The following is a 57671-nucleotide window of genomic DNA, read 5'->3' on the forward strand; positions in this document are numbered from 1 at the left end:
CTGATATGGCCGCCATGCGTTCCTCGCTGTGGCCGGGGCTGGTGAGTGCGCTGCAGCACAACCTCAATCGTCAGCAATCTCGCGTTCGCCTGTTCGAAAGCGGCCTGCGTTTTGTGGGGCAACTCGAAGGCCTGAAGCAGGAACCCATGCTGGCTGGCGTGCTCTGCGGTTCCCGTCTGCCGGTAGGCTGGGCCAACGGCCGCGACGCCGTCGACTTCTATGACGCCAAGGCAGACGTAGAAGCCATCCTCGGTGCCGCTGGTGACCTGGGCGCCTTCAGCTTCGTACCGGGTGAGCATCCCGCCCTGCATCCGGGCCAGACCGCTCGCATCGAAAGAGAAGGGCGGCTAGTCGGCTTCCTCGGTGCCCTGCATCCGGAACTCGCAAAGGCCCTGGACCTGGATCAACCGGTGTACATGTTCGAGCTGGTGCTGGCCGAAGTGATGCAAGGCAAGCTGCCGAAGTTCAGTGAGCTGTCGCGCTTCCCTGAAGTGCGTCGTGACCTTGCCCTGCTGGTGGATCGCGACGTCGCCGCCGAGTCGGTACTCGCAACCATCCGTGAGGCTGCTGGCGAATGGCTGACTGACCTCAGGCTATTTGACGTGTATCACGGTAAAGGCATTGATCCGCTTAGAAAAAGCTTGGCGGTTGGCTTGACCTGGCAGCATCCATCGCGCACTCTTACTGACGATGAGGTGAACAACACAACGCAAAACATCGTCACCTCGCTGGAAGACAGGTTCAATGCCACGTTAAGGAAGTAGCGTATGGGGGCTCTGACGAAAGCTGAGATGGCTGAACGTCTTTATGAAGAGCTTGGCCTGAATAAACGGGAAGCCAAGGAATTGGTGGAGCTGTTCTTCGAGGAAATCCGTCAGGCGCTGGAGCACAACGAACAAGTGAAGTTGTCCGGGTTCGGCAATTTCGACTTGCGCGACAAGCGTCAGCGGCCTGGCCGAAACCCGAAGACAGGAGAGGAAATCCCGATCACGGCTCGCCGTGTGGTCACTTTCCGTCCAGGGCAGAAACTCAAAGCCAGGGTCGAAGCTTATGCTGGAACCAAGTCATAACGACGAGTTACCGCCCATTCCAGGCAAGCGATACTTCACTATTGGCGAAGTTAGTGAACTTTGCGCAGTCAAGCCCCACGTGCTGCGTTACTGGGAGCAGGAATTTCCCCAGCTCAACCCAGTAAAGCGGCGCGGGAACAGGCGCTACTACCAACGTCAGGATGTGCTGATGATTCGGCAGATCCGGGCGCTGCTTTACGATCAAGGCTTCACCATCGGCGGGGCGCGCCAGCGCCTCTCCGGAGACGAAGCCAAGGAAGACACCACGCAGTACAAGCAGCTCATCCGCCAGATGATTACCGAGCTTGAGGACGTCCTCCATGTGTTGCGGAAGTGAATTTTTTTGAAAAAAACCTTCCACAATTCAAAAGCTTAAGATATAGTTCGCTCCGCTTCCGGTGATCCGGAGCGAGCTAGAAAACGTCGGGGCGTAGCGCAGCCTGGTAGCGCACTTGCATGGGGTGCAAGGGGTCGAGTGTTCGAATCACTCCGTCCCGACCATATTCAGAGAAAGGCCGGTTCAGAAATGAACCGGCCTTTTTCGTTTTATAGTGTTTGGGAGTATGGGCAAGGCATTCGTCGCTCTTCCCTGTTGCAGGAAGCTCGTTTGCTCTTTACCCGTTTCAAGCGAGTGTTCGATGTAATGGCCTGCGTCCGCACGCGCGAAGTACAACTCCGCCACCCTTCCTCTCTTAGGTCAATCAGTTGTGGAGTTGAGCTCGCACGTCGCAGGTCCAGTTTTGCTGGCGACGCAGGTTGACGATCTGCAGCAGGGCGCCCAGGGAGGCCACGCCGCCAGCACAAGCGGCCAGGGTCCAGGTGGGCATCTGCAATAGCAACACGAAGCCACCCGCCGCCGCGCCAATGGCACTGCCCAAATAGAGTGCTGACTCGTTCAGCGCGATGGCAAGGTTCCCGTCGCCCTGAGCTTGCCGCGCCAGGATCAATTCGTTGTTCTGCGGCACTTGCAAGGCCCATCCAACGGCGCCCCATAGGACGATGGGCAGCATGACCAGCCAGGTGCCCAGTGCTGCGATCAGCGGCAGCACAAGCAACGAAGCAGCGAGGATTACCATGATAATGAAGGTCAGGACCGGCCCCTTGATACGGTCCACCAGGGGGCCAACCAGGAAGCTGCCCAGCACGCCGCCGATGCCCCAGACCCAGAGGTAAGGCGTGACCGAGCTCACTGCACCATAGGCAGGATCGGCCAGCAGTGGGGCAATGAAGGTGTACATGCCTAGGCTGGCGATGGCGGCCAACAGGGACACCAGCAGGATGATCAACACGTGACCATCGCCGAGGATCGCCAGCTTCTGGGCCAACGAACTTGCTGCGGCCGCAGGCAGGGCCGGCAGTTTCAGTATCAAGCCGATGAATGCCACCAGGCCGAGCAAGGTGACCAGCCACAGGGCGGCTTGCCAGCCCATCTGATCGGCGATCAACAGACTGAGTGGCACGCCTAATACCACGCCGCTGGCCATACCTCCCATGATGATGGCGATGGACTGGCCGCGACGTTCCGGCGAGGACACCGCGGTCGATGCGCCGATGCCCATTGCCAGGTACACGCCGGCGCCGATACCAGCGATGGCGCGCCAGACCATCAGCGTAGTGAAGGTTTCGGCCAGCGCGCTAGCGGCGTTGGCGATGACGAACAGGCCAAGTGCCAGTAGCAGGCCGGTGCGTTGGCGATGCGCCGGGGTCAGGGCAACGAAGATCGGAGAGCCCAAACCGTAGGCTAGGGTGAAGGCCGTCACCAACTGGGCAGCCACTGCCACGGACACCGTGAACGACGCCTCAATCATCGGGATCAGGCCCGCGGTTACGTAGGAGGCCATGCCGAGGGCAAACGCTCCGACCGCGATGAGGTAGATGGGGGATTGGTTGGTTGTGTGCATGCATAGGCTCGCTTGCGCTCCACGGAGGCGCATGTGGTGGGACATCAGAAGGTTGCGACCCCAAGCAGGGGCCGCATCCGATTAGGGGCTAGAGTTCGAGGCTGAAGTCGTACTCGCTTAGCCAGGTGTTGAGGCCGACAGCCAGCTCCATGCCCATGCGCTCATGCATGGAGGAGACGCTGCCGAGTGGTTTGTCCAGCGTTTTTCGGATCCGGCCGTTGTCGAGCAGCGGTATCACAGGGGCATTGCGATCCGCTTGGATGGCGACCAAGGAGTTGCGCAATGCCTGTTCGTAGGCCGGGTCCTGCGTTGACGGGTAGGGGCTCTTGACTCGTTCGCTGATCGACTCCGGCAGAAGGTCACGGGTTGCTGCGCGCAGGATGCTTTTCTCCCTCCCGTCGAAGGCCTTCAGCGCCCAGGGTATGTTGAAGGCGTACTCCACAAGTCGGTGATCGCAGAACGGTACCCGCACCTCAAGGCCAACGGCCATGCTCATGCGGTCCTTGCGGTCCTTGCGGTCCAGCAGGGTTTGCACGAAGCGTGTCAGCTTGACGTGGCTCATTTGCCGCATGCGAGCCGCTGGCGCAGTAGGTCGCCAGCGCATTGTGCATCTGCTCGCGTACGGTCGGATGTTGGGACATCGCGAGGTAGGCAATGCTGCACCAGGCCACGACCGGCTCCTCTTTATGACAGCCCAGTTTCGCCAGAGGGTATTGTCCGCAGACGAGGCTTTGCGCCATGAAGGTTCGGTACTGGTTGGAGGATTTCAATGCATTGAGTTGTTCCCGAAGAAGTGTTTGATACATCCGTTTATCTCCTTAGCAAGTTGGTGACTCGTCTCTGTTGACTTCCTCATCAAGCAAGAGCTCTGGCGTGGGTATTTGGGGCCAGGTAGGGGTATTCTTCTTTGAGTTTATGGGGGTTACAATTTGATAATTTATGCTGTTACTGGAGGTAATTGGATGAGCGCACCCCGCACGCTCGAGCGCACTCGGGCAGAGCTGGCTGAATTTCTGCGTAGCCGCCGTGAACGTATTTCTCCAGAGGAGGTGGGGCTGCCAACCGGTAGCAGGCGACGCACACCAGGTCTGCGCCGTGAGGAAGTGGCCACGCTGGCCGGAGTCGGCTTGTCTTGGTACACCTGGCTCGAGCAAGGGCGGGAAATCAGTGTGTCTGCCACCTTCCTCGACAACCTCTCGCGAGCGCTCAAGCTGGACGCTGCAGAACGGCGCCACTTGTTCCTGCTGGCTCACCAGCGTTTGCCGCCCGAGCCGGGAAGAACTTGGTGCGTAGTGCCGCCGCTGATCCATCGACTGATGGGCGACCTGCCTTCACGTCCGGCATATGTACTTAACCTGCGCTGGGACGTGCTGGTTTGGAATGCCGCGGCGGATAGGGTGTTCGGTTTCTCTGCGCTGCCGGCGGATCGTCGCAACCTGCTGTGGATGCTGTTCACCAGCCCGGCCATGCGCGCGTTGTTCACCCCCTGGGAGGAGCAGGCATTGCAAATGCTCTCCAGCTTCCGTCGTGACTTCGTACGGGCAACCCAAGATCCGGAAATCGTCGCTCTGGTGAAGGAGCTTTTGAAGGTGTCTCCTGACTTCAGGATCTGGTGGCGGCAGCAGGATATCCATGGGCCATGTCAGGGTATTCGCAACCTTAACGTCGAGTCGATTGGCCCGGTGGTGTTCGAGCACACCACACTGACTATCGATGAGGATCGCCATTTACGGCTGGTCTACTACGCGGCCAAGGAAGCGAGGGCGGAGAGCCAAGCCTTCGAGCAATGGCTGTAGCGGGAGCCGGCTCAGGTGCCGGCAGGGAAAGGCAGTCAGCCAAAGCGAAAAGTGGATAAGAGGAAAGGGAGGCGGAAAGGGGGGCAGATTGATTTATTATCGAGCGGTTCCCGAGTTTGCGGGCACTGTTGCAAACCTTGCCCACGGTCGCCCACTCAAGCGCTGATTCCGATGCGAGCATTAGCAACATCATTCGCCGCCGTGGCACTGGGGCTCTGGTCTGGAGTACTCCACTGCTTGGTGCCGCGCGTCTTGCCGGCTTCGCCGGCATACTTGCGCCTGGAGGGTCTTCGTGGGGTGCTGACCAACTCTGAGCGAAGTTTTCTACTCCTGAGCCGTTGCTGAGTACCTTTTTGCCAGGCGGGGCTGAGCACTGTGGCAACCTGATTCATCCTTCTCCTAGCAGCCGCCGGGGCCCAGCACACTCTGTTCGAGCACGTTGTCAGCGCCAGCATTGAGATCAGTTGGCGCTCGGTGATAGAGGGAAGAGCGTTGCGCGTCAATCTCGTTACCGAGGTTTGAGATTACACCTCGTCGATCCGCATCTTCGATCGTTGCATTGTTTCGCCGATTGCTAGCGTGCCCGGTTGCGGTGATGAGTTTTGCGGGGATCCCCTCGCTGAACCTATCCTCCGAATGCGTCGCGAAGCACCCAATTGCCTAGTACCGATTGTCCCTACGAAATTTCTTACGGCTCTGTGAGCAGGCTAGCACCCCGCGTGGCATATGCCCCCCCCTTAGAGTCGCTGATAGCGTGTGCCCATCAATTTTGTGGGGCGGGAGCCAAACGCTAGTGAGCCAAGGATTGGCAACAACGAGCCCCGGGTGGTGCTCAGCCTCGGCCACGGTCATTTCGTATTGATCCGATGAAAGATGAAAACATTGCGGGGCTGGCGCTACCCATTGACCTGGTTTGTGTTGTCCGCGGTGGGCGAAATGTTGTGGGTCAACTACGAGCTACCCACTTCCCCCCAGGAGCTGCGAAGAGCAAGCCAATCATCGGCCAGGGTAGCGTCGAACACCGAAGCTGGTGCTTGAGACAGGGAGGCGGACTGCTCCGATGGCTTCGTTGATAACAACAATAAGGAGGCGACTCAATGTAAGGTTCTGCAATGCGCCGTGCTCTGAATGCGCGGCATATCCGCTTCATCGCTCTGGGCTCGGTCATTGGCACGGGACTGTCCTTCGGCTTGGCTGCGGCCATTCATTGGGCGGGGCCTTCGGCATTGGTGGATGCCGGTGGACCCAGTGACGCGGGAGTCGACTCTGTAATTCGTGGCCGGTTCCCATCTGGGCCCTGGCTCATGCCTCGAAGCTTCTTGGACAGCGAGGCCTGCTGGTTCCCTGAGGGCAGCCTGGCTGACCTGCCGAACATAGAGGTGGACCGCTCACGCTGGAACATCCTCGGCTGGGAACTGGAGCCGGGGGATGCGGTGTTCTTCCACATGCTGACTTTGCACGCTTCGGGTGGGGAGTCGGAGGCGAAGGGCGTTCTCTCTCCGCTTCCTCGGTGAGGACATGCGCCACGCCCCACGGGTCTGGAAGACGTCGCCAGAGTTTCCGGGGTTGATCGACCAGTTGCCTGACGGCGCGCCTATGGAGCATTCGCTGTTTCCGATGCTGTGGCCGAGGGGACAGTAAGGCGTTTGACCCGCAGCTATATGAAGAGGACGGAAAGCGCTCGGCCCCTTCCAATTACCTTGTCGTTTCCCGCAGGCGGCGTATCGTGAAAGACACACTCCTGTATGGAGGTGCTCCTATGTTCCAGGTAATGCGAAATGGTGAGAACCGCGTAGACGTCGACTTTGCGGGCAAACTCGATAGCAATGGCATGCGCGCAGCGATTGATGAGCTGTCGCAACAGTCCGAGGGTATCGCTCATGGCCGAATGCTCTATCGGATAGGTAAATTCGATATGCCGACACTGGGCGCCATGGCCGTCGAGGTCTCTCATATTCCACAGCTGTTCAAGGTCGTTCGCCGATTCGATCGCATGGCGGTGGTGGCCGACACAGGGTGGGTGAGGAAGGTGAGCGAAGTTGAGGGGGCGCTGATTCCGGGTCTGAAGATAAAGGCATTCGGTTCGCAGCAGGCCGCCGAAGCCGAAGCTTGGCTACAGCGCTAATCACAAAAGGCTTCGGCTTGAATTGCGCCGCCTTTTGGCGGCGCTTCTGTTTCTCATGGCCCATGAATCTGCCCAGTGCTGAAGCCGCACTCAATCAGCTCGCGAATCCAAACATAGGCCGCAGTATGGCGGTTGCGTAGTCGCTAAAGCCGCTTTCCAGTCGCGCGGATTCGATCAGCCTCTTCGATTCGCAATGCCGTAGCGCGTGCTGATGCCGGCGTGAGATATCAGTTCTCCAATTTGCATAGCTCCGTCCAATGAGCCGAACGATACGGGCTTTCCACTAGTTGAAAGGTCAAATGTGGCGTCTGTATTCGAATATGTGCAGATTCCCTCTGAATTTCCTGCAGTGGTTTTGAGAAAAATCCCATATGCATCAGAGTCCTTTCTGGTTTTTTTGCTGTGGCACTTTTTTGTTCGTTCAATGGATAATTAATTGCGTTCAAATACATTCGCTCCAGTAAATCGCGCGATGTAGAAAGTTATCTGTACTGCTATAGGGAAATGCAAATGGCTTCGAGCAGCTTTCAAAACGAAGTGCCCAAGGCGCGGGTAAACATAAAACTAGATTTGCACACTGGCGGTGCCCAGAAGAAAGTCGAACTCCCCCTGAAGTTGATGCTTATGGGCGATTACAGCAATGGGCAAGAGCGGCGCCAACTCTCCGAGCGAAGCAAGGTCGACATCAATCGGAATAACTTCGATAGCGTACTCTCCGAGTTTTATCCGAAACTTAAGCTGGACGTGGAAAATACGCTTGCAGGTGACGGCTCAGAGGCTTCTGTGGAGCTGTCCTTTCGCAGTATGAAGGACTTTGAACCAGAGCATGTTGCACGACAGATTCCACAACTTCGTGCGCTACTTGCGATGCGTAATTTGCTGCGTGACCTAAAGTCAAACTTACTGGACAACGCTACCTTCCGACATGAACTGGAACGCATTCTGAAAGATGATGCCTTGAGTGACGAATTGCGCACTGAATTGTCCGCACTCGCACCGCAAGACATTAGTTAATTGACTCCGGTTCGTGTAAAAGGAAGATGGTTTATGTCCGTAGAAAATGTATCCGCCGCTTCGCTCGGCTCAGCAGTATTAAATGAAGAAAACCAAGGTGTTTATGCCTCGCTTTTCCGCAAGATCAATCTCAGCCCAGTGAGCGAATTGGGCGGCATTGACGTTTTTCAGAATACCGAAGCTTTATCAGAAGCATCGACCGATGAACGGGTTACCGCTGCGGTCAGCGTTTTCCTGCATCTGCTCAAAAAATCAGCGCAGAAAGTCGATCGTCTGGACAAAACGCTGCTCGATGAACATATCACCTCGCTGGATGAGCAAATCAGTCGTCAGCTCGACGCGGTCATGCACCACGCTGATTTCCAGCGTGTGGAGTCGACCTGGCGGGGTGTTAAGTCGCTTATCGATCAGACGGACTTCCGCCAGAACGTCCGAATCGAACTGCTTGATATCAGCAAGGACCATCTGGTTCAGGATTTCGAGGATTCCCCGGAAATCGCCCAGAGTGGTCTATATATCCACACCTATACCCAGGAATACGACACCCCGGGTGGTGAACCAATCGCTGCAGCAATCTCCAACTACCAGTTCGATCGCAGTCCGCAGGACATTGCACTGCTGCGCAACATCTCCAAAGTTGCCGCGGCCGCGCATATGCCTTTCATCGGTGCTGTGGGGCCGGAATTCTTCGGCAAGGAAACGATGGAAGAAGTCGCCGCGATCAAGGACATCGGCAACTACTTCGATCGCGCCGAGTACATCAAGTGGAAATCGTTCCGCGACAGCGATGATGCCCGCTACATTGGCCTGACCATGCCGCGTGTTCTAGGTCGCCTGCCCTATGGGCCGGATACGATCCCAGTGCGCAGCTTCAACTATGTCGAAAGCGTCAAGGGGCCGGATCACGACAAGTACCTGTGGACCAACGCATCATTCGCGTTTGCTGCCAACATGGTGAAGAGCTTCATCAACAACGGTTGGTGCGTCCAGATCCGAGGCCCGCAATCGGGTGGTGCGGTGACTGATTTACCTATCCACCTCTATGACCTGGGCACTGGCAACCAGGTGAAGATTCCCTCCGAAGTCATGATCCCAGAGACTCGCGAATTCGAATTCGCAAATCTGGGTTTCATCCCGCTCTCCTATTACAAGAATCGCGATTACGCGTGCTTCTTCTCCGCCAACTCTACTCAGAAGCCGGCCTTGTACGATACGGCCGATGCCACCGCCAACAGTCGGATCAATGCACGGTTGCCCTACATCTTCCTGCTGTCGCGCATCGCTCACTATCTGAAGCTGATCCAGCGGGAAAACATTGGCACCACCAAGGATCGGCGCGTTTTAGAGCTGGAGTTGAACAAGTGGATCAGTGGGCTGGTTACGGAGATGACCGACCCCGGCGATGACCTCCAGGCGTCGCATCCCCTGCGCGAAGCAAAGGTGATTGTCGAGGATATTGATGACAACCCTGGCTTCTTCCGCGTCAAGCTGTACGCCGTGCCGCATTTCCAGGTAGAGGGCATGGACGTCAACTTGTCACTAGTTTCGCAAATGCCCAAGGCCAAGGCCTGAGCGACACCATAGGGAAATAACGTCATGAAAATTGACCGCCCCCTATGGGCTGCGGGGGCATTACTTTCCCCGCAGCAGTTCCAGCAGCAGGCGCGCTGGGAGGCATGGACCAACGAGTGCCTCGCTCAACTTTCACTTGTGCACCCTTGGGGTGTGCTGGACGCAGTGTTCGACATGGACGCACTGCGACTGGGCAAGCTCAAGGCATTGCGGCTGCGGGTACGAATGCCCGATGGCACCCTGATTGATACCGATCAGGTCGATCACCTGCCGCCCGCCCTGGAGTTGTCCCGCGTGCTTCCCGACGACGTTCAGGGTGCCAAGCTGCTGCTGGCGCTGCCGTTAGAGCATGCCAATGGCAACAATTGTGTGCTCGACGGCAGCAAGGCGGACCGGCCTACCCGTTACCGTCAGGACTGGCGTCAGGTGCAGGATCTTTATGGTGACGAAACTCAGTCGATCGGCGTAATGGAGCACCAGTTGAGCCTGCGCCTGGCCGGCGATGACAACGGCGACTACCTCACCTGCCCACTCGTGCGCCTTGTGCGGGATGGTCAAGGCGCATGGAGCGTCGACTCCGGCTACGTTCCGCCGCTACTGAGCTTTGCGGCGCATCCGGGCCTGCTGACGCAGCTGGACAACCTGTTGACGCAACTGTCGGCCAAGCGGCATCGGCTTATGGGGATGCGTCGTGAAAGCAACCAGCGCATGGCCGACTTTGCGGTCGCTGACGTGTCGCTGTTCTGGCTGCTCAATGCACTTAACACCTACCAGCCGGTGCTGGCGGATCTCCAGGCTCATCCTGCGCGCCATCCCGAACAGGTCTATCTGGAACTGGTGAAACTTGCAGGAGGCCTGCTGACCTTCTCGCTTGAGCACGATATCGAGACGATTCCGGCGTATCGCCATGAGCAGTTGGCTGCCGTGTTTCCGCCGCTGATGAGCACCATCTCCACGCTTCTTGAAGCCAGCTTGCCGTCGCGTGTAATCGCCCTGGCGCTGGAAGACACGGGACCGAATCGTTGGAAGGTCACGCTCAACGATCCACGCCTGCGCGAACTCGACGGTGCCGATTACTACCTGTCCGTGCGTTCATCTCTTTCAGCTGCACAGTTGCAGAGTCGGTTTCCACGCCTGTGCAAGGTTGGCGCCCCGGACGATGTTGATCACCTGGTTAACGCGGCGCTCGATGGCATTCCATTGCAGCCGCTCAGTCAAGTGCCGGCCGCCATTCCATTGCGTCTGGAGAATCAGTACTTCGCGCTCGATGTCCGCCATCCCAAGGGGCAGGCCATGTTGGCCGAAGGGGTTTGTGCCTTCTACGTTCCCAGCACGGTGATGGACGCAAAGCTTGAACTGTTTGCGGTGCTACGCACATGAGCCGAAACGACGATAAACAGACGCAGCCGATGACGGATATCGACGCGCTGCTGCAGGACAGTTACCTACTGGTTGTGGAGCTGCGAGAGGGCGCCTCGGCAAGGAATGGTCGAGACCTCTGGAAGCATTGTTCCAGTCAGATTGAGCACGTACGCCAACGGCTTGAAGACGCCGGAATGAGCGAGAAGAGTATCAACCACATCAGTTACGCCCATTGCGCCTTGCTGGATGAGACGGTGCTCCGCTTTGCCAGTGAAGATGCCCGCGCGGACTGGGCCGGCGAACCGCTGCAGGCGAAGTTCTTCAATCGTCACCAGGCTGGCGAGTTCCTTTACGAGGATATGCGCGAAGTCCTTCGCGAATCGGCGCCGGACATACAAGTTCTCAAAGTGTTCCAGCGCGTTCTGATGTTGGGTTTCAAGGGGCGCTATCTCAACCTGGATCACCCCGAGCGCGAACAGTTCTTGGCAGAGTTGAATGCGCGCGTTGCGCCGCTGGCTATCCCGCATTCGCTGACCACGCATTTAGGTCGGGCTGGAGGTTTCCATGCGCATCGCTGGCTTCGCTCGCCATTGCTGCAAACGCTCGCAGTGATGCTGCTGCTCCTTGGCACCTGGTGGGGCCTGAATCGCCTGCTGGGAAGAGTGGTCTCCTCGCTCCTTCCCGGGCAGGTGTAAGGAGTGGCGAATGAGCTTGAAGCTGACACGAAGTCTCTGGATCTGGGCCGCTGTGCTAGCCATGGTGCTGCTTTTCATCATGCCGCTGACAGGCGGGCTGCGTGGGTCCATTGCGCTGGCAATCGTGCTCGCTCTCATCACGGCGTGGTACTGGTCGGGGCGGCAGACGGCCAGACAGCGCGAGGCGTTGGCGCTCGTTGCGGGCATTTCCCTGCCTCCTGCGGATTATCGGCTGCCAGTAGTGCTGGTCTGCGGCGACGCCCTGGAGGGGTTGTTCGCAAGGTCGAGGGTTGGTGAGGCAGCCCTGCGCATGACGCCGCAGGGCTGCTACCTGCAGGTGGAAAGCCCCGAGCAGCTAGCGCATATGGCCAAAAGCATTGTGGTGCATCGGCCCCATTGGAGCGTCCAGCTCAGTGTCCTCTATGTCGTCAATCCGGGCGAACATAGCGATGCGCTAGTACTGGCAGGGCAGATACAAACACTCCGCCACCAATTGGCTCTTGCGCGTCGGTGTGGGCTCACGTTGCCGTTGCTACATGCCACTTACCTTCAGTCCAGTCAGGTATCTGAGGCTTGGTTCAGCTGGGAGTTTGGTGCCCGGCAGCCGAATGTTCGCGAGGCGGGTGCGCTCAAGAGTCTGAGCGAGTGGCAGTGGCAGGCAGTTGACTTGCCGATTCGCTCGGCCCGGCTGAGCAATGGCGTCCATCTGGAGAGTGTGGCGGCGTGGTTGGCCGAACATGTGGTGAAACACCTAACTACCCACGACGCCCGTGTGCCCGCTAGTCCTCCTGTGGTCTGTGCGGTCAGGCTGGTACCAGAGTTGCCCAGTCCAGTAGACGCCAATCTCTGGCAGCAATGGCTGCGCGACAAGACCGCACTGATCAAAACGATACATGTGGAGCAGGGCATCGCTACGGAACTGCCGTTCCCGGACCCACTTTTGCCCCTCCTGCCTGTGGAGGGGCGCGACGTGCAGATACGCCGTGCCGGCCTGATTGCGCTTTGGCTCTTCGCAGCAGCAGCGCTGCCCGCATTGGTCAGTTCGACCTGGCAGAACAATCTGTTGGCACGCCAGGTCAGCGATGACTTGCGCCGTTACCACGCCATCCCGCATCCGGCAAATCGGAGCCAGCCCGAGTTCGAGCTGCGCGAGGCAGCGGTAACTGCGCTCCGCCAGCATGTCGCGCGTCTGGACGACTACTACCGCCACGGAGAGCCGTTACAGCTCGGCCTTGGCCTTTATCACGGCGAACCCCTGCGCGCGGAGCTTCTCGATGCTGTTGCCGCCTACCAGCAACCGCAAGAGATGCCGGCCATCGCGGCAACCCCCGGCCCTGTTCGGCTGAGCAGCCTTTCGTTGTTCTCCGTAGGCAGCGCAACCCTCAAGCCGGACGCAACCAAGGTGCTGATCAACGCGCTGGTCGGCATAAAGGCCCAGCCAGGCTGGCTGATCGTCATTGCCGGCCATACCGACGCCACCGGCAGCGCCGAACAGAACCTCCTGTTGTCGCAAGCCCGCGCCAACGCCGTACGCGACTGGATGCAGCGAATGGGCGATTTCCCCGATAGCTGCTTCGCGGTGCAAGGTTTCGGTGCCAGCCAGCCGATAGCCAGTAATGACGTCGAGATCGGACGTGCCGCCAATCGGCGCGTCGATATCCGCCTGGTTCCAGAAGTGGGGGCCTGTGCGTTGCCCATGGATGAGCCGGCCGGGCACTACCAGTCGCATTCCGCGGCTTTCAACCTCTGAGAGAAGGAGCTTCACATGGCAATTCCCGTATACCTCTGGCTGCAGGACGATGGCGGTGCAGAAATCAAGGGTTCGGTGGACGTGCAGAAACGCGAGGGCAGCATCGAGGTAGTCGCGCAGGATCACAGCCTTTACATCCCCACCGACAACAACACCGGCAAGCTGACCGGCACCCGGGTCCACACCCCCTTCCTTTTCACCAAGGAAATCGATGCCTCCAGCCCCTACCTGTACAAGGCGGTGACCACCGGCCAGACCCTCAAGAGTGCTGAATTCAAGTGGTATCGCATCGACGATGCGGGCCAGGAAGTCGAGTACTTCATCACCAAGCTGGAGAACGTCAAGGTGGTGAAAGTTGCGCCCAAGATGCACGACGTCAAGGACCCGTCCAAGGAGAAGCACAACCACCTGGAACAGGTCGAGTTGCGCTACGAGAAGATCACTTGGACATACAAGGACGGCAACATCATCCACGCCGACTCCTGGAACGAGCGTCAGAGCGCCTGACGCCAGATAGACCGGCAGACCTCCTCGTTCTGCCGGCTCTGGTGCGCCGGGTTGAGCGTCCGTTCGCGGGCGTTCAGCCAGGCACATCGTTACGCAGCCGGACGCTCAAGCACCGCCGTTACCCGTACAAGGATGCACTCGAATGGCCAAGAATTCCGCCAGTCTGCTTCGCCGACTCAACCCTTATTGCGCCCAGGCACTGAGCGCGGCGGCTTCGCTGTGCCAGAGCCGCGCCCACGCGCAAATCGCCATCGAACACTGGCTGCTCAAGCTGTTGGAGCAGGGCGAGGGCGACCTCGTCCTGATCGCACGCCGGTATGAATGGGATCTGGATGAGCTCTGGCAAGGCCTGCTCGACTACCTCGAAAGCCTTCCCCGCAGCGTGCGCGACAAGCCGCAGCTGTGCGGAAAGCTGCAGCAACTGATCAAGAGCGCCTGGCTCCGCGCCTCGCTGGACGATTGCGACAGCCTGCGTTCCGTGCACCTGCTCAGCGCCCTGCTAGAAACTCCCAATCTGCTCGAGTGCGAAGCCGTATGGCCTTTATTCAGTCTCAGCGACACGCAGTTACAGCACCTGATGCCGTTGCTGGACCTGCACTCCATGGAGCGCCCGGACATGCAGAGGGAGGCCGCCTTGGGTGTCGTCGAGGCAATGGGTGCCGCGCCGGCCATACCCACTACCCGCACTGCCAGGAACGAGGCCCTGCAGGTCGTGCTCGACAAGTTCACTCAGGACGTTACTGACAAGGCGCGAGAAGGGTGCATCGATCCGGTATTCGGCCGCGACGACGAAATACGCCAGGTCATCGACATCCTCAGTCGGCGGCGCAAGAACAACCCAATCCTGGTGGGAGAGCCGGGCGTCGGCAAAACCGCTTTGGTCGAGGGCCTGGCCCTGCGCATCGCCGAAGGCAACGTCCCCGATAGCCTCAAACCAGTCATCGTACGCACGCTGGACCTTGGGTTGCTGCAGGCCGGCGCCGGCGTCAAAGGCGAGTTCGAACAGCGCCTGAAGAACGTCATCGACGCGGTACAGCAATCGGAAAATCCCGTCCTGCTGTTCATCGACGAAGCCCATACCCTGATCGGTGCCGGCAACCAGGCTGGCGGAACCGATGCGGCCAACCTGCTGAAACCTGCGCTTGCCCGCGGCGAACTGCGCACCATCGCAGCCACGACCTGGAGCGAATACAAACAGTATTTCGAGCGGGACGCGGCCCTGGAGCGGCGCTTCCAGATGGTCAAGGTAGACGAACCCGATGACGCCACTGCCTGTCTCATGCTGCGTGGCCTCAAGGCCCGTTACGCCAGTCACCATGGTGTGCACATCGAAGATGCCGCCGTGCAAGCCGCAGTCAGCCTGTCACGGCGCTACCTGACCGGTCGGCAACTTCCCGACAAGGCCGTGGACCTGCTCGACACCGCCAGCGCTCGTGTGCGCATGAGCCTTGATTGCGAGCCCCAGGCGCTGGTGCGAATCAAAGCCCGGCAGTCGGCGCTCGAGCTGGAGCATCGGGCATTGGCGGCGGACAGCCGCTACAGCGGCCACATCGCCCCTGATCGACTGGAAGCAATTGCTGCCCAGCGCGTCGAACTGGAGCAGCAGTACGCGGAGTGGGAGCAGCAATATCGCCAGGAGCTTGACCTCAGCCGGCAACTGCTCGACGCGCGCCAGGCCGAGCCTGCCCAAGTGGGTCTCTGTGCCGACCTGCAACGGCAGCTGGAAGAGGCCCAGAGCAATCAACCGTTGCTGTCGCTCGATGTCACCCCGCGCAGTGTGGCAGAGGTCATCGCTGACTGGACCGGTGTACCCCTGGGCAGCCTGCTCAAGGACGAGCAGGCCAGTCTATTGGAACTGGAACATCACCTCGCAGATCGGGTGATCGGCCAGGACCAGTCCCTTGGCGCCCTGGCGCAACGCCTGCGAGCTGCCCGAACCGGGCTGACGGATGAGCGAAAACCGCAAGGCGTGTTCCTGCTCGTCGGCCCCAGCGGTGTTGGCAAGACCGAAACCGCGCTGGCTTTGGCTGACTGCCTGTTTGGCGGTGAAAAATCGCTGATCACCCTGAACCTCTCCGAGTACCAGGAAGCTCATAACGTCAGCCAGCTCAAGGGCTCGCCACCCGGCTATGTCGGCTATGGACAAGGGGGCGTGCTCACCGAGGCGGTTCGTCAACGCCCCTATAGCGTGGTCCTGCTCGACGAAGTGGAAAAGGCCCATCGCGACGTACTCAACCTGTTCTATCAAGTCTTCGATCGCGGCTTCATGCGCGATGGCGAGGGCCGCGAAATTGACTTCCGCAACGCCGTCATCCTGATGACCTCCAATCTCGGCAGCGACCTGCTGCATGACTGCCTCGAAGCACAACCCGACTCCACCGATGAAACTTTGCAGGAAGTGTTGCGCCCAATCCTGCGCGAACACTTCCAGCCGGCACTCCTGGCGCGGTTTCAGACGCTGATCTACCGGCCGCTACGGGCTGACTCGCTCAAACGCATCGTCGCCCTCAAGCTTGCCCAGGTCGCCCGTCGCCTGCGGCGCCACTATGGTCTGGAGTGCCACGCCGACGAGGCCCTCGGTGAAGCCCTGGTGGCCGCCTGCCTGCTGCCTGATACCGGCGCCCGCAACATCGACAGCTTGCTCGACCAGCAGATTCTCCCGGTGCTCAGCCAGCAGCTCCTGCAACGTCAGGCCGCGCGTCAGAAAACCGTGGACGTAACGCTTGGATACAGCACTGAGGACGGCATCACTCTGCATTTCTCCAACCTGCGGGACGAAGTACCTCCCGTCACTGAGGAGGCCTGAGCATGCTCACTGAAATCCGCCCCTTCTTCGATCACAGCCGCCACCAGCTCAAGGTCCGCAACCTCGACGCCACGCTCGACGTGCTCGCCTTCCAGGGCGAGGAAGCGCTCAGCGAGCCGTTCCGCTACCGCATCGAGTTCACCTCCAGCCAGCGCGATCTGCCGGTTGACCAGCTCCTGGGGCAGGACGCCGCGTTCAGCCTCTGCCCGCCGCCCATGCCGCTCCCCATCATCGGCCTCAGCCCGCCGGTGAACCGGCCGCTGCGCACCTTGCATGGCGTCCTCACCGGTTTTCGGCGCCTGTCCGGCTCCAACGACGAAGCCCGCTACGAAGTGACGCTGCAGCCACGCCTGGCGCTGCTCGGCCTGGGCCGGCAATACCGCATCTACCAGCACCAGAGCGTGCCGGAAATCGTCGAGGGCATCCTGCGCGGCCGGCATCTGCTTGAAGGGCAGGACTTCTTCTTCGACCTCAAGCGCGACTACCCCAAGCGCGAGCAAGTGCTGCAATACGCCGAGAGCGACCTGGCCTTCGTCGAGCGCCTGCTCGCCGACGTCGGCATCTGGTACCGCTTCACCACCGACGAGCGCCTGCACATCGACGTGGTGGAATTCCACGACGACCCGCGCAACTACCAGTTCGACGTCCGCCTGCCGTACCGGCCGCCCTCCGGTACCAGCAGCGGCGAGGACGCCGTGTGGCAGCTGCAGGCCAGCCATGGCCTGGTCGAGCAGCAGGTCAACATCCGTGCCTACGACCCGCGCGATGCCGGCGCCTACCTCGACGGCGAGGTCGACCAGAGCCGCGGTGCCCGTACCACCTATGGCGAGGCCTACCACTACGGCGAGCCCTACACCGTGCTCGGTGACGCCCACAGCCAGGACGAGGACCTGCCGAGCGAAAGCGGCTACTTCTATGCGCGCCTGCGCCACGAACGCTACCTCAACCAGCGGACCCGCCTCGGCGGCCGCACCAGCAGCGCCACCCTGGCCCCCGGCCAGGTCCTGCGCATCGACGGCGGCGCGCCCGAGGCCTTCGCCCCGGGCGCCGTGATTACCCGGCTGACCACCCGTGCCGCGCGGGATCGCAGCTTCGACGCCCGCTTCGACGCCATGCCCTACGCGGAACGCGTCTGCTTCCGTCCGCCGCTGCGCACCAAGCCGGTGATCGCCGGCACCCTCCCGGCGCGCATCAGCAGCCCGCAGGCCAACGACCTGTACGGCCACATCGATCTCGACGGGCGCTACAAGGTTCACTTCCTCTTCGACCGCGACAGCTGGCCCGCCGGCCAGGAAAGCCTGTGGCTGCGCCTGGCGCGGCCCTACGCCGGCGACACCTACGGCCTGCACCTGCCGCTGCTGCAGGGCACCGAAGTGGCCGTGGCCTTCGAGCAGGGCGACCCGGACAAGCCCTACATCGCCCACGCCCTGCACGACAGCCAGCACCCCGACCCCGTCACCCTGCGCAACTACCAGCGCAACGTCCTGCGCACCCCGGCCAACAACAAGCTGCGCCTGGACGACCGCCGTGGCCAGGAGCACATCAAGCTCAGCACCGAGCACAGCGGCAAGAGCCAGCTCAACCTCGGTCATCTGGTGGATGCGCAACGGCAGAAGCGCGGCGAAGGTTTTGAATTGCGCACCGACGGCTGGGGCGCGATTCGGGCGGGCAAGGGCGTCTTCATCAGCGCCGACGAGCAACCCCGCGCCCAGGGGCAGGTCCTGGCCATGCAGGAAGCCGTCACTCGCCTGCAGGAGGCCGGCGAGGAGATGCAGCAGCTGTCCCGCGATGCCGAGCACGCGCAGGCCGATCCGGCCGACTTAAACGCCCAGCTTGCCCTGCTGCGCGAGCGGCTTGACCAGTTGAAGGCCGCGGTGGCCCTGCTCAGCGCCCCGCAGGGCATCGTCCTGACCAGCGGCGAGCACCTGCAACTGGCTGCCCGGCACAACCTGATGCTCAACGCCGGCGGGGAGGCCGACATCAGCGTGGTCAAGCGCCTGTTCATTGGCGTGGGCGAGGGCCTGAGCCTGTTCGTGCGCAAGCTCGGTATGAAGCTGATCGCCAACCAGGGCGCGGTGCAGATCCAGGCACAGAACGACCGCCTGGAACTGCTCGCCCGGCATGGGCTGGACATCACCAGCACCGAAGACGAAATCCGCATCAGCGCCAAGCAGAAGATCACCCTCAATGCCGGCGGCAGCTACATCACCCTCGATCCGTACGGCATCGAGTCCGGCACCCAGGGTGAGCACCTGATCAAGGCGGTGCATTTCGATTACCAGAAAACCAAGGCTCCTCAGGCGAGGTCCCTGCCTGTGTTGCCTCTGGAGGTGCAACCTCCGTTGCGTTTTGACGAGCAGTTCCAACTCTTCGCGGATGATGGCGAACGAACCCTGGCCGCCATGCCTTACAAGATCACGGGTGCTTCAGGGCGCACCTGGCGCGGCGTGACCGACAGCCAGGGATTCACCCAGCGGGTGTACACCCCCAGGCCCGAGGCGCTCTCAGTGACCTATGGCGAGGGTCTGGAAGAGGAGGAAGAAGAGGAAGAACTGCCCGACGGCATCGTATTGCGCCTGGGCCTGTTCTTCGATGGCACCGGCAACAACCTGGCCAATGCGACCGCTGTCGCGCAATGCCAACGCGACGATTTGGATCAGTTCAGTGCGGACGAACTGGCGACGATCATCCGGCAATGCGAAGGCTACGGCTACATCGGGCTCGATGGCGGCAGTTTTACTGGGACTCCGGACAATAGCTACGGTAATGCGCCGAGTAACGTGGCACATCTGTTCAGGCTCTATCCCGATAACGTCGCGGCGGCTGTAGCCCCCAACGCCGACATTGGGTATGTGAAAGTCTATCTCGAAGGCATTGGCACCCGTAGCGGCGGCAAGGATTCGCTCTATGGCCAGGGCACCGGCAAAGGCGAAACCGGGGTGGCGGCGCGAGTCGAGCAGGCGCCGGCGATAATCGAGGCGCAACTGGATGCGTTTACTCAGGCCAACTCTGGCATCCGTGTTCGCTCCGTGGAATTTGATCTGTTCGGTTTCAGCCGGGGCGCGGCAGCTGCACGGCACTGTGCCAACGAACTGCTCAAGCCCGGCCGCGGGGTGTTCCAGGAGCTATTGCGTGCAGGCCGCTTCGGCCTGCGGCCAGGGTTCGATCCGGCCATTCACGTCAGCCTCAACCTCATCGGTCTGTTCGATAGCGTTGCCGCTATCGTCAGTCCGTCAGACGGTGATTTCAGCGCCGCGAACGCCAGTAACCCCGGCGTCAGCCTCTTCTTGCCGGTGGGTTGCGCACGGAAAGTGATCCAGCTGCGCGCCCGCGATGAATGCCGCCACAACTTTGCCCTTAACAGCGTGCAGCCAGGGCATGAGGAGATCAGCCTGCCTGGCGTGCATTCCGACATTGGCGGTGGGTACCTGCCCCGCGGAAGGGAGCGCCTGCTGCTGACCCGGCCACGGCGAATGATCCTGACGCGTCGACAAGCGCCAACGGAGCATCCGCTATGGCAACAGACGCGCGCTCAGGTCAATGCCCTGCTCGCCAGCGGTCTGGCGGAGTATGGCGACATCGAGATCACCACCTGGCCGATCGCCATGCCCGCCAGGGGCGATCGCGACAGCCAGGAACGCCACTTCCTTGTGGCAGCCGTCCTTGATCGGCCCGTGCGGGGCGAGCTCGCCCTGATTGGACTGCGAGTGATGCGCGAGCTGGGCGTGCGCCATCGCGTGCCATTCAAACCGTTGCCAGATGAAAGACGCTTCAAGCTGCCGGACGACCTGCAGGCCATTGCCTCTGCAACGCTGGAATTGGCTTTGGCTGGTATCGAAGTCCAGCTCAGTCTGGAGCAAGAGCGTCTGCTGCGACGCCATTACATCCATCAATCCGCGCATTGGACGCCAAGCATTGGCGTCCTGGTCAACAAGCCAGCGGAAAACGACACCCGCAACGTCTACCCCAACCAGCCACAAAAGGATTACCCGGTATGAGGCGCCTGGCGTTGTGTGGCGTCCTGTTGCTGAGCTTGGGTGCCTGTGCCCGCGATCACAATGGCTGGGCCCCTCCAGGGCCGCCGCGACTGCCGTATGACACGTGGTACGTCGGTTTGGCCGCGCCCCGTTACATGGAAGTGTGGGTGGAAAGCGTGGATGTGCTGGACCGGCGCGGCATGGCGTACTTCGACGTGCATGGAGGAGTAGCCAGCTATACGGGCAAGGCGGAAGGCTGGCACCAAGGGGGCGGGGCGATGATGCCTGTGAACAACGTCGACCTGCCGGAGATGCTCTTCGTGCGCTGGCAGTCGCTGGTGGAGCCGCAGACCTACAAAGCCACCCTCCCGATCCCGCCGTGGGTACGCGATGAGATGGTCAGGCCGGAGCGGGTATTTTGCCACGGCTCGCAAAAGTGGAAAGACGATTACCGGAGGATGATTTCGCTAGGCCTGGCGCCAGGTGGCATCGTCAAGGTCTGGGTAGGAGGGCCTTGCCTGCCCTCCAAGGAAGTGGGCCGCTACCAGGCCAAAATCGAGTCGCTGGGCCCGGATCAGGGACGGTCCGAGGGGCGCTACGCCTGGCCTGACCTCGAACCGGCATCCAAAGCTTATATCGAGCAGAACGGAATTCCCTATGGCAGCTGGTAAGGAGGTTCCGTCGGGTGAAATTTCGGGTGCTGTTTTGCTGCGCGGCCATTACATCCATCAATCCGCGCATTGGATGCCAAGCATTGGCGTCCTGGTCAACAAGCCAGCGGAAAACGACACCCGCAACGTCTACCCCAACCAGCCACAAAAGGATTACCCGGTATGAGGCGCCTGGCGTTGTGTGGTGTCCTGCTGCTGAGCCTGGGTGCCTGTGCCCGCGATCACAATGGCTGGGCCCCTCCAGGGCCGCCGCGACTGCCGTATGACACGTGGTACGTCGGCTTGGCCGCGCCCCGTTACATGGAAGTGTGGGTGGAAAGTGTGGATGTGCTGGATCAGCGTGGCATGGCGTTTTTCCGCGTTCACGGTGGAGTCGCTGCTTATACGAACAAAGCGGCGGACTGGCACCAAGGGGGCGGGGCGATGAAGCCGGTGAGCAACGTCGACCTGCCGGAGATGCTCTTCGTACGCTGGCAGTCGCTGGTGGAGCCGCAGACCTACAAAGCCACCCTCCCGATCCCGCCGTGGGTGCGCGATGAGATGGTCAGGCCGGAGCGGGTATTTTGCCAAGGCCCGCAAAAGTGGAAAGACGATTACCGGAGGATGATTTCGCTAGGCCTGGCGCCAGGTGGCATCGTCAAGGTCTGGGTAGGAGGGCCTTGCCTGCCCTCCAAGGAGGTGGGCCGCTACCAGGCCAAGGTTGAGCCGCTAGGGCCTTACAAAGGGAAATCAAAAGGCAAATACATCCCCTTGGAGCCGGAGAACAAAGCCTATATCGAGCAGAACGGAGTTCCCTATAGCAGTTGTTGAGGTCTGCCCATAGCGGAATACAAGCACGTTCTGTCGGAACTGCTGCCAAGCGATTTCGCACAACTATGAAATTGCTGGAGTGCTTAATCAATCCCCAAGGAGGGCAGTGTCGTGCAACAAGCTAGAAATGCCGGTAAGAGCAATAGCGAAGAAGGCAGTGTTGTCAGGTTGATATCGGCAGCCAGCACCTTGTCTTGGTTATCGCCGCCCGATAAAGGAGTGTTCGAGATCACGTCGGGCCCCGCGCTTCCGGAAATAATCTTTGAGTTCAAGACGGATGTCGACGGCGATTATGAGTGGTCCTGGGTTATCGAGTGGGAAGCGAAAGCGAGTGGCCTGAGAGAGAAGGCGCGCAATGGAAAGACGCTGCAAACATTCAATGAATCCGGGAAATTCGTTGGGAAAGACAAAAAGTGGATGGCCAACTTTGGCGGAAGAATCCTGGGCGGCAAATTGACAGTGGCGGTTCTCGTGGGCGGAAAGAAACTTGAGCGCAGCGTCATGATTCGGGGCCAGAATCCGAGCAAGGAAGACGTTGCGACTTATGTGGCCAACCTCGAAGACATGGGCGGGTTCGATAAATTGCTGGAGCAGGAAACAGGCTCTAAGCATTTTATCAGTCTGGATGGGGAACCCATCGTGGCCTTCGATAAAGGTTTTGGGGTCACGCAAATGACCAATCCTGCACCCAGCTACGAACAAGCGTGGAACTGGAAGGAAAATATTACAGCAGGTTCTTCGTTGTACAGGGAAAAAGTACGGTTGGCCGAGAAGTATCTGGGACAAAGTGGCAGGACCTACTCGGATGAACAGCTACAGCATGAAGCCTTCAGTCGTTGGAATGGCGGTTCTTACCATGAATGGGATGCCAGTTCTAAATCTTGGATGAGGAGGAAAAATCTGCTATGCGACTCCCAAACAGGAAACATCGGTTGGCTTACGAACAGGGAAGAAAATAAGGATAAGACGGAATCCGAACTTCGTGAGCGAGATAAGGATACTTACAAGCTGGGGGCGAAAGGACAGTCCAGTGATCATTCATGGATTTATTCGGGGGTGTGTTATGCAGACCATGTGCTCGCAGATTAGGATTGGAGGTCTGCTGTTTTTTTTGGCGCTAATGTTGGGGTTGGTGAATAATGCTTTTGCTGATGGGGGGACTTCATGGGTGCCTAAGCGGCAGGAAGTAGTGCATTTGGCTTTCACTGATGGAAGTAGTTATGACTTGAAACTATTTCCTGATGTGGATGGTGTTTTTCTTGATGGAAACAAACACGAAATCAATGGGGAGAGTTATATCTCGGTTTTCCAGGTATCGCCATCCAATCCTGGGAGTCCAACTAAATACTGCGGCGCTGGAAGCGAGGTGTGGCTTTATGTGTACAAAGTTTCTGGCGCAGAGCTGAAGGTGCAGACCAGGGTTTTGGTAAGTAGTTGCCTACGTTCTCTGTCCATGGATTGGCTGGATGGGGACGTGCAGCAAGATAACGCCGACTTTTCTGCCGTGCAGTGGAATGAAGAAGGTTTCTCTATTCGTTGGTTATACAACGTCGATAACTCTGAAAGGTCAATAAGCTCAACGATTTATGTACTACGAAACAAAGTTTTTTCTGCGCAAAATATATTGAGCGAAGAGCGGTAGTACGGCTTGGAAAGTCGATTCTATTTTTATTTCAGGAGGACAATATGAAAGGCATCATCCGTATTGGCGATAAGACCACGGGGGGAGGCACTGTCTTATCGGGTTCAACTGCTATGCAATTCGGCGGCATAGGTGTAGCCCGTCAGGGCGATCCGGTTAGTTGTCCGATTCCGGGGCATGGCCCCACGGTGATTGCCGAGGGGCATCCGACGTTTCGTGACAATGGTGTACCGGTCGCCTTTCAGGGGCACCTGTGTTCCTGCGGCTGCGCATTGATTTCTTCGCTGTCGGCCGCAACGGCGAGCTGAACCATGCCGGTCAGATTGGACAAAGTGCCGCCCCGTGCGGCGGTGCCTGCGTCGCCACGCGCCTGGATCTGGTTGCTGCTATTGCCGTCGCTGTCAGTGCTGGGTTTGGGCATGACTTTATGGCTGGGCGGCGAGTCATTGACCCAGCAGCCGGCTAAATTCTGGCGCATAGCCTTGGGTGTGCCCTTTCTGGTCTGGTGCGTGCTGGGTTTTCTACGGGCCCTGGTGTACGTCGGAATGTTGAGTGTGGCCGACGGCTGGGATGAGGCTCGCAAACAGGACCTGGTTCAGAAAATGCGCCGTGGTCGTCGTTCGCTGCAAGTGTTGGGCGTCAGCCTGCATACCGCGCTACGACCCGCGGAGGACCTGGATGGCGTTGGCCAGATGGACGCCATATGCCGCGACGCTCAGGCCTTGAAAGTTCAAGCCTCATGGCAGGGAAGCGCGGTGCGTCATAGTCGTCTCTCGCGTATTGCAGACGAATCGCCGGAACAGATACTGCTGCGCGTGCTTCCACCTGTGCTGGCCGAATTGGCGAGCGTCTTGGCGGGGTTGTCAGAAGGCAGGCCGTTGGCATACCTGCTGGAAATAGACAGTGCATTACCCCGGCACGAACTGCAGCGGATATGGCTCCACCTTTGGCTCGAGTCCGGTATTCGTCAGCCGCTTACGCCGGTTAAGGGGAGCGGGCTGGACGCAGTCGATCGGTGGCTGGATCAGCGTATCGGCGATGAGGCGCTAATGCTGGTAGTGGCGATCCAAATTGCGCCGGCACAACCGGAAGGGACAGCCGAGGCGGTGGTGGGACTTTTGTTCGGCAACCGGCTGACGCAAGCAACACTGGAGCCAAGAGCCTATCTGTACCGTCCCGAGCAGGAGCGCAAGCCGACAGCCGAGGATCTGGACTATGCGGTGCGTCAGGCGCTGGAGTGGGCCAAGGCGGAGGCTTCGGCAATTCAGGATGTCTGGCTAACTGGAATCGACGCTAAGCGTCAGCGCGCACTGGGCACGGTGCGGGACGCGTTGTCGATACCGGCGAAGCAGGGCCAGGGCTTGCATGATCTGGATGCGACCTTGGGCTATCCGGGGCGGGCCGCGCCCTGGGTGGCGATTGCCACTGCCGTTGAGGCTATCCAAGGCAAAGAAGGGAAAGGGCAGCCGCAACTCATCTTCAGTGGGGATGGCGCCGCAGAGACGGGTCTGTGGAGCACTGTGGTCATGCCCGTGCTACCTGCTTCGAAATAGGGATTAGGGGTATCTGATGCGCTCGCGTCGTGCGATGTGGTTGGGAGTTTTGGTCGGTCTGGTGTTGTTGATCGGCGTGATCTTGAGCGTACTGCTCTGGTGGCAGCCGATGCTGCTGGGGGTTCGTTCCGGCAGTGAAGTGCAGGCCGTTTGGCGGCTAGCCGCGGTAGGCATGACGGTCATGGTGCTCGTTATGGTGAGTGGCTACGCGCTGATGGGGCGGCGGGTGGGCGGTTCGACGTACCGGGAGCAAGAGGGCGATGATGTGGCGGCCCCGGTGCAGGCCGCTGGAGGGGACGTCCCTGCGTCCCCCGCAGCCTCAGTGACAATCGAAGCGATCAAGGCGCACCTGTGTGACACCATCGGCTTCTTCTGGCGCCGCAAGGTCCGCCCCGTGCTGGTGGTCGGCGAGCGCGACCAGATCGAGGCCATCGCCCCGACCCTGTCCGAGCAACGCTGGCTAGAAGGCGAGGGCGTGCTGCTGCTGTGGGGTGGTAGTACCCAGGGCGAGCCAGATGCGGCGCAGCTCGAACAGTGGCGCAAGCTCTGCACTCGCCGGCCGCTGGATGGCATCGTCTGGGCGCTCACTCCGGAGCAGAGCGCCGATCCCGCGCACATCGGCCACGGCGTCACCCATCTGCAGAAAGTCACGCATCTGCTGCGCTGGCAAGCCCCGGTGCACCTCTGGCAGGTCTATGCCAGCGACTGGAGCCAGCAAGAGCGCCCGTCCGAGGCGGTGGGTTGCCGGTTGTCACCGCACGTCAATGCCGCGCAGCTAGAAAGCAGCTTGCAGCGCCTGGCGCAGCCGCTGCGCGAGCAGGGGCTGGTGCACATGCAGGACAACCCGTGCCACGATTTTTTGCTGCGTCTGGCCCGCGACCTGCACAGCGAAGGTTCTGCCCGTTGGCAACACGCGCTGGGGCCGCTACTACGTGCCCGAGGGGTGATCCTGGGCGGGCTGTGGTTCAGCCTGTCGCTGCGCAGGCTCGGCGGAGGGATGAAAAACACCTGGCAGGTGGACCCGGCTTGGTGGGGCGTACTGAGTGACAATTCCCTGGGTGGCCAGCCGCAAGGCTGGACTCTGCCGCGCGTGGGTAGCGCGCTGCTGCTGGGGTTGGCGGCGCTGTGGGGCAGCGGCATGCTGCTTTCCTACGCTAGCAACCGTGCGCAGATCGGCGAGGTACAGGCCGCCCTGGCTACCCTTGAGCAGCCCCGCGACGTTGACTCGCCCCTGCGTGCGTTTAATGAACTGGTCCATCAGATGGATCGGCTGGATTTCCACGCCCAGCACGGTGTGCCCTGGCACCAGCGCTTCGGACTGAGCCAGAACGAAGCGTTGCTGGATACCCTCTGGCCGCGTTACGTGGCAGCCAACAATCGGTTGATTCGCGACCCGGCAGCGGCCAACCTCGAGTCTAATCTGCGCAGCCTGCTCGACCTGCCACCGGGCAGCCCGGAGCGTGCCGCCCGTGCCAGCGAGACCTACGACTCGCTCAAGGCCTACCTGATGATGGCGCGCCCGGACAAGACCGATGCGCCTTTCCTCGCCCAAACGCTCGTTGCCGCCGAAACCCATCGCGCGGGTGTGGCCTCCGGCGTCTGGCAGGCCGTCGCGCCCAACCTCTGGCGCTTCTATGCCGAACACCTGTCGGCCCACCCCGAGTGGCGCGTCGACCTCGATCCGGCCCTGGTTGCGCAGGCCCGACAGGTGCTGCTCGGCCAACTGGGCCAGCGCAACGGCGAAACCGCACTTTATGAGGCAGTCCTAGAAGCCGCGGCCAACCACTATCCGCCCCTGGGCCTGCGGCAGATGGTCAGCGATACGAACACCTCGATGCTGTTCTCCACCGAGGCCGAAGTACCCGGCGTCTTTACCCGTCAGGCTTGGGAGGGCCAGGTGCGCAAGGCCATTGACGACATAGCCGAGGCCCGTCGCGAAGAAATCGATTGGGTGTTGAGCGACGACCAGAATGACATTGCGGCCGACATGACTGCCGAGGTGCTTCGGGAACGCCTTGCCGCGCGTTACTTCCAGGACTACGGCAGTGCCTGGCTCGAGGTACTCAACAGCCTGCAATGGCATCAGGCCGCCAGCCTCGCCGACGTCATCGACCAGCTCACCCTGATGAGCGACATCCGCCAGTCGCCGCTGATCGCCCTGATGAACACCCTGGCCTATCAGGGCCAGGCCGGTGCGCACGGCCAGGCGTTGAGCGACTCGCTGATCAAGTCCGCGTAGAAGCTAATGGGCCAGAACCAGGCCCCGGTGATCGACCAGCAGCACCAGGGCTTGCAAGGCCCACTGGATGACAGCTTTGGCCCGCTGCTTTCTCTACTGGGAAAAGGCGCCGAAGCAACGGGCAACGATGGTAGCCTTAGCCTGCACGCGTTCCTCGCGCGCGTGACGCGCGTACGCTTGAAGCTGCAACAGGTCAGTAACGCGCCCGATCCGCAGGCTATGACCCAGGCCCTGGCGCAAACCGTGTTCCAGGGCAAGAGCGTTGACCTCGCCGATGCCCAGTCCTACGGCAGCCTGATCGCCGCCAGCCTCGGCGCAGAGTGGGGCCACTTCGGCAATGCGCTGTTCGTCCAGCCACTGGAGCAGGCCTGGCGCCGCGTCCTGCAACCCTCGACGGCCGGCCTCAACGACCAGTGGCAGCGCGCAATCGTCGAGCCCTGGAGCCGTGCCTTCGCCGGCCGATATCCATTCGCCGCGACTGCTAGCGACGCCTCGCTGCCCATGCTTGGGCAGATGATCCGCAGCGACTCTGGACGCATCCACCAGTTCCTCCAGCAGCAATTGGAAGGCGTGCTGCGCAAGCAGGGCAACCACTGGGTACCCGATGTCGCGCATAGCCAGGGCTTGCGCTTCAACCCCGAGTTCCTCAAGGCGGTCAACCAGCTCGCCGATCTGGCCGATGTGCTCTACACCGACGGCGGCATGGGACTGGCCTTCGAGTTGCGAGCCAAGCCCGTGCGCGATGTCGTACAGACCACCCTGACCCTAGATGGCGAACGCCTCGATTACTTCAACCAGCGGGAAAGCTGGCAGCGCTTCGCCTGGCCGGGCGCCAGCGATCACCCCGGTGCGAGTCTGAGCTGGACCAGCGTCAAGACCGGCGAGCGGCTGTATGGCGATTATTCGGGCACCTGGGGGGTGATCCGCCTGCTGGAACATGCCCGGGTCACCGCGTTGGACGACAGCGAGACCCGCTATCACATGGTGCTGGAAGCCCCCGACGGCCTGAAACTGACCTGGCACCTGCGCACTGAGCTGGGTGCTGGCCCACTGGCACTTATCCAGTTACGCGGCTTCAGGATGCCGACACAGATTTTCCTTGATGAGGACGCTAGGCCCCTTCCGTATGCTCAGAATGGGAGTTTCCGATGAGCCTGTCTTCGTTGATTATCACTTGCCTGGGTGAGTGCGATGCACTGGTGCTGGCGCGCCAACAGGCATCTAAATGGTCTGAGTGGTTGCAACCCATCGAGTCGCATTCGGCAGTGGGAGACGACCCCGGTTACGACGACGACTTTCAGGCCATGCGTGAGGAGGTCAACAAGCTCTCCGGTTCCAACGTCGAGCGGGTGGTACAACTGGCGGAGAAGTTGCTCAAACAGCGCTGCAAGGATCTGCGCATTGCCACCTACTACCTCTGGGCGCGCTTGCATAAGGATGGCGAGGCAGGACTGGCTGATGGCATCTGCCTGCTGGCTGCGCTGGTAGAACGTTTTGCGGCCGATGTTTTGCCAAGCCGCCCCAACAGCCGGCGGATGGCTGTTGAGTGGCTAGCCAGCGGCAGGGTGCTCGACAGCTTGTCGCTGTACCCAGAAGTAGTGAAGTCGGAGGCCAGACAAACCGTGGCTGCGCTGGCCTGGCTGGAAGAGGGCCTCAGCGCCTGGCCCGAAAACCAGCGTCCGGCGCTGGACCCTTTGTATGCGGCGCTGTCGAACAGGCTGGCCCAGTCCGGCGGGGTGAATGCGGTCGTGCCGCAGAACAGCTCAATCCATGAGGCGAAGTTGCAGAGTGGTGCCTCGGCCGTTGCCGCCATCAAGTCTGGTCGCGACTTGCTGGACAGTGGCCGTGCGTTGGCGGGTTATCTGCGCGAGCAGCCACTGGGTTGGCTGGCGGCGCATCGGCTGATGAAGAGCCTGCGCTGGGACACCGTGCATCAGGCACCGCCCGAGGACGGTAGCGGCCACACGAGGCTGGCGCCGCCGCGCAGTGATTATCGGTCGCAGCTCAAGCGCTTGTACCTGCAACAGAGCTGGAGCGAACTGCTTGATCAGGTCGAACGCATTTATGCCGAGGGGGTGAACCATTTCTGGCTCGATCTTCAGTGGTACCTCTGCCAGGCGTTATCCAGGCAGCCGGCGCCGCAGGATGGCTGGGCCGATATCGTTAAGCGCGACCTGGGCATGCTTCTCGATCGTTTGCCGGGCCTGGAGACATTGTGCTGGAGCGATGGAACGCCGTTTGCCGACGAGGTCACCCGCGACTGGATCGTGCAGCACGTCAGTGGCAATCGCTCCCCGCGTTGGTTGCCCGCCCAGGCCGCCTCTGCGCCGATGGCGGCCGACGTACTTGCTCTGGAAAGCGAGGCTTTGGCACAGGCCGACAGCGCCGGCGTCGATGCGGCGCTGGCCTGGCTGGCTGCTCGGCCCGGTGTGCAATCGGGCCGGCAGCGCTGGTTGCTGCGTTTGCTGATGGCGCGGATCGCCGATCAGTGTGGCAAGGCCGATCTGGCTGTGCACCTGCTGGGTGAGTTGGAGGTGACGGTGCAGCGTCAGGGGCTCGCTGAATGGGAACCTGATCTGACCTTCGAAGTCCAGGCCCGGCTGCTCAAGCTGCTGCGTTCCAAGGCCCAGCGAAACGATGCGGACAAGGCAGCGCTGTTCCGACGCATGGACGCACTGCTGGCGGCGCTAGTAGCGCTAGACCCGATACGTGCCGCAGTGCTCTGCGGCTGAAATTTTCTGATTCAGGATCACTCATAGTGGATACTGACAATCCGACCCTGCGCTATTTCGATGCGGAAATGCGCTACCTGCGTGAAGCCGGCAAAGAGTTTGCCGAGGCATTTCCCGACCGCGCGGCTCAGCTCAATCTGGACAAGCCCGGTGCCCGCGACCCCTATGTGGAGCGACTGTTCGAGGGCTTTGCATTCCTCATGGGGCGGCTGCGGGAAAAGCTCGATGATGACCTGCCCGAATTGACCGAAGGCTTGGTCAGTCTACTGTGGCCGCATTATCTACGTACCATTCCCTCGTTATCGATCATCGAGCTGGTGCCTGATCTCTCGCAGATGAAATGCAGCGAGTCGATCGAAAAAGGTCTTGAGGTGCTTTCTCAGCCGCTGGGGCCCAAGCGCACCCGATGCAGTTACACCACTACCCAGGACCTGACCCTGCAACCACTTGTAATGGATTCACTACGGCTGGCCTACGAAGTGGATGGGCGCTCGGTTTTACTCCTGCGCTTTACCTGTGGCGAGCTGGTCAACTGGAGCCAGGTGGATCTGACCCGCTTGCCCTTGTACCTGAATGCCGATGGCGCTTTGGCCAGCGCCCTGCATCTGGCGCTGACCCGTCATGCTGAGACGCTGTATGTGCGCTTGCCGGGCCACCCTGAGCGCGTGACGCTGGATGGAAATTTCGTGGCAAAGGGGTTTGCTGAGGATGATCGCCTGTGGCCCAAGGGCGACAGTGCCTTCAGCGGTTATCAGCTGCTGCTGGAGTACTTCACCTTCCGCGAGAAGTTCATGTTCGTCACCTTGTGTGGGCTGGAGCGGTTGGAGCTCGAAGACGGCACGCCCTGGTTCGAACTGGAGGTGGTCCTGCGAGAGGCATGGCCCCATGACTTCGAGCCGCGCGCCGAACATTTGCGCCTGAACTCCGTACCGGTGATCAACCTGTTTCCCCTGGAAGCCGACCCGCTCCGGCTGGACCCGTTGCAGAGCGACTATTTGCTTCGTCCCATGCGCCTGCAGGATGGCCATACGGAAATCTATTCGGTGGACCGCGTCACCGTGTCGAAGAATGCCGAGCGAGAGGAGTACGTGCCGTTCACCAGCTTCCGTCATAAAGGCGGCATGCTGCACGACGAGGCACCGGAGCGTTACTTCCACACGCGCCTCAAGCGAGGCGTGAACGGCTTGCACGATACCTGGCTGATCCTCGGTGGCGAGGGTTTCGACGCGGACCGACTGCAAGATAGAGAAAGCCTGTCCCTGCGCTTGACTGGCACCAATGGCCAGCTACCGCGCAAGGCGCTGCAGAGCACATTGCTCGATACTCTGGTGCATTCCACCCAGGCCGGTCTGCAGGTGCGCAACCTGTGTGCAGCAACCCTGCCGTGTTACCCGCCTAACCGAGACCGCTTCCACTGGAGGGTACTCAGCCACCTGGGCTCGAACTTTCTGCCGATGCTGGATAACGCCGAAGTACTGCGCGGCACTCTCGCGCTCTACGACTGGACGGGCAGCGAGCTGAACAGACGGCGTCTGGAAGCGATCGTTGACGTCCGGCATCACCTGATCCAGCGCTTCGAAAAAGGCTTTCTGCTGCGTGGGGTGGATATCGAAGTCACGCTCGGCGCAGACGGCTTTACCGGTGAGGGCGACATCTCCCTGTTCGGCGAGATGCTCAGCCGTTTCTTCGCCCTTTATGCCGACATCCACCTGTTCAATCAGCTCACGCTGATCCTTCAACCCTCTGGTAAGTGCCTGCGATGGAACGAGAACCACAGTCAGCGTATTCCCGGCTGAAAGCCAGTGGCTTGCTGCAAATCCTGGAGGGGAGGGTGGCGCAAACCAACCTGTACCGCTTCTGTCAATTGCTGGAACAAGCCTTGCCGGAGCATCCGCCATTGGGTAGCACTGCGAGCCCTGCGAACGACCCGGTTCGCTTTCGACCGGACCCTGGTATGGGTTTTCCGGCCGGGGAACTGAAGGCCATCGATATCCACGGGGCTGATCCGCAGCGGCCGCCCACGGTACGCACACGCCTGCTCGGCCTGTACGGCGTGGATTCACCCTTGCCGACTACTTATCTCGACGACATTACCCAGCGCCGGGACGGCCACGAGGCACTGGAGGCCTTTCTCGACATCTTCAATCACCGGGTACTCACGCAGTTCTATCGCATCTGGCGTAAGTATTCGTACCCGGCCACGTTCGAAGCTGGCGGCACCGACGCGACCTCGCAATGCTTGCTGGGGCTGATCGGGTTGGGCATTCCAGGCACGGCCAAGCATGTCGCCACGCCGATTTCGCGGTTCCTCGCATTGCTCGGCTTGATGAGGCTACCAACGCGCAATGTCGAGGGTTTGCAGGCGCTGGTCAAGTTACTGGCTCCCAGCACTCTGGCACGAGTTAGCGCACATTGGCCGCACCGAATTGCCCTAGCGCAACCCGCCAGCTTGTCGAAGATTCGACCGGTACGTCTGCAGCAGGACATGCCGTTAGGAAGCGTCGGGCAGGATGCCAACAGCCAGTTGCGCTTAGTGCTGTTTACCGAAGATCGCGAGGAGGCGCGTGGCTGGTTGCCGGGGGGGCAGTTGCATGCCGACTTGCTGGTGTTGCTGCGCGTTTACCTTGGCTGGCGGTGTTCCGCCTTGCTGGAGCTCTCTTTGCCGACGCATTGCCTGCCGGTGCCGCTGCTGGGGGAAGCTCCGGTGTTGCTCGGCATGACCGGTGTACTGGGGCTCGGCGGTGGCGGGAAAAAGGCGGGGCCGGGGAACGTCACCATCAAACTGGGCCGCTACCAGGGGCTGCAGAACAATCCTCATGAAAGAGAAGTACAGCATGTTGCGTATCGTTTCTAAGTCACTCCTGCTGGCCATGCTCGGCGTGCTACAGGGTGGCTGTGGCTTGTACCAGGGGGTGACCGACGCCAGCACCTCCACCGCAAGGGCGATCTTCTACAAGCAGGTAAGGACCCTGCATCTGGACTTCAGCGGCCGTGCGGCGATGAACACCAATGGTCACGACATGAATGCGCTTTCTGTCCCGACACTGGTGCGCATCTATCAGCTAGGGGACCGTATGGCACTCGAAAAGGCCACTTATGAAAGTCTGCTGAGTCATGCGGATACTGCGTTGGCTTCTGACCTGCTGGATCAGCGCGTGGTTGTGGTGAAGCCTGGCGAGGGGGCGAAGTTGAGCGTGCCGATGAACGAGGAAGCGCAAGTCGTTGCAGTAGTGGCGTTGTTCCGCCAGCCGGATACGGTGAAGAACAGCTGGAGGCTAGTTTTGACTCGCGAGGATCTGAACCCGGATCGGCCGCGCGTGATCGAACTTGGCGACAACAGTCTGCTCCTGCGTCCCTTGTCCAGGAAGTAACGCCATGAATGAACAGAGCCTGTCACTCTACGAAGTGCTTTTGCAGAACTTCTCTGGCGAACTGGAATTGCATCGTGTCCACGAAGAAGACCAGGTCATCCTGTCGGTGCTCGACAACCTGCAGCGCATCCTCGACAGCCGGGCCGGAGCCCTCAGCCATCTTCCGGATTACGGATTGCCCGACCTAGGCGTCATCCTGCAGGGGCTCCCGGCAACCGCCCATGGGTTGATGGGCACCCTCACCGACACCTTGCTGAAATACGAACCGCGCCTGGCTGCGGTGAACGTGCGGCTACTGCCGCAGTCCCTCCCCGGGCACCTCGAGTACGCCCTGGATGTGCAGCTGAAGAGCGGTATGCAGGCAACCTTCGGCACCACGCTTGCCCCGGAGGGCAAAGTGCTAGTGCGTCACCTGAAGCAGATGAGCTACCTGACGACGGAGAGGAATGGATTGCGGGGATCGTTCGAATAGTCGAGTGGAGTGAAGAATGACGTTACTTTTTGAGCTGAAATACCGTCCTGGCGGTGATCCGACCGGCTTCGCCCAATACGGTGCACTGCATGAAGAGCTGAGCAAGTTGGCTCAACCCGCATCCCCTGAAGTGAATTGGGAATGGGTGGAGTATCAGTGCCTGTCCCTGTTCAAGGAGAACGGGGCGGAGCTGCAATCAGCCGCCGCGTTCTTGCTGGCCCGCATGCACCTTCACGGATTGTCTGGTATGGAGCAGGCGTTGGCGCTTGTCGTGGCCCTGCTGGCTCATGGCGAGCCGGTACCTTGGCCGCCCTCGTCATCTGCGCGCGCGCAGATATTGGCATGGCTATGCGTGCACCTACAGTCCGTAGTTAGGAGGTCGGAGTTATCAACTTCAGACCTTCTGCTTGCACGCCGAATCAACGCTGGACTGACCCAGATAAGTGAGCTGCTTGGGCGTAAGAATCAGCCGTCGGTATCAGCGCTGGAGGAACTGCGACAACAGTTCGAGAAACTCATAAGGCGCCTGGAACCTGAGTCGGTTACCAGCGAACTTGCGATACAGCAGGCCGCAGGGGGGGCTGGAGGGGCTCTCGGTATGCATACATTTAACCCGTTCCATGTCGCCAACGTCTTGCCGTCCAGCACGCCAAATGTGTTGGTGGTATCACTCGCTGATGGCCATAGGGCTGATTCATCCACGCGGAGCAGGAAAGACGTTTTTCTGTTTTCGTTGCTCGCGCTGCTCTGTGTGATCGTTTTGGGCGGACTCGGGTGGTGGGGGCATGGGCTATGGCTTGCAATGGAGCATCGCCAGCTCGCGCAGATGGCAGATCCCGAGGTTGTTCACTTGGATAGCCTCATGCTCTTTCCTTCCGGTAGTGCACAGCTCAGGCCGGAATCCACCAAGGTGCTGATTAACAGTCTGATGAACATCAAGGCGCAGCAGGATTGGTTGATCGTTATCACCGGTCATTCCGATGCTGTTGGCAATGTCGGTCAGAATCTGGAGCTATCCCTAGCCCGGGCTGCTGCGGTACGCGATTGGATGCAGCGTATGGGAGATATCCCCGACAGCTGCTTTGTTGTGCAGGGGTTCGGTGCGGGGCAACCGCTTGCGAGCAACGATACGGAAGAGGGGCGTTCTACTAACCGCCGAGTGGATATTCGACTGGTGCCGCAGGCTGGTGCATGCGCTACAGGCCATGCGCAAGAAGACGTGCCCAGCTGATGCTGTTGCAGGATGGTTTACCTCGAAGGGCGGTGATAAGGGCATCGCTGGTTACTCCAGCTAACGCCAAGCTCGCGCAGCTATATAAGAAAGCAGTGGAGAAGGACGCCTTAGCAGCGCGCTGGAAAGGTATGACAAAAAGGTTTCAATTAAGTGTTGACGGCAGATTCTGCATCCCTATAATGCGCACCTCTCCCAGCGACGAGGCAGCGGAAATGCTTGAAAATCAAGCACTTAGCTGTAGTTAGGCGCAGGGAGAGGTGATCGGCAGGCGGTGGTAGTGCTTGTCGCTTCGGTCTTCCGAGAGGTCGGCCAGAAGATGATCGCCGAGGTGTTGACAGCGACTTTCAACGCTGTAGAATGCGCCTCCCGCTGACGAGAAGAGTGAATCTGATCGAAAGCGCAAGCGGTTGAGTAGAAAAGAGATTTTCGAAAAACAGCTTGACAGTAAGAAAGGCTGCTGTAGAATGCGCGGCCTCGGTTGAGACGAAAGACTTGATCGAAACGCTCTTTAACAACTGAATCAAGCAATTCGTGTGGGTGCTTGTGAGGTAAGACTGATAGTCAACTGATTATCAGCATCACAAGTAACACTCGTGAATTCGAGAGTTTATTTGCGATTGCTGAGCCAGGTTTAGGGTTTTCTCAAAACCCAAGCAGTATTGAACTGAAGAGTTTGATCATGGCTCAGATTGAACGCTGGCGGCAGGCCTAACACATGCAAGTCGAGCGGCAGCGGGTCCTTCGGGATGCCGGCGAGCGGCGGACGGGTGAGTAATGCCTAGGAATCTGCCTGGTAGTGGGGGATAACGTTCGGAAACGGACGCTAATACCGCATACGTCCTACGGGAGAAAGTGGGGGATCTTCGGACCTCACGCTATCAGATGAGCCTAGGTCGGATTAGCTAGTTGGTGGGGTAATGGCTCACCAAGGCGACGATCCGTAACTGGTCTGAGAGGATGATCAGTCACACTGGAACTGAGACACGGTCCAGACTCCTACGGGAGGCAGCAGTGGGGAATATTGGACAATGGGCGAAAGCCTGATCCAGCCATGCCGCGTGTGTGAAGAAGGTCTTCGGATTGTAAAGCACTTTAAGTTGGGAGGAAGGGCAGCTAGTTAATACCTGGTTGTTTTGACGTTACCAACAGAATAAGCACCGGCTAACTTCGTGCCAGCAGCCGCGGTAATACGAAGGGTGCAAGCGTTAATCGGAATTACTGGGCGTAAAGCGCGCGTAGGTGGTTCAGCAAGTTGGAGGTGAAATCCCCGGGCTCAACCTGGGAACTGCCTCCAAAACTACTGAGCTAGAGTACGGTAGAGGGTAGTGGAATTTCCTGTGTAGCGGTGAAATGCGTAGATATAGGAAGGAACACCAGTGGCGAAGGCGACTACCTGGACTGATACTGACACTGAGGTGCGAAAGCGTGGGGAGCAAACAGGATTAGATACCCTGGTAGTCCACGCCGTAAACGATGTCGACTAGCCGTTGGGATCCTTGAGATCTTAGTGGCGAAGCTAACGCGATAAGTCGACCGCCTGGGGAGTACGGCCGCAAGGTTAAAACTCAAATGAATTGACGGGGGCCCGCACAAGCGGTGGAGCATGTGGTTTAATTCGAAGCAACGCGAAGAACCTTACCTGGCCTTGACATGCTGAGAACTTTCCAGAGATGGATTGGTGCCTTCGGGAACTCAGACACAGGTGCTGCATGGCTGTCGTCAGCTCGTGTCGTGAGATGTTGGGTTAAGTCCCGTAACGAGCGCAACCCTTGTCCTTAGTTACCAGCACGTTATGGTGGGCACTCTAAGGAGACTGCCGGTGACAAACCGGAGGAAGGTGGGGATGACGTCAAGTCATCATGGCCCTTACGGCCAGGGCTACACACGTGCTACAATGGTCGGTACAAAGGGTTGCCAAGCCGCGAGGTGGAGCTAATCCCATAAAACCGATCGTAGTCCGGATCGCAGTCTGCAACTCGACTGCGTGAAGTCGGAATCGCTAGTAATCGTGAATCAGAATGTCACGGTGAATACGTTCCCGGGCCTTGTACACACCGCCCGTCACACCATGGGAGTGGGTTGCTCCAGAAGTAGCTAGTCTAACCGCAAGGGGGACGGTTACCACGGAGTGATTCATGACTGGGGTGAAGTCGTAACAAGGTAGCCGTAGGGGAACCTGCGGCTGGATCACCTCCTTAATCGAAGACTTCAGCTTCTTCATAAGTTCCCACACGAATTGCTTGATTCAATTGCGAAGGCGATTGGGTCTGTAGCTCAGTTGGTTAGAGCGCACCCCTGATAAGGGTGAGGTCGGCAGTTCGAATCTGCCCAGACCCACCAATTGTCGCGGGGTCGTATGACCGGTTGACATTGGGGCCATAGCTCAGCTGGGAGAGCGCCTGCTTTGCACGCAGGAGGTCAGGAGTTCGATCCTCCTTGGCTCCACCATCTCCAGGCTGACCAAGAGTCCAGAATTGAATATCCCGGGTGGGATATTGAATTCTGAACTTTGCTTCAGAATCGTTCTTTAAAAATTCGGGTATGTGATAGAAGTGACTTGTTGAGTGTTTCACTGCACTCAATAATTCAAGGTAAAATTTGCGAGTTCAAGCGCGAATTTTCGGCGAATGTCGTCTTCACCCCTATGATCACGAGCAGATTGCTTGGGGTTATATGGTCAAGTGAAGAAGCGCATACGGTGGATGCCTTGGCAGTCAGAGGCGATGAAAGACGTGGTAGCCTGCGATAAGCTTCGGGGAGTCGGCAAACAGACTTTGATCCGGAGATCTCTGAATGGGGGAACCCACCTAGGATAACCTAGGTATCTTGTACTGAATCCATAGGTGCAAGAGGCGAACCAGGGGAACTGAAACATCTAAGTACCCTGAGGAACAGAAATCAACCGAGATTCCCTTAGTAGTGGCGAGCGAACGGGGATTAGCCCTTAAGCTTCTTGGATTTTAGCGGAACGCTCTGGAAAGTGCGGCCATAGTGGGTGATAGCCCCGTACGCGAAAGGGTCCAGGAAGTGAAATCGAGTAGGACGGAGCACGTGAAACTTTGTCTGAATATGGGGGGACCATCCTCCAAGGCTAAATACTACTGACTGACCGATAGTGAACCAGTACCGTGAGGGAAAGGCGAAAAGAACCCCGGAGAGGGGAGTGAAATAGAACCTGAAACCGTATGCGTACAAGCAGTGGGAGCCTACTTTGTTAGGTGACTGCGTACCTTTTGTATAATGGGTCAGCGACTTATATTCAGTGGCGAGCTTAACCGAATAGGGGAGGCGTAGCGAAAGCGAGTCTTAATAGGGCGTTTAGTCGCTGGGTATAGACCCGAAACCGGGCGATCTATCCATGGGCAGGTTGAAGGTTAGGTAACACTGACTGGAGGACCGAACCGACTACCGTTGAAAAGTTAGCGGATGACCTGTGGATCGGAGTGAAAGGCTAATCAAGCTCGGAGATAGCTGGTTCTCCTCGAAAGCTATTTAGGTAGCGCCTCACGTATCACTCCAGGGGGTAGAGCACTGTTTCGGCTAGGGGGTCATCCCGACTTACCAAACCGATGCAAACTCCGAATACCTGGAAGTGTCAGCGTGGGAGACACACGGCGGGTGCTAACGTCCGTCGTGAAAAGGGAAACAACCCAGACCGTCAGCTAAGGTCCCAAAGTTCTAGTTAAGTGGGAAACGATGTGGGAAGGCTTAGACAGCTAGGAGGTTGGCTTAGAAGCAGCCACCCTTTAAAGAAAGCGTAATAGCTCACTAGTCGAGTCGGCCTGCGCGGAAGATGTAACGGGGCTCAAACTAGACACCGAAGCTACGGGTTCGTCGTAAGACGAGCGGTAGAGGAGCGTTCTGTAAGCCTGTGAAGGTGAGTTGAGAAGCTTGCTGGAGGTATCAGAAGTGCGAATGCTGACATGAGTAACGACAATGCGAGTGAAAAACTCGCACGCCGAAAGACCAAGGGTTCCTGCGCAACGTTAATCGACGCAGGGTGAGTCGGCCCCTAAGGCGAGGCAGAAATGCGTAGTCGATGGGAAACGGGTTAATATTCCCGTACTTCTAGTTATTGCGATGGGGGGACGGAGAAGGCTAGGCCAGCTTGGCGTTGGTTGTCCAAGTTTAAGGTGGTAGGCCGAACACTTAGGCAAATCCGGGTGTTCAAGGCCGAGAGCTGATGACGAGTGTTCTTTTAGAACACGAAGTGGTTGATGCCATGCTTCCAGGAAAAGCCTCTAAGCTTCAGATAACTAGGAACCGTACCCCAAACCGACACAGGTGGTTGGGTAGAGAATACCAAGGCGCTTGAGAGAACTCGGGTGAAGGAACTAGGCAAAATGGCACCGTAACTTCGGGAGAAGGTGCGCCGGTGAGGGTGAAGCATTTACTGCGTAAGCCCATGCCGGTCGAAGATACCAGGCCGCTGCGACTGTTTATTAAAAACACAGCACTCTGCAAACACGAAAGTGGACGTATAGGGTGTGACGCCTGCCCGGTGCCGGAAGGTTAATTGATGGGGTTAGCGCAAGCGAAGCTCTTGATCGAAGCCCCGGTAAACGGCGGCCGTAACTATAACGGTCCTAAGGTAGCGAAATTCCTTGTCGGGTAAGTTCCGACCTGCACGAATGGCGTAACGATGGCGGCGCTGTCTCCACCCGAGACTCAGTGAAATTGAAATCGCTGTGAAGATGCAGTGTATCCGCGGCTAGACGGAAAGACCCCGTGAACCTTTACTGTAGCTTTGCACTGGACTTTGAGCCTGCTTGTGTAGGATAGGTGGGAGGCTTTGAAGCGAGGACGCCAGTTCTCGTGGAGCCATCCTTGAAATACCACCCTGGCATGCTTGAGGTTCTAACTCTGGTCCGTCATCCGGATCGAGGACAGTGTATGGTGGGCAGTTTGACTGGGGCGGTCTCCTCCTAAAGAGTAACGGAGGAGTACGAAGGTGCGCTCAGACCGGTCGGAAATCGGTCGCAGAGTATAAAGGCAAAAGCGCGCTTGACTGCGAGACAGACACGTCGAGCAGGTACGAAAGTAGGTCTTAGTGATCCGGTGGTTCTGTATGGAAGGGCCATCGCTCAACGGATAAAAGGTACTCCGGGGATAACAGGCTGATACCGCCCAAGAGTTCATATCGACGGCGGTGTTTGGCACCTCGATGTCGGCTCATCACATCCTGGGGCTGAAGCCGGTCCCAAGGGTATGGCTGTTCGCCATTTAAAGTGGTACGCGAGCTGGGTTTAGAACGTCGTGAGACAGTTCGGTCCCTATCTGCCGTGGACGTTTGAGATTTGAGAGGGGCTGCTCCTAGTACGAGAGGACCGGAGTGGACGAACCTCTGGTGTTCCGGTTGTCACGCCAGTGGCATTGCCGGGTAGCTATGTTCGGAAGAGATAACCGCTGAAAGCATCTAAGCGGGAAACTCGCCTCAAGATGAGATCTCACTGGGATCTTGAATCCCCTAAAGGGCCGTCGAAGACTACGACGTTGATAGGTTGGGTGTGTAAGCGCTGTGAGGCGTTGAGCTAACCAATACTAATTGCCCGTGAGGCTTGACCATATAACACCCAAACAATCTGGTGATTGTGGGTGCGACTGGTTGAAGTCGACAGACCGAAAATTGGCCTGAACCGCAAAAACAGACTGTCACATACCTGATTCGGGATCGCGTCGCAGACGAGATCCCAACCGAATTGCTTGACGACCATAGAGCGTTGGAACCACCTGATCCCATCCCGAACTCAGCAGTGAAACGACGCATCGCCGATGGTAGTGTGGAGCTTCTCCATGTGAGAGTAGGTCATCGTCAAGCTTCTATCCCAAACCCCCGATCCGTGAAAACGGTTCGGGGGTTTGTCTATTAGTGAAAGCCATAGATTTCGGGATTGCGTCATGTGACGAGATCCCAACCGAATTGCTTGACGACCATAGAGCGTTGGAACCACCTGATCCCATCCCGAACTCAGTAGTGAAACGACGCATCGCCGATGGTAGTGTGGAGCTTCTCCATGTGAGAGTAGGTCATCGTCAAGCTTCTATCCCAAACCCCTGAATCGTGAAACGGTTCGGGGGTTTGTCTTTTGTGTGCGGGAATTTTCGGGGGAGCGATCCACGACTCCAGCGGTGTTGAGCTTCCTACGATCAGCAAACGATGTGCTTGGAGCGTAGAACGACATACGCGCCCATAAAAAAGGCCACCTAGTAAGGTGGCCTTTTTGCATTCTGGAACTGTCAGTCGCCGCGGTACTCGCAACCACTGGTGCAGGTTTCGTGAATGCGAATGCGGGAGAGCTCCGGGAGCAAGGGCTTGAGTTCCTGCCAGATCCATTTGGCGAGGACTTCGCTGGTGGGGTTTTCCAGGCCGGGGATCTCATTGAGGTAGTTGTGATCGAGCTGTTCGTAGAGCGGCTTGAAGATTGCCTTGAGCTCGGAGAAATCGCGAATCCAGCCGGTATGGGGATCGGGCTCGCCCTCGATGTAAATAGCTACACGGAAGGAGTGGCCGTGAAGGCGACCGCACTTGTGGCCAGCGGGCACGTGAGGAAGCCGATGCGCGGCTTCGAAGATGAATTCCTTGAAAATTTCCACAGAAGTAACGCTCTTGAAGTGACGGCCAGTAATCTGGCCTAAGCAGGAAAGCCTCGATTTTACCAGCTCTCCGACGGCCTGACCGAAAAGACAGGCGCTGTCGGACGAGCTAGCCCTTCATTTGATTCCCAGCCGCTTGGCCAGACGCAGCAGGTTGGCCCGGTCCAGCCCTAGTTCGCGGGCTGCCGCGGCCCAGTTCTGCTGGTGGCTCTCCAGGCTGGCCAGGATCAGCTGACGCTGGTACTGGTCAACCGCTTCGCGCAGATCGCCTACCGCCAATGCTGTAGGTGCTTCTATCGGGTTACTGGCAGCGGTGGGCTGGCTGCTCGGCAGTGCGAGATCGTTGGCGGTCAGCGTGAGGATGCGGGGCCTCTCGGCGCACGCTGCCAGTGCCTTGAGGGCGGCGCGTCCGATCAGATGCTCAAGTTCTCGCACGTTGCCGGGCCAGTCATAACCGAGAAGGGCTGCCTGGGCATCCTGACTCAGGCGCAGGCTGCGCAGTCCGAGTCTGGCCCGATTTTCTTCGAGGAAGAAACCGGTCAGCAGCAGCACATCGCGGCCGCGTTCCCGAAGGGGAGGGACGCGCAAGGGATAGACACTGAGACGGTGATAGAGGTCGGCACGGAAACGACCGGCGCGCACCTCCTCCGCCAGGTCGCGGTTGGTGGCGGCAATGACGCGCACATTGACCCGGTGCTCCCTGTCCGAGCCCACGCGCTGCAATTGTCCGCTCTGCAGCACGCGCAGCAGCTTGGCCTGGATTGCCAACGGCAGTTCGCCAACCTCATCGAGGAACAGCGTGCCTTCGTTGGCCAGTTCGAACTTGCCCTTGCGATCATTCACCGCGCCGGAAAACGCGCCGCGCACATGGCCGAACAGTTCGCTCTCCACCAACGTATCAGGCAGGGCCGCGCAGTTGAGACTGATCAGCGGATGTCGGGAGCGCAGTGAGCGGCCGTGGATGGACTGGGCTACAAGCTCCTTGCCGACGCCGGTTTCGCCGCTGATCAGTACCGTGAGTTCGCTGCCTCCCACCAACTTGATCTCTTCCACCAGGGCTTTATGCGCGGCGCTCTGGCCGATCATTTCCGGCGAACGGACCTGGCCCGCTGCCTGGCGATACGCCTCCGCCAGTTGCTGTTCGTCCTGGGCGCGGCGGGTGAGGGTTTCCATGCGTTCGGTGGCTTTCACCGTAGCGGCGGCCAGGCTGGCGAAGCCTTCGAGGACATCCAGGTCCTGCCCGTCGAACCGCGACGGGTCCATGGCATCCAGTGTCAGCACCCCCCAGGGGCGGTCATCCAGATAAAGCGGGCAGCCCATGCAATCGTGGACTTCCAGATGCTCCTGGTGTCCTTCCACCAGGCCGTCGTAGGGGTCGGGCAAGCCGCAGTCGGCGGCGAAGCGGGTAACGCCGCGGTTATCCATCAGGGCTTGCAACCGAGGGTGCTCGGAGACCTTGAAGCGTCGCCCCAGGGTGTCCTGGCTGAGGCCGTCCACCGCCATTGGCACCAATTGATCACCGTCCAGGCGGAGCAGGGCGGTGGCGTCGCAAGGCAGCAGCCCGCGCAGGGCTTCCAGGAGGCGTCGATAGCGCTCGCGCTCGGGAAGCTCCCGGGACAGATCACTGACCAGTGGGATCAACGTCTGCAGGAGGGGGCGAGTTGTCATTATGACTCCGGTATGTCGATATGACTCGTCGGCTAGTGTAGTCAAAAGAACACTTCAAGGTATAAGTTATTGATTTATAAGAAATAAAAAGTTGGCACGAAAGCTGGAATAGAACAGGCAGAAAGACCCAACCCAGATAGCGGAGTCCATATGCTCACCAGCCAACAACGTGCCATCGTCAAATCCACTGTTCCCCTGTTGGAGACAGGCGGGGAAGCGCTCACCAGTCACTTCTACAAGATCATGCTGGGTGAACACTCTGAAGTGCGCCCGCTGTTCAACCAGGCCCACCAGGCCAGTGGCGACCAGCCTCGCGCCCTTGCCAACGGCGTGCTGATGTATGCCCGTCACATCGACCAGCTCGAGGCCCTCGGTCCGCTGGTTGGCAAGATCATAAACAAGCATGTGGCTCTGCAGGTCCTGCCCGAGCACTATCCGATCGTGGGCAGCTGCCTGCTGCGCGCCATCCGTGAGGTGCTGGGCGCCGAAGTGGCGACTGATGAAGTCATCCAAGCCTGGGCCGCTGCCTATCAGCAACTGGCTGACCTGCTGATCGGTGCCGAAGAAGAAATCTACTCCGCCAGCGCTGCCGCCCCCGGTGGTTGGCGTGGCGCACGTTGGTTCCGCCTGGCGCGCAAGGAAGCGGAAAGCGCGGAAATCACCTCCTTCTACTTCGCTCCGGAAGATGGTGGTGAGCTGATGGAGTTCATCCCTGGCCAGTACATCGGTCTGCGCCTCAACCTCGATGGCGAGGAAGTGCGCCGCAACTACTCGCTGTCAGCCCTTGGCAACGGCCGCGAGTACCGCATCAGCGTCAAGCGCGAACAGGGCGGCCGGGTGTCCAACTATCTGCACGACCAGCTCCAGGTGGGTGATCGCATCGAATTGTTTGCCCCGGCTGGCGACTTCGTCCTGCGCCCCAGCAGCAAGCCCCTGGTGCTGATCACCGCAGGTGTAGGCATCACCCCGGCATTGGCGATGCTGGAAGCAGCGGAGGAAAGCGGCCGGCCGATCCATTTCATCCACTGCGCACGTAACGGGGCTGTACACGCCTTCCGCGACTGGATCGACACGAAGGTTGCCGCCATCCCGCAGCTCAATCGCTTCTTCTGCTACAGCGAGCCGCATGCTGATGACCAGCCCGATGCTACCGGCTTCCTCAGCCGTGAGCAGCTTGGCAATTGGTTGCCCGCCGAGCGCGACCTGGATGCGTACTTCCTCGGGCCGAAAGGCTTCATGTCCCAGGTGAAGAAGCACCTGCGTGATCTGGGCGTGCCCGAGAGCCAGTGCCACTACGAGTTCTTTGGACCGGCCAGCGCCCTGGAGGCCTGACCACAGCAGCCCGGCGCCAAGGCGGCGCCGGGCCTTCCAGCGAGGAGTGCAAGATCATGATCAGTCTGTTCGGATGCCCCCAGCGTTTGCTGCAACTGTCTCATCTGTTCCTCTGGACCGGCCTGTTCCAGCTCGTGCTGGGCATTGCCGGCGCTTATTACCTGGATGCCTCCCTTGGGCTGCTGATGCTCATCGGCGCACACGGGATGGTCATCCTCGGGCCGACCCTGATCAAGCTCGGCTATGTCATGCGGCTGACCGCGCAATACCAGATGCGCAAGGAAGAGCGAGGGCTGGCCTATGCAGTTGCTTGATGCTTCTCGCGAGTTGGCTATCCGGCCGCTCTGGCGCCTCGGTTTCCGTCCCTTCTTTCTCTTCGGCACGGCTTTCGCCCTGGTGGCCGTGCTGATCTGGCTGCTGGCGCTACATGACCAGACCAGCGCATGGCAGCCAACCGGAGGCTGGCTCGCCTGGCACCGGCACGAAATGGTGTTCGGCTTCGGTGGCGCCATCATTGCGGGCTTTTTGCTGACCGCCGTTCAGAACTGGACCGGCAATCCTGGTTTGCGTGGGCCCGCTCTGGCTGCCCTGGCGATGCTGTGGCTGGCCGCTCGCCTGGCATGGCTATCGGGAGCGCCGGCAGCACTGGTTATTGCCCTTGAGCTGACTTTCCTGCCTGCCGTTGCCTTTGTGATGGGGCGCAGCCTCTGGCGTGTGCGCCAGCGCGGCAACTATCCGGTGGTAGCGGTGCTGACCTTGCTCGCCACGGCCGATGCACTGGTGCTCTGGGGGCTGGCGAACGGCAGCGATGCACTGCAGCGCCAAGGTGTGCTGGCGGCGCTCTGGCTCATCGCTGCGCTGATGGGGTTGATCGGCGGGCGAGTAATTCCCTTTTTCACCCAGCGCGGTCTGGGGCGAGCCCAGCAGGTGAAGGCCTGGCCTTGGCTGGACTGGAGCATGCTGCTGGGCGGCGTTCTATTGGCGGCAAGCTTTGCCTCCGGCCTGGGGCTGCGGCCTGAGCCATGGCTGGCCATCCCTTGCATGCTCTTGGGCTTGGGAAACCTGCTGCGTCTCGCGCGCTGGTACGACGCGGGAATCTGGCGGGTCGTGCTGCTCTGGCCGCTGCACCTGGCCTTCGCCTGGTTGGCTGCGGCGCCATTGGGATTGGTCGCCTGGCACCTCGGCATCCTGGCCAACCCGAGCCTGGCCCAGCACGGATTGGGTTTCGGTGCGATGGGAGGATTGATCCTGGCGATGATCGCCCGTGTAAGCCTTGGGCACAGTGGCCGGCCCTTGGAACCGTCGCGAGCAATGGGGGTGGCTTTCGCGTTGCTCAACCTGGGCGCTCTCGCTCGCGTGGTCCTGGTGCCACTGGCCGGGGCTGACGCCCTCTGGTTGGCCGCGCTCTGCTGGATAGCAGCCTTTGCTTTGTTCCTGAGGTACTACGCGGTACTGCTGTGTACGCGAAGGCTGGACGGCAGGCCGGGTTGACCCGGTTCCGGGGCCACGTACGGGGCCGGGCAGGCGTTCAGCATGTCGCGCAGGTGGTGGGCGATGTAGTCCTGGAATCGCGCGTCGTTCCAGTATTCCAGGTGGCTCAAGGGTGTGTGGCGTCGGAACCACGACCCCACCGCCAGTGGCCGGTCCTCATGCACTACGGCGGCGTAACCCTGCACCGGACGCAGCGGGTAGCCGAGCAGGTCTGCCGGCGCATAGACGTTCAGCCAGCGTGCGGCCCGTGTCAGGCGTTCATCGAGGCAGTGGCCTGGAAAACGGATTGGCTGCACCGGGTCGTAGGCGAAGGTGAAGAGCGGGATATTGCAGCCGAAGGTGACCAGGCAGGCCAGGGTCTCCATTGCGAGGAAGGGATCGCGCGGGCAGCTCGGGGTGGCGTTGAGCTTCTGCTGGTCCCAGATGTAGTTGGAGATGATGTGCCCGCCCAGAGAATGGGCCAGGACTACCAGTGGGGTGTTCGGCCCTACCTTGGCGCGCAGGGCGTTAAGGCCGTTGCGTACGCTCTGATGAACCTGCTCGTAAGTGTTGTCGTACGCCTGGCTGACTTTTCGGTAGCCGCTGGCATCACCGAGGAAGAGGGTGACCATGCGACGCATCCAGCGCCAGCGCACCGGTTCCTGTTCGAGTTTCTCCAGGTAGGCGAGCTCGCGTTTGTCCAGCACGTTCGCCCAGTAGAGCGACTGGAACGCAACATCCTCGGCCTCTACGCCCAGTCGCTTGCGCAGCCCCGCGATCAGTCCCTGGGCGAACGCGTGTTGCCCTTCGACGTTGCGTGCGTCCTGCTGGTTGCCGATGCCATGAATGATGGCTACAGCGAGTTTCATCCCTGTACTCCTTTCGCTCCATGCGTCTCAGGTCATAGGTTCTGCAATCGCTCCGCGAGTTTCCCGCTGTCCACCAGTTCGAGGAATTCGTCGCCCAGTCTCTGACTTTCGGCCATGGCCTTGCGCCAATAGCGTTCGCGCCCGGCATCGTCGCCGAGATAGCGCTTGAAATCCTTGCGGTCGGGCAGTTTGCCATGAGGTAGCGTGGCCAGATACTCGCGTGACGGAGAAATCAACAGCACGTCCTGAAGCCGCTCGGCATTGCCCTTGCGCCAGGGCAGGCCCTTGTCGAACCAGCCGGGTACCACCTTGTCGGTGAAGTGCGGATAGAGCACCACGCCGCCCGGGTTGTAGGGCAGGTCCAGGTGATAGTCGAGAAGGCCGCCATCGCGGTAGGTGCCTGGTCCGGCGCCTGGGATATCGCGCACGCCTTCCATCACCATGGGGATCGAGCCGGAGGCGAGCAGGGCATGGCGCAGGTTGCTCGCGTCCAGCGTGTGATAGCGCGAGGGGAAATCGGACAGCGTCGTCAGCGGTGGTGCCTGGCGCGTGTCGTGGAGGATGACCCGCTCGAAGTGACGAGCCAGATGCGGGCGGCCCAGCAGGTTGCTGCCGATTACCGATGACAGCCCCAACCCCAGTGCACTGCGCCGGTCATGGGCAAGCAGGCCGTGACTCTTCACCACCACCACGTTCAGGCGGTAATGGGGGTTGGCGAGTACCTGGGCATCCTGGTCCTGGAGCAGGTCGTCCAGCATCAGGCCGCAGAGGCGACTGACTTCCGCCATGCTCACGCCCTTGGGGAAGCGTTGGCTGGTGTAGAGCTCGCCCAGCCGGCGAATACCGTCGACTGAATTCGGCAGGCAGGCACTGGCGAAACGCCAGGAACCGATGGAGGCACCGATCAGTGCGCGTTCGCGCGGGTAGCGTGGTAGCCAGTCACCAAACAGCGCCAGGTCCAGGCCCTGGATTCCCAGTGCCTTGGGGCCGCCAGCCGCACCCGGCAGGATGCCGACATCGGCAGGCTTGAGGCCCTGCCCACGAATGTGCGCCTGGGCGCGGCGTCCAGCGCGCAGGGTGAGGGCAGGGAACTTGATCTGGATGGCGCTCATACAGGGCTCCTGAAAGCAAGGCAGCGATTATAGTGGCCACCCCGTCAAGGCCAAGCTTCTTCAGGGTATGAATGATCCTTCCCAAGTCTTAATGGGAATTCAGCTTCAATTAAGTCGTCCCCGGTATCTTGAGCCCATCGAAAGCACTCATTCCCCCGAGGAGATTACCCATGAAGAAGCTTGCTGCCCTGTTCACCCTTGCTACTCTCGCCGCCACTGCCGGTATTGCCCAGGCGCGTGACCTTGGCCCGGACGAGGCCCTCAAGCTGCGTGACGCCGGGACCATCCAGTCGTTCGAGAAGCTCAATGCCGCAGCGCTGGCCAAGCACGCTGGCGGCACCATCAACGAAACCGAGCTGGAAGAGGAGTACGGCCGCTACATCTACCAGGTTGAGCTGCGCGACGCCCAGGGCGTGCAATGGGACCTGGAGCTTGATGCCACCAATGGCCAGATCCTCAAGGATCATCAGGACGACTGATGCGCTGGATCCTTCGCTACAGTGGGATCATCGCCCTGATCCTGGCCGTCTTCGCACTTGAGGCGATGGCCAGGGATCTGGATCAGGACGAAGCCCTCAGGCTCCGTGAAGAGGGTGTCATCCTGCCACTCGAACAGCTGTTGCGCAGCGCCCTGGGGCTTTACCCCGGGGCGCGCCTGCTGGAGGCCGAGCTGGAAGAGGAAGACGACGTCTACATTTACGAGGTTGAACTGGTCACCACCGATGGCACGGTGCGTGAACTGGAAGTGGACGCCCGTGACGGGCGCATTCTGAAGGACGAGGAAGACGACTGATGCGGTTGTTGCTGGTAGAGGATCATGTACCCCTGGCCGATGAGCTGACCACCAGCCTCGGTCGTCAAGGCTATGCCGTGGATTGGCTGGCCGACGGCCGCGATGCCTTGCACCAGGGGGCCAGCGAGCCCTACGACCTGATCATCCTGGACCTCGGCCTCCCTGGTAAACCTGGGCTCGAGGTCTTGCAGGAATGGCGCGCCGGCGGCCTGTCGACACCCGTGCTGATCCTCACTGCACGTGGCTCCTGGGCGGAGCGCATCGATGGTCTCAAGGCCGGCGCCGATGACTACCTGACCAAGCCCTTCCATCCCGAGGAACTGGCCCTGCGCATCCAGGCGCTGCTGCGTCGCGCGCACGGAATGGCGAACCAGCCGCAGCTGGAAGCGGCAGGCCTGCAGCTGGATGAAGGGCGCCAATGCGTCACTCGTAATGGAGAAGAGGTGCAACTCACCGCCGCTGAGTTCCGCCTGCTGCGCTACTTCATGCTGCACCCCGGCCAACTGCTCTCCAAGAGCCACCTGGCCGAGCATCTTTATGACGGCGAGACCGAGCGGGATTCCAATGTGATCGAGGTGCACGTCAATCACCTGCGACGCAAGCTCGGCCGAGATGTCATCGAGACGCGACGAGGGCAGGGCTATCGATTCACCGGTGAGGGCCGATGAGGTCGATCCAGCGTCGGCTCAGCCTTGGGCTGGTCGGCGTGCTGCTACTGGTGGGGCTGGTTCTGGCGCAGACCAGCCTCTGGTTGTTCGACCTGGGGTTGCGACGCTATCTGGCCGAGGGGCTGCGCAGTGAGGCCGAACTCCTGCTGGGCTCTCTGGTACGTGGCCAGACCGGCATCCAGCTTGATGAAAAACGACTCAATCCTGCCCATCAGCAGCCTTATTCCGGCCGCTATTTCATCATCCAGCTGGATGACGAACCTTGGCGCTCGCGCTCGCTCTGGGATGCCGAACTCCCTATGCCAGCGAACAAGGGGTTGGCCGAAGGCTTGTTGCCAGGGCCCGATGATCAGGAGCTGCTGGCCTGGCGCGGTGATTATCGCCGCTTCGGTCGCCAGGTACGGATAGTCGTCGCCCAGGACTACACCCCCGTGCTGGAAAGCTTTCGTCGCGTGCGCTGGATGGGCCTCGCCCTTGGCGCGGCCGGACTGCTGCTGATCCTCACCTTGCAGCGCATTACCGTGCGCCGGGCCTTGCGTCCGCTGGAGGAGGTTCGCCAGCAGATCGCCCAGCTGCAACAGGGGCAACGCAGCGAGCTGGACAGCCAGGTGCCCGATGAGCTGGAACTCTTGGTAACGCAGATCAACCGGCTGCTCAGTCACACCGAAGACACCCTCAAGCGTTCCCGCAACGCCCTGGGTAACCTTGGGCACGCGTTGAAAACGCCGCTGGCGGTGCTCGTCAGCCTGGCCAACCGGGAAGAGCTGCGTGACCAGCCGGAGCTGCGCGCGATCCTGCGCGAACAGCTGGAGCAGATCGAGCAGCGCCTGGGCCGTGAACTGGGACGTGCGCGTCTGGCGGGGGAGGCGTTGCCTGGGGCGCATTTCGATTGCGCCGAAGAGCTACCAGGCCTGTTTTCCACCCTGGCGATGATCCATGAACGTGGGTTGGACCTGGACTGGGACGTCCCCGAAGGCCTGCGCCTGCCCTGGGACAGGGAAGACCTGCTGGAGCTGCTCGGTAACCTGCTGGATAACGCCTGCAAATGGGCGGAAACCCAGGTCAACCTGACGATTCGTGGCGGAGCGGATGGCTACAGCCTGATGGTGGACGATGACGGCCCGGGCATTGCCGAAGACAAGCGCGAAGAAGTCATCGGCCGTGGCGCGCGCCTGGACGAGCAGGTGGCGGGTCACGGCCTGGGGCTTGGCATCGTGCGAGACATAGTCGAGTCCTGGAATGGTCGCCTGAGCCTGCAGGAAAGTCCGCTGGGTGGATTGCGGGTAAGGATCGAACTCCCTGCGGCAATGACACCGTAGGGGCGCTTCTCCTGTGGGGACGATTTCAGTCGCCAGTTGGACCGAAGGTTCGCCCTTCAACCTCGATGGGGCAGCTGTGCTGCCCTTGGCGAATGAGTTCGCCCCTACATTGATTTGCAGCGCCTCGCATCAGCGCAGCCAACGAGCAATCCGTTGCAGCACTTGCAGACGGCGGCTTTGCCAGTCCCCTTCGATCACTTCATATCGCTGGCCGGTGCCATCCAGCCAGCTCCTGCAATCCTCGAAGAACGTCATTCGATCCGCTAATTCAGGCTGGCAGCGCTGGCCGTCGTCCACCCATTCAACGCGCTGCGGACTCAACAACAGGTGCAGGTCGTAGCTGCGCGACAGTAGCTCGCGCTCCAGCCACTCTGGGCAGTCTTTGAATAGCTTGCGGCTCCAGAGGATGTTGCTGAGCAGGTGGGTATCGAGAATCAGCAGGGGCGGCGCCTTGGCGCGGGCATTGTCTTCCCATTCGAGCTGGCCGCGGGCAATGGCTGGGATGTCGGCATAACAGGTGTCACGCTGTTCGCGCTCGATAAAGTGGCGTACGTACTCCCCCACGAGCAGGCCGCCGAATTCAGCCTGGATCGTCGCCGCCAGCCAGCTCTTGCCGCTGGATTCAGGCCCCGTCAGTACCAGCACTTTCATGCTGCGGCTGGCGCCAGCTCGCGCCTCCAGGTGCGCCAGCCCTGCACGGCCAGCAGGGTGAAAAGCCCATAGAGCGCGGCGGTTAGATAAAGCCCCTTGCTGAGGAAGAGCAGGACGAAAAGCACGTCCAGCACGATCCAGAGCAGCCAGCATTCGACACGCTTGTGTGCCATCCAGAACTGGGCCACCAGGCTGAAGGCGGTGAGCGCGGCATCCCACCAGGGCGCTGCGGCGTCGGTCCAGGTTGCCATGACAAATCCCAACACAAGACTACCGACGGCTCCGGAAAAAACACCCAAGGCTAGCGGTTGCGTGCCCAGGCGGCTGACCTGACGACCGTTGTGCAGCGTGCCGCCGTCGGTCCATTGCCACCAGCCGTAGAGCTGAAGAACGGCGTAGACCAGTTGCAGGAGCATGTCTGAGTAGAGCTTCACTTCGAAGAAGATCCAGCTGTACATCAGAACCATGACCAGGCCGATGGGCCAGCACCACGGGTTCTGCCTGACGGTGAGCCAGACCGCCAGCACGCCCAGGCTGGCGGCGATGAGTTCGAGAGGGGACACCCGGTCGATTCCATGGAAGAAAGCCGTCGATTGTAACGGCTCGCTCCAGTTTCGGTTGGGACAGCTACACGCGGAACTGTCCCAGCAGTTGGTTGAGCTGCTCGGCCAGTTGTCCGAGGCGCTGGCTGGCGCCTGTGGTCTGTTCGGCCGCACTGGCGCTGTCGTGGGCCAGGCCGGCAGCCTGGGTGACGTTCTGGTTGATGTCCTCCACCACGTGGGATTGCTGCAACGTAGCGCTGGCAATCGAGGCGTTGAGACCTGTCAGGGTGCGCAGCACCTGGGCGATCTGCGCCAGGCTCTCGCCGGCCTGGCTGGCCTGGTCCACCGTGGCGCGGGAGGCGCGGTTGCTTTCGTCGATCACCTGAACTGCTGCCGCGGAGTTCTGCTGCAGGCGTTCGATCATGACCTGGATTTCTGCGGTCGACTTCTGGGTTCGCTGGGCCAGCAGGCGAACTTCATCGGCCACCACGGCAAATCCACGGCCCTGCTCGCCGGCCCGGGCGGCTTCGATGGCGGCATTCAGTGCCAGCAGGTTGGTCTGTTCGGCAATTGAACGGATCACTTCCAGCACACTGCCGATCTGGGCGCTTTCCTGAGCCAGCGTCTGGATGACGTCCACCGCCTTGGTGATGGTGGTGGAGAGTTGGTCGATCTGTCGCAGGCTGCTGTCGATGTTGTCATGGCCCTGGCGCGCCTGCTCTTCGGCGTGAAGCACTTCACTGGCCGCATGCTCGGCGTTCTTCGCCACGTCCTGCACGCCGTAGGTGACTTCGTTGATGGCGGTGGCCACTTGCTCCATTTGCAGCGATTGCTGCTCGCTCTGGCGCAGCCCGTTGCTGGCAATGCCGTCGAGGCTGCTCGCGGCCTGGTCGAGGGCGTTTGCGGCGTCCAGGGACTGGCGGATCACGCCTCGCAGTTTTCCTGTAAAGGCATTGAAGTGACCGCCCAGGGCCGTGATCTCGTCGCGGCCTTGGGTATCCAGGCTGCTGGTGAGGTCGCCCTCGCCGCTGGCAATGTTGGCCATCGCGGAAACCACTTCGTCCAGCGGACGGGTGATGCTGCGCGCGATGACGATGACCAGCAGCGCCATCACGATGGCAATGGCCAATCCCACCAATGAGGCGCGCATGGCCTGATCACGGAACTCCACCTGCATGTCGTCGATGTAGATGCCCGAGCCGATTACCCAGCCCCAGGGGGCGAACAACTGGACGTAGGAAACCTTCGGCACCGGGTCGCTCGCACCCGGTTTGGGCCAGCGGTACTCGACGAAGCCTGCGCCCTGAGCCTTGGCAACGCGCGCCATTTCATTGAACAGCGCCTTGCCGTCCGGGTCCTTGTAGCCGGAGAGATCCTGGCCCTCCAGTTTGGCGTTGGTTGGGTGCATGATCATGCGCGGCGTCAGATCGTTGATCCAGAAGTAGTCGCCCTTGTCGTAACGCAGGACGCGGACTGCCTGCATCGCTTGCTTCTGCGCTTCTTCGCGGGGCAGGGTGCCTGCGGCTTCCTGGGACTGGTAGTACTGCAGCACGCCCACTGCGGTCTCGACCACATGGCGGGTCTTCTGCTCCTTACCCTGGTAGAGGTCGTCGTAGATCTGCTGCAGCATCAGCACGCCAAGGGTGACCAGCATGAATACCGCGACGATGAGGATCAGCCAGAGACGGCGGCTGATCGGCAGGTTGCGCAAGCTGTGCATGGGGCGGGAACTCCTGGTTTCTTGTTATTGGTTACGTGCCTGAAGCAGAGCAGTCCGCGTGGCTGATTTCAATCAGCCTTTAGCCGCGATTTCCAATGGGCTCTCTGTTAGCATTTCGGCGCTTCGGGGCAAAGCTGAAGGCTCGTTCGTCCCCGGAACCCGCACGTCGGTGCCCGGTCTCATCGCCGAACCGCACATTTGCGCCACCAGCCAACTGCATGCACGTAACGAAAAGGCCGCCAGAAGAGCGCGCCTCGGGGGAGATTTTCGATGGATTTGTGGACGGCCTTGCAGGCCATCATTCTGGGGATTGTCGAGGGCCTGACGGAGTTCCTGCCGATCTCCAGTACCGGCCACCAGATCGTGGTCGCGGACCTGCTGGGATTCACCGGTGAACGGGCGATCGCCTTCAACATCATCATCCAGCTCGCAGCCATTCTCGCAGTTGTCTGGGAATATCGACGCAAGATCTTCGACGTCGTCGTCGGCCTGCCCACACAGCGCAACGCCCAGCGCTTCACCCTCAACCTGCTGGTGGCCTTCTTCCCGGCAGTGATCCTGGGGGTGGCGTTCTCCGACATCATTCACCACTACCTGTTCAACCCCATCACCGTTGCGTCGGCCCTGGTGGTCGGTGGCGTGGTCATTCTCTGGGCGGAGCAGCGTCAGCATCGCGTAGAGGCCGAATCCGTAGATGAAATGACCTGGAAGCATGCACTCAAGGTTGGTTGCGCACAGTGCCTGGCGCTGGTTCCGGGCACCTCCCGCTCGGGTGCGACCATCATTGGCGGGCTGCTCTTCGGTCTGTCGCGCAAGGCGGCCACCGAGTTTTCCTTCTTCCTCGCCATGCCCACCATGGTCGGCGCGGCAGTCTACTCGGGCTACAAGTATCGCGACCTGTTCCAGCCGAGCGACCTGCCGGTGTTCGCCCTGGGCTCCGTGGTGTCGTTCATCTTCGCCATGATCGCCGTGCGCAGTCTGCTGAAGTTCATTGGTAGCCACAGTTACGCGGCGTTCGCCTGGTATCGCATCGGCTTCGGCCTGTTGATCCTGGCGACCTGGCAGTTGGGGCTGATCGACTGGTCCACTGCACAGCCCTGATTGGTTTGATGTGCCGGGAAGGCGCGCCACATGGTGCGCCTTCTGCGTTTCAGGGGGTGGGGAATTCGAGGATGAAGCGTGTCCAGCCATTGGCGGATTCGCAGCGGATTTCGCCGCCATGGGCGCGCACGATGGAGCGGGTGATGGCCAGGCCCAGGCCGGCATGCTCACGACCTTCGCGGCGCGCGGGGTCGGCACGGAAGAAACGGTCGAACAGGCGCGGCAGCAATTCCGGGCGGATATCCTCGCCGTTGTTGGCCACCGTCAGGTTCAGGCCGTTGGTGTGTCTGACCAGCTCTACTTCGATGCGGCCACCTTGCGGGGTGAAGCGCAGCGCGTTGTCCAGCAGGTTGGATAGCGCACGGCGCAGCATTTCCCGGTCGGCGTTCAACTGGCCGTCGCCATGGCGGACCATGGTCACCTCCGCCTCCTCGGCAAGGGGGCTGAAGTAATCCAGCAGCACGTCCAATTCGTCGCCCAGCTCCAGTGTCTTTCTGTTGGTGGCCAGCAAGCCGTGCTCGGCCTTCGCCAGGAACAGCATGTCGCTGACCATTTGCGCCAGGCGCTGGAGTTCTTCCAGGTTGGAATGCAGGGTCTCGCGATATTCATCTGAAGAGCGATCCTGGCTGAGGATTACCTGCGTCTGGGTCAGCAGGTTGGACAACGGTGTGCGCAGTTCATGGGCGATATCGGCGGAGAAGGCCGAGAGCCGCTGAAAGGTGTCGTCCAGGCGCGCCAGCATGGCGTTGAAGGCGCGCACCAGTTCCACCAGCTCCGGGGGAACCTGATCGTCCGCCAGCCGAGCGGTCAGGGAATTGGCAGACACCCCAGCGGCTACTTCGGCCATACGGTGCAAGGGGCGTAGGCCTCTACGTGCAGCCCAGGCGCCAAGCAGCGCCGTGGCAAGGGCGGAGAGCCCCACTGTAAGCCAGATCAGCCGCTGCATGCGTTCGAGGAAATGCTGGTGATGAGTGATGTCCAGCGCTAGCGAAAGGCGCGGCGAATCCGGGTCCTGGGGCCGCAATGGCGCGCTGTACACCCGGTAGTCGATGCCATCCTGCTGCCAGTCATGCAGCCCATCACGACCTGGTGCGCGCAGGCCGTCCGCGCTGTTGAACCAGTAGTTGCCGTCGCGGCCCTCCAGACGCAAGGCAAGGTCCGGATGCAGACGCAGCTCTGTCTGCAGAGCCTCCAGTCGGGGCGCCAGAGCAGCAAGGCTGTCGACGTCATTGACCAGGGCACGAAACGCGGTCATGCGGATTTCCAGCAATTGCTGGTCGAGTTCGACGAAGTGCGCTTCGCTGGCGCGGCTGAAGAGGACGCCGGCAATCAGCGAGACGGCCGCCGTGCACGCGGCGAAGAGCAGGCCCAGGCGGGCGGTGAGTGAGAGTCTGCGCATCAGCCTTCGCGCGCCTCCAGCACGTAACCCATGCCGCGCACGGTATGGATCAGCTTGGTGGGGAAGTCGTCATCGAGCTTTGCCCGCAGTCGGCGGACGGCGACCTCGATTACGTTGGTTTCGCTGTCGAAATGCATGTCCCAGACTTCGGCGGCGATCAGTGTCTTGGGCAGGACTTCGCCCTGGCGGCGCAGCAGAAATTCCAGCAGGGCGAACTCCTTGGTCGTCAGGTCGATGCGTCGGCCGCCGCGTTCGACCCTGCGGCTTAGCAGGTCCAGGTGCAGGTCGGCGAACTCCAGGCTGGATTCCTGCGGGGCGCTGGCGCCGCGGCGGAGCAGGGTGCGCACACGGGCGAGGAGTTCGGCGAAGGCGAAGGGTTTGATCAGGTAGTCGTCGGCACCGAGTTCCAGGCCGTGGACGCGCTCGTCCACCGCGTCCCGTGCGGTCAGGAACAGCACCGGCACCTGCAGCCCGGCCTGGCGTAGGCTGCGCAGTACCTGCCAGCCGTCGAGGCCGGGAAGCATCACGTCGAGGATGATCAGGTCATAGCCGCCCGCGAGTGCCAGGTCGCGGCCCTCCAGTCCGTTGGTGACGAGGTCGGCAGCCAGGCCGGCCTCGCTCATGCCCTGGCGCAGGAACTGGCCGGTCTTGGGTTCATCTTCGATTATCAGTAGTTTCATGAGGAGCTCGTTGCTTGGGCTGGCGCGTTATATCGCGCCTTTGGAATGCGCGGGGCAAGCTGACAAAGTTGTAATGCAGGAGCACCGTTGGTGCCGTGGATTTTTCAGCAACCGCGCGGCTGTATACAATTGCGCGATTTCCGCACTTCAGGTCTTCCCGTCAATGCATCACCCCGCCGAACACTCGCCGCTGGGCAAGTCCAGCGAGTACGTCAGCACCTACAGCCCGGAGCTGCTGTTTCCCATCTCCCGCGTGACCAAGTGGAACGAACTGGGCCTGACTGTCGCGACCTTGCCGTACCAGGGCGTGGATTTCTGGAACTGCTACGAGCTGTCATGGCTGACCCCGTCCGGCAAACCGGTCGTGGCGATCAGCGAGTTCGCCATTCCTGCTGATTCGCCCAATATCATCGAATCCAAGTCGTTCAAGCTGTACCTCAATTCGCTGAACCAG

General features: G+C 60.3%; 46 protein-coding genes, 3 tRNA genes, 4 rRNA genes and 3 pseudogenes (2 of these 56 running past the window's edge). 45 read left to right on the forward strand and 11 right to left on the reverse strand.

The window, feature by feature from the left end; all coding sequences use genetic code 11:
• The 4 genes from pheT to D6Z43_RS03175 form a co-directional block, all read left to right on the forward strand.
• Positions 1-764: the 3' end of a phenylalanine--tRNA ligase subunit beta gene (gene pheT, locus D6Z43_RS03160; protein ID WP_120650374.1), read on the forward strand. The gene continues 1615 nt to the left of window position 1, outside the view; the window shows 764 of its 2379 coding nt (coding positions 1616-2379); the start codon falls outside the window, past its left edge; it ends in the stop codon at positions 762-764.
• A gap of 3 nt (positions 765-767) precedes the next feature.
• The gene (ihfA, locus tag D6Z43_RS03165; RefSeq protein WP_003282572.1) at positions 768-1070 is read left to right on the forward strand and encodes an integration host factor subunit alpha; all 303 of its coding nucleotides are present in this window, start codon (positions 768-770) and stop codon (positions 1068-1070) included.
• Positions 1051-1407 carry a MerR family transcriptional regulator gene (locus D6Z43_RS03170; protein WP_120650376.1) on the forward strand — a complete coding sequence of 119 codons (357 nt, stop codon included), beginning with the start codon at positions 1051-1053 and terminating at the stop codon, positions 1405-1407. Before ihfA ends, D6Z43_RS03170 begins: the two co-directional genes overlap by 20 nt.
• Positions 1408-1494: 87 nt before the next feature.
• A tRNA-Pro gene (locus D6Z43_RS03175) sits at positions 1495-1571 on the forward strand.
• Between the two features lie 200 nt (positions 1572-1771).
• On the opposite strand, the gene D6Z43_RS03180 is transcribed toward D6Z43_RS03175, so the two are convergent.
• Entirely contained in the window at positions 1772-2971 is a 1200-nt protein-coding gene (locus D6Z43_RS03180) for an MFS transporter (RefSeq protein ID WP_120650378.1), read from the reverse strand.
• An 88-nt stretch (positions 2972-3059) separates the two neighbouring features.
• Positions 3060-3626, reverse strand: a complete 567-nt coding sequence (locus D6Z43_RS03185; RefSeq protein WP_256660936.1) for an asparagine synthase C-terminal domain-containing protein — start codon at positions 3624-3626, stop codon at positions 3060-3062.
• A gap of 307 nt (positions 3627-3933) precedes the next feature.
• Between D6Z43_RS03185 and D6Z43_RS03195 the strand changes: the two genes are divergently transcribed.
• The 32 genes and pseudogenes from D6Z43_RS03195 to rrf (D6Z43_RS03345) all read left to right on the forward strand — a co-directional run bounded on the left by D6Z43_RS03195 (position 3934) and on the right by rrf (D6Z43_RS03345) (position 41338).
• Positions 3934-4767, forward strand: a complete 834-nt coding sequence (locus tag D6Z43_RS03195; RefSeq protein ID WP_120650380.1) for a helix-turn-helix transcriptional regulator — start codon at positions 3934-3936, stop codon at positions 4765-4767.
• 1112 nt (positions 4768-5879) lie between these two features.
• Positions 5880-5999 (forward strand): annotated as a pseudogene (locus tag D6Z43_RS28220) (hypothetical protein); the annotation flags it as partial.
• Positions 5995-6408, forward strand: a pseudogene (locus tag D6Z43_RS03200) (phytanoyl-CoA dioxygenase family protein); the annotation flags it as partial. The pseudogenes D6Z43_RS28220 and D6Z43_RS03200, both read left to right, overlap by 5 nt.
• A gap of 118 nt (positions 6409-6526) precedes the next feature.
• Entirely contained in the window at positions 6527-6892 is a 366-nt protein-coding gene (locus D6Z43_RS03205) for an STAS/SEC14 domain-containing protein (RefSeq protein ID WP_120650382.1), read from the forward strand.
• A 510-nt stretch (positions 6893-7402) separates the two neighbouring features.
• Positions 7403-7906, forward strand: coding sequence for a type VI secretion system contractile sheath small subunit (tssB, locus tag D6Z43_RS03210; protein ID WP_120650384.1), 504 nt, complete (start codon positions 7403-7405; stop codon positions 7904-7906).
• Positions 7907-7939: 33 nt separating this feature from the next.
• The gene (gene tssC / locus D6Z43_RS03215; protein WP_120650386.1) at positions 7940-9478 is read left to right on the forward strand and encodes a type VI secretion system contractile sheath large subunit; all 1539 of its coding nucleotides are present in this window, start codon (positions 7940-7942) and stop codon (positions 9476-9478) included.
• Between the two features lie 24 nt (positions 9479-9502).
• Positions 9503-10858, forward strand: a complete 1356-nt coding sequence (gene tssK, locus D6Z43_RS03220; RefSeq protein WP_120650388.1) for a type VI secretion system baseplate subunit TssK — start codon at positions 9503-9505, stop codon at positions 10856-10858.
• Positions 10855-11535 (forward strand): type VI secretion system protein TssL, short form, encoded by a 681-nt coding sequence (gene tssL / locus D6Z43_RS03225; RefSeq protein ID WP_120650390.1) that lies wholly within the window; start codon positions 10855-10857, stop codon positions 11533-11535. Before tssK ends, tssL begins: the two co-directional genes overlap by 4 nt.
• A 10-nt stretch (positions 11536-11545) precedes the next feature.
• Positions 11546-13285 carry an OmpA family protein gene (locus D6Z43_RS03230; RefSeq protein ID WP_120650392.1) on the forward strand — a complete coding sequence of 580 codons (1740 nt, stop codon included), beginning with the start codon at positions 11546-11548 and terminating at the stop codon, positions 13283-13285.
• Between the two features lie 15 nt (positions 13286-13300).
• Positions 13301-13792 carry an Hcp family type VI secretion system effector gene (locus D6Z43_RS03235; protein ID WP_120650394.1) on the forward strand — a complete coding sequence of 164 codons (492 nt, stop codon included), beginning with the start codon at positions 13301-13303 and terminating at the stop codon, positions 13790-13792.
• 142 nt (positions 13793-13934) lie between these two features.
• A complete protein-coding gene (gene tssH, locus D6Z43_RS03240; RefSeq protein WP_120650396.1) occupies positions 13935-16598 on the forward strand; it encodes a type VI secretion system ATPase TssH in 2664 nt (887 codons plus the stop codon).
• 2 nt (positions 16599-16600) lie between these two features.
• Entirely contained in the window at positions 16601-20596 is a 3996-nt protein-coding gene (gene vgrG / locus D6Z43_RS28225) for a type VI secretion system tip protein VgrG (protein ID WP_256660937.1), read from the forward strand.
• A 146-nt stretch (positions 20597-20742) separates the two neighbouring features.
• Positions 20743-21246 (forward strand): DUF2931 family protein, encoded by a 504-nt coding sequence (locus D6Z43_RS03250; RefSeq protein WP_305955699.1) that lies wholly within the window; start codon positions 20743-20745, stop codon positions 21244-21246.
• A complete protein-coding gene (locus tag D6Z43_RS03255; protein WP_120650400.1) occupies positions 21233-21412 on the forward strand; it encodes a hypothetical protein in 180 nt (59 codons plus the stop codon). The genes D6Z43_RS03250 and D6Z43_RS03255 overlap by 14 nt, the downstream gene beginning before the upstream one ends.
• Positions 21409-22056, forward strand: a complete 648-nt coding sequence (locus D6Z43_RS03260) for a DUF2931 family protein (protein ID WP_120650402.1) — start codon at positions 21409-21411, stop codon at positions 22054-22056. The genes D6Z43_RS03255 and D6Z43_RS03260 overlap by 4 nt, the downstream gene beginning before the upstream one ends.
• A gap of 111 nt (positions 22057-22167) precedes the next feature.
• Positions 22168-23145 (forward strand): hypothetical protein, encoded by a 978-nt coding sequence (locus D6Z43_RS03265; protein ID WP_120650404.1) that lies wholly within the window; start codon positions 22168-22170, stop codon positions 23143-23145.
• Complete coding sequence (locus D6Z43_RS27770; protein WP_153918467.1) at positions 23120-23698, forward strand: hypothetical protein; 579 nt, start codon at positions 23120-23122, stop codon at positions 23696-23698. Before D6Z43_RS03265 ends, D6Z43_RS27770 begins: the two co-directional genes overlap by 26 nt.
• A 44-nt stretch (positions 23699-23742) precedes the next feature.
• Positions 23743-24006 (forward strand): PAAR domain-containing protein, encoded by a 264-nt coding sequence (locus D6Z43_RS03270; protein WP_120650406.1) that lies wholly within the window; start codon positions 23743-23745, stop codon positions 24004-24006.
• Between the two features lie 3 nt (positions 24007-24009).
• Positions 24010-25251, forward strand: coding sequence for a hypothetical protein (locus D6Z43_RS03275; RefSeq protein ID WP_120650408.1), 1242 nt, complete (start codon positions 24010-24012; stop codon positions 25249-25251).
• A gap of 16 nt (positions 25252-25267) precedes the next feature.
• Positions 25268-28642, forward strand: a pseudogene (locus tag D6Z43_RS03280) (ImcF-related family protein).
• Positions 28639-30222 (forward strand): type VI secretion system protein TssA, encoded by a 1584-nt coding sequence (gene tssA / locus D6Z43_RS03285; RefSeq protein WP_120650410.1) that lies wholly within the window; start codon positions 28639-28641, stop codon positions 30220-30222. Before D6Z43_RS03280 ends, tssA begins: the two are co-directional and overlap by 4 nt.
• A 26-nt stretch (positions 30223-30248) precedes the next feature.
• Complete coding sequence (gene tssF, locus D6Z43_RS03290) at positions 30249-32018, forward strand: type VI secretion system baseplate subunit TssF (protein WP_120650411.1); 1770 nt, start codon at positions 30249-30251, stop codon at positions 32016-32018.
• Positions 31982-33076 (forward strand): type VI secretion system baseplate subunit TssG, encoded by a 1095-nt coding sequence (tssG, locus tag D6Z43_RS03295; RefSeq protein ID WP_120650413.1) that lies wholly within the window; start codon positions 31982-31984, stop codon positions 33074-33076. Before tssF ends, tssG begins: the two co-directional genes overlap by 37 nt.
• A complete protein-coding gene (tssJ, locus tag D6Z43_RS03300; protein ID WP_120650415.1) occupies positions 33057-33593 on the forward strand; it encodes a type VI secretion system lipoprotein TssJ in 537 nt (178 codons plus the stop codon). Before tssG ends, tssJ begins: the two co-directional genes overlap by 20 nt.
• A gap of 4 nt (positions 33594-33597) precedes the next feature.
• Positions 33598-34065, forward strand: coding sequence for a type VI secretion system baseplate subunit TssE (gene tssE / locus D6Z43_RS03305; protein ID WP_120650417.1), 468 nt, complete (start codon positions 33598-33600; stop codon positions 34063-34065).
• Between the two features lie 16 nt (positions 34066-34081).
• The gene (locus tag D6Z43_RS03310; RefSeq protein WP_120650418.1) at positions 34082-35296 is read left to right on the forward strand and encodes an OmpA family protein; all 1215 of its coding nucleotides are present in this window, start codon (positions 34082-34084) and stop codon (positions 35294-35296) included.
• A gap of 664 nt (positions 35297-35960) precedes the next feature.
• A 16S ribosomal RNA gene (locus D6Z43_RS03320) occupies positions 35961-37497 on the forward strand.
• 65 nt (positions 37498-37562) lie between these two features.
• A tRNA-Ile gene (locus D6Z43_RS03325) sits at positions 37563-37639 on the forward strand.
• A 32-nt stretch (positions 37640-37671) separates the two neighbouring features.
• Positions 37672-37747: transfer RNA gene (locus D6Z43_RS03330), tRNA-Ala, on the forward strand.
• A 227-nt stretch (positions 37748-37974) separates the two neighbouring features.
• Positions 37975-40865 (forward strand): 23S ribosomal RNA (locus D6Z43_RS03335).
• Between the two features lie 136 nt (positions 40866-41001).
• Positions 41002-41117: ribosomal RNA gene (gene rrf, locus D6Z43_RS03340) — 5S ribosomal RNA — on the forward strand.
• 105 nt (positions 41118-41222) lie between these two features.
• A 5S ribosomal RNA gene (gene rrf / locus D6Z43_RS03345) occupies positions 41223-41338 on the forward strand.
• Together the 16S, 23S and 5S rRNA genes with 2 tRNA genes alongside form the textbook arrangement of a ribosomal RNA operon.
• Before the next feature lie 198 nt (positions 41339-41536).
• Here rrf (D6Z43_RS03345) and queD read toward each other — a convergent pair.
• Positions 41537-41893: a 6-carboxytetrahydropterin synthase QueD gene (queD, locus tag D6Z43_RS03350; protein WP_120650420.1), complete on the reverse strand. Its 357-nt coding sequence runs from the start codon at positions 41891-41893 to the stop codon at positions 41537-41539.
• A 117-nt stretch (positions 41894-42010) separates the two neighbouring features.
• Positions 42011-43561, reverse strand: a complete 1551-nt coding sequence (gene norR / locus D6Z43_RS03355; protein ID WP_120650422.1) for a nitric oxide reductase transcriptional regulator NorR — start codon at positions 43559-43561, stop codon at positions 42011-42013.
• A gap of 150 nt (positions 43562-43711) precedes the next feature.
• Between norR and hmpA the strand changes: the two genes are divergently transcribed.
• From hmpA to D6Z43_RS03370, 3 genes are read left to right on the forward strand one after another with little or no spacing between them, the layout of a single operon-like run.
• Entirely contained in the window at positions 43712-44893 is a 1182-nt protein-coding gene (gene hmpA / locus D6Z43_RS03360; protein ID WP_120650424.1) for an NO-inducible flavohemoprotein, read from the forward strand.
• A 56-nt stretch (positions 44894-44949) separates the two neighbouring features.
• Positions 44950-45207, forward strand: coding sequence for a transmembrane sensor/regulator PpyR (locus D6Z43_RS03365; RefSeq protein ID WP_120650426.1), 258 nt, complete (start codon positions 44950-44952; stop codon positions 45205-45207).
• Positions 45194-46384 carry an NnrS family protein gene (locus tag D6Z43_RS03370; RefSeq protein ID WP_120650428.1) on the forward strand — a complete coding sequence of 397 codons (1191 nt, stop codon included), beginning with the start codon at positions 45194-45196 and terminating at the stop codon, positions 46382-46384. Before D6Z43_RS03365 ends, D6Z43_RS03370 begins: the two co-directional genes overlap by 14 nt.
• Here the strand turns inward: D6Z43_RS03370 and D6Z43_RS03375 are convergent.
• Both D6Z43_RS03375 and D6Z43_RS03380 read right to left on the reverse strand, forming a co-directional pair.
• Entirely contained in the window at positions 46336-47232 is an 897-nt protein-coding gene (locus tag D6Z43_RS03375) for a hypothetical protein (RefSeq protein ID WP_120650430.1), read from the reverse strand. The two genes, D6Z43_RS03370 and D6Z43_RS03375, sit on opposite strands and share 49 nt — an antisense overlap.
• Positions 47233-47264: 32 nt before the next feature.
• Positions 47265-48344, reverse strand: coding sequence for a patatin-like phospholipase family protein (locus D6Z43_RS03380; protein WP_120650432.1), 1080 nt, complete (start codon positions 48342-48344; stop codon positions 47265-47267).
• A gap of 170 nt (positions 48345-48514) precedes the next feature.
• On the opposite strand from D6Z43_RS03380, the gene D6Z43_RS03385 reads away from it, so the two are divergent.
• The 4 genes from D6Z43_RS03385 to D6Z43_RS03400 are packed head-to-tail and all read left to right on the forward strand — an operon-like array spanning position 48515 to position 51124.
• Positions 48515-48823, forward strand: a complete 309-nt coding sequence (locus D6Z43_RS03385; protein WP_077526139.1) for a PepSY domain-containing protein — start codon at positions 48515-48517, stop codon at positions 48821-48823.
• Positions 48823-49137: a PepSY domain-containing protein gene (locus D6Z43_RS03390; RefSeq protein ID WP_120650434.1), complete on the forward strand. Its 315-nt coding sequence runs from the start codon at positions 48823-48825 to the stop codon at positions 49135-49137. The genes D6Z43_RS03385 and D6Z43_RS03390 overlap by 1 nt, the downstream gene beginning before the upstream one ends.
• Complete coding sequence (locus tag D6Z43_RS03395; RefSeq protein ID WP_120650436.1) at positions 49137-49805, forward strand: response regulator transcription factor; 669 nt, start codon at positions 49137-49139, stop codon at positions 49803-49805. Before D6Z43_RS03390 ends, D6Z43_RS03395 begins: the two co-directional genes overlap by 1 nt.
• The gene (locus D6Z43_RS03400) at positions 49802-51124 is read left to right on the forward strand and encodes a sensor histidine kinase (RefSeq protein WP_120650438.1); all 1323 of its coding nucleotides are present in this window, start codon (positions 49802-49804) and stop codon (positions 51122-51124) included. The genes D6Z43_RS03395 and D6Z43_RS03400 overlap by 4 nt, the downstream gene beginning before the upstream one ends.
• Positions 51125-51253: 129 nt before the next feature.
• On the opposite strand, the gene D6Z43_RS03405 is transcribed toward D6Z43_RS03400, so the two are convergent.
• The 3 genes from D6Z43_RS03405 to D6Z43_RS03415 form a co-directional block, all read right to left on the reverse strand.
• Positions 51254-51775, reverse strand: coding sequence for an AAA family ATPase (locus tag D6Z43_RS03405; protein WP_120650440.1), 522 nt, complete (start codon positions 51773-51775; stop codon positions 51254-51256).
• Positions 51772-52338 (reverse strand): nicotinamide riboside transporter PnuC, encoded by a 567-nt coding sequence (gene pnuC / locus D6Z43_RS03410; RefSeq protein ID WP_120650441.1) that lies wholly within the window; start codon positions 52336-52338, stop codon positions 51772-51774. Before pnuC ends, D6Z43_RS03405 begins: the two co-directional genes overlap by 4 nt.
• Positions 52339-52402: 64 nt before the next feature.
• The gene (locus tag D6Z43_RS03415) at positions 52403-54037 is read right to left on the reverse strand and encodes a methyl-accepting chemotaxis protein (protein WP_120650443.1); all 1635 of its coding nucleotides are present in this window, start codon (positions 54035-54037) and stop codon (positions 52403-52405) included.
• A gap of 270 nt (positions 54038-54307) precedes the next feature.
• Here D6Z43_RS03415 and D6Z43_RS03420 point away from each other — a divergent pair, with 270 nt between their 5' ends.
• Positions 54308-55138: an undecaprenyl-diphosphate phosphatase gene (locus D6Z43_RS03420; protein ID WP_120650445.1), complete on the forward strand. Its 831-nt coding sequence runs from the start codon at positions 54308-54310 to the stop codon at positions 55136-55138.
• A 49-nt stretch (positions 55139-55187) separates the two neighbouring features.
• On the opposite strand, the gene D6Z43_RS03425 is transcribed toward D6Z43_RS03420, so the two are convergent.
• Both D6Z43_RS03425 and D6Z43_RS03430 read right to left on the reverse strand, forming a co-directional pair.
• Entirely contained in the window at positions 55188-56537 is a 1350-nt protein-coding gene (locus tag D6Z43_RS03425; RefSeq protein ID WP_120650447.1) for a heavy metal sensor histidine kinase, read from the reverse strand.
• Positions 56537-57217 carry a heavy metal response regulator transcription factor gene (locus tag D6Z43_RS03430; RefSeq protein WP_120650449.1) on the reverse strand — a complete coding sequence of 227 codons (681 nt, stop codon included), beginning with the start codon at positions 57215-57217 and terminating at the stop codon, positions 56537-56539. Before D6Z43_RS03430 ends, D6Z43_RS03425 begins: the two co-directional genes overlap by 1 nt.
• Positions 57218-57380: 163 nt before the next feature.
• Here D6Z43_RS03430 and queF point away from each other — a divergent pair, with 163 nt between their 5' ends.
• Positions 57381-57671, forward strand: the start of a protein-coding gene (queF, locus tag D6Z43_RS03435; protein WP_120650451.1) for an NADPH-dependent 7-cyano-7-deazaguanine reductase QueF. The gene runs 543 nt beyond the window's last position; 291 of the gene's 834 nt are visible here — the first part of the coding sequence; its start codon is at positions 57381-57383; the stop codon falls past the right edge of the window.

It is taken from the genome of Pseudomonas sp. DY-1 (assembly GCF_003626975.1).
Classification (GTDB): Bacteria; Pseudomonadota; Gammaproteobacteria; order Pseudomonadales; family Pseudomonadaceae; genus Metapseudomonas.

Coding starts and splice junctions, on each gene's coding strand:
- ihfA (WP_003282572.1), top strand. CDS start 768: ATGGGGGCTCTGACGAAAGCTGAGATGGCTGAACGTCTTTATGAAGAG.
- D6Z43_RS03170 (WP_120650376.1), top strand. CDS start 1,051: ATGCTGGAACCAAGTCATAACGACGAGTTACCGCCCATTCCAGGCAAG.
- D6Z43_RS03180 (WP_120650378.1), bottom strand. CDS start 2,971: ATGCACACAACCAACCAATCCCCCATCTACCTCATCGCGGTCGGAGCG.
- D6Z43_RS03195 (WP_120650380.1), top strand. CDS start 3,934: ATGAGCGCACCCCGCACGCTCGAGCGCACTCGGGCAGAGCTGGCTGAA.
- D6Z43_RS03205 (WP_120650382.1), top strand. CDS start 6,527: ATGTTCCAGGTAATGCGAAATGGTGAGAACCGCGTAGACGTCGACTTT.
- tssB (WP_120650384.1), top strand. CDS start 7,403: ATGGCTTCGAGCAGCTTTCAAAACGAAGTGCCCAAGGCGCGGGTAAAC.
- tssC (WP_120650386.1), top strand. CDS start 7,940: ATGTCCGTAGAAAATGTATCCGCCGCTTCGCTCGGCTCAGCAGTATTA.
- tssK (WP_120650388.1), top strand. CDS start 9,503: ATGAAAATTGACCGCCCCCTATGGGCTGCGGGGGCATTACTTTCCCCG.
- tssL (WP_120650390.1), top strand. CDS start 10,855: ATGAGCCGAAACGACGATAAACAGACGCAGCCGATGACGGATATCGAC.
- D6Z43_RS03230 (WP_120650392.1), top strand. CDS start 11,546: ATGAGCTTGAAGCTGACACGAAGTCTCTGGATCTGGGCCGCTGTGCTA.
- D6Z43_RS03235 (WP_120650394.1), top strand. CDS start 13,301: ATGGCAATTCCCGTATACCTCTGGCTGCAGGACGATGGCGGTGCAGAA.
- tssH (WP_120650396.1), top strand. CDS start 13,935: ATGGCCAAGAATTCCGCCAGTCTGCTTCGCCGACTCAACCCTTATTGC.
- vgrG (WP_256660937.1), top strand. CDS start 16,601: ATGCTCACTGAAATCCGCCCCTTCTTCGATCACAGCCGCCACCAGCTC.
- D6Z43_RS03255 (WP_120650400.1), top strand. CDS start 21,233: ATGGCAGCTGGTAAGGAGGTTCCGTCGGGTGAAATTTCGGGTGCTGTT.
- D6Z43_RS03260 (WP_120650402.1), top strand. CDS start 21,409: ATGAGGCGCCTGGCGTTGTGTGGTGTCCTGCTGCTGAGCCTGGGTGCC.
- D6Z43_RS27770 (WP_153918467.1), top strand. CDS start 23,120: ATGCAGACCATGTGCTCGCAGATTAGGATTGGAGGTCTGCTGTTTTTT.
- D6Z43_RS03270 (WP_120650406.1), top strand. CDS start 23,743: ATGAAAGGCATCATCCGTATTGGCGATAAGACCACGGGGGGAGGCACT.
- D6Z43_RS03275 (WP_120650408.1), top strand. CDS start 24,010: ATGCCGGTCAGATTGGACAAAGTGCCGCCCCGTGCGGCGGTGCCTGCG.
- tssA (WP_120650410.1), top strand. CDS start 28,639: ATGAGCCTGTCTTCGTTGATTATCACTTGCCTGGGTGAGTGCGATGCA.
- tssG (WP_120650413.1), top strand. CDS start 31,982: ATGGAACGAGAACCACAGTCAGCGTATTCCCGGCTGAAAGCCAGTGGC.
- tssJ (WP_120650415.1), top strand. CDS start 33,057: ATGTTGCGTATCGTTTCTAAGTCACTCCTGCTGGCCATGCTCGGCGTG.
- tssE (WP_120650417.1), top strand. CDS start 33,598: ATGAATGAACAGAGCCTGTCACTCTACGAAGTGCTTTTGCAGAACTTC.
- D6Z43_RS03310 (WP_120650418.1), top strand. CDS start 34,082: ATGACGTTACTTTTTGAGCTGAAATACCGTCCTGGCGGTGATCCGACC.
- norR (WP_120650422.1), bottom strand. CDS start 43,561: ATGACAACTCGCCCCCTCCTGCAGACGTTGATCCCACTGGTCAGTGAT.
- hmpA (WP_120650424.1), top strand. CDS start 43,712: ATGCTCACCAGCCAACAACGTGCCATCGTCAAATCCACTGTTCCCCTG.
- D6Z43_RS03365 (WP_120650426.1), top strand. CDS start 44,950: ATGATCAGTCTGTTCGGATGCCCCCAGCGTTTGCTGCAACTGTCTCAT.
- D6Z43_RS03370 (WP_120650428.1), top strand. CDS start 45,194: ATGCAGTTGCTTGATGCTTCTCGCGAGTTGGCTATCCGGCCGCTCTGG.
- D6Z43_RS03375 (WP_120650430.1), bottom strand. CDS start 47,232: ATGAAACTCGCTGTAGCCATCATTCATGGCATCGGCAACCAGCAGGAC.
- D6Z43_RS03380 (WP_120650432.1), bottom strand. CDS start 48,344: ATGAGCGCCATCCAGATCAAGTTCCCTGCCCTCACCCTGCGCGCTGGA.
- D6Z43_RS03385 (WP_077526139.1), top strand. CDS start 48,515: ATGAAGAAGCTTGCTGCCCTGTTCACCCTTGCTACTCTCGCCGCCACT.
- D6Z43_RS03390 (WP_120650434.1), top strand. CDS start 48,823: ATGCGCTGGATCCTTCGCTACAGTGGGATCATCGCCCTGATCCTGGCC.
- D6Z43_RS03395 (WP_120650436.1), top strand. CDS start 49,137: ATGCGGTTGTTGCTGGTAGAGGATCATGTACCCCTGGCCGATGAGCTG.
- D6Z43_RS03400 (WP_120650438.1), top strand. CDS start 49,802: ATGAGGTCGATCCAGCGTCGGCTCAGCCTTGGGCTGGTCGGCGTGCTG.
- D6Z43_RS03405 (WP_120650440.1), bottom strand. CDS start 51,775: ATGAAAGTGCTGGTACTGACGGGGCCTGAATCCAGCGGCAAGAGCTGG.
- D6Z43_RS03415 (WP_120650443.1), bottom strand. CDS start 54,037: ATGCACAGCTTGCGCAACCTGCCGATCAGCCGCCGTCTCTGGCTGATC.
- D6Z43_RS03420 (WP_120650445.1), top strand. CDS start 54,308: ATGGATTTGTGGACGGCCTTGCAGGCCATCATTCTGGGGATTGTCGAG.
- D6Z43_RS03425 (WP_120650447.1), bottom strand. CDS start 56,537: ATGCGCAGACTCTCACTCACCGCCCGCCTGGGCCTGCTCTTCGCCGCG.
- D6Z43_RS03430 (WP_120650449.1), bottom strand. CDS start 57,217: ATGAAACTACTGATAATCGAAGATGAACCCAAGACCGGCCAGTTCCTG.